We start from the raw sequence: 57671 nt of genomic DNA on the forward strand, positions 1-57671 counted from the left end.
GGCATCGGGCACACCCTTGAAACCGCCTTCATCGTAGATGTCTGACATTTCAAAGAACACCGGAGCCATGATTTCCCAGAACAGCCCCAAATTGCTGTAGTAGGACATCATTCGGCATTGTTCAATGAAGGCTTCGGGGAAGAGTTTATACATCCCCAACATGATCGGATTGCCTTTGAAGTAGGCTTTGATGGCGCGATCGCAGTTTTGGCGATATTCCTCGGTGTTCAGAAAGTCATCAAACCGATTCACGCCCGCATACATTTTGCGATGCCAGAGCATGGCGTTCATGCAGGCTTCGGCGAATTCCATGTTCACCCGATCGTGCCACAGGTGATGGAACAGCTTCGGCATTTTAATCGTTTCACCCTTGCTCATAAATTCGAGCAATTCCGGGTGGGCTGTGGCAATGCCGCGCCAAATTCGCAGGTCGGCGGTGTCGCCTGCGTAGTGGTTTGGTAAGTCTAAATATTTCTGGGGTAGGAAATATTTAAAGAAGGGAAACGGATTCAGGAAAACTTCTTCGGCGATGTAGAGCAAGTCCCGCCAATAGAAGTCCATCGGCACGGCATAGGCCTTGTAAATCCCGATGATTTGCATCAGGTTTTCCGGCGTGTCGGGCAACATTGCGCCGCCCGCTTCCAGGCGATGGATGACTTCCGCAAATTCATGCTGCGACGGGGGGATTTTGGGGGCGGTGTCCGGTTTGATTGGGGTCTGAACCATGATGTTGTGGGGAAATTTCCAAGGTTTCAGAGACGTTTCGGGAGGGGCGCAAGCGTTGCACCCGGTCGGTAAAGCGGGGGCAAGGGGCTTAAGCCCCTTGTCTGGTTGAGTCGCCGAGTAACCGATTAATCGATCGCGGGGGCCTTTCGGGCTGGTTTGGTCGGGGCGATCGCCACCGGTTGGTTCACCGTAGGAATCGCGGCGATCATCGCGTCCGTGGTCGGCTCGATCCACTTCACCAGCCAGCTCGGTTGAATCCCCAGCCAGAGGATCAGCCCGGTCAAAATCAGACCTGGCAAGTGCTCATCAAACCGCACGGCGGGGTAGTAGGCGGTGGCGTTGTCCAGGCGGCCAAAGCAGGTGCGATTCAGCAAAATCACGAAGTACACCGCCGTCAGCCCGGAAGCCAGGATGCAGAGCAGCGAAATCACGGGATAGGTGGTGAAGCTGCCTTGGAACACCATGTATTCCGCCACAAAGCCGACCATCCCGGGGATGCCCGCGCTGGCCATGCCCGCCAGCACCAACAGGCCGCTGGTCAGGGGCAAGCCGCGAATCGGACTCATCAACCCGTTCAGCTTGTCCAGGTCGCGGGTGCCGACTTTCTTTTCAATCACACCCACCAGGTAGAACAAAATCGCCAGGATCAAGCCGTGGCTGACCATTTGGGCCACAGAACCCAGCAACGACAGGGGGTTGAGGGCGGCGGCGGCCACGATGATGTAGCCCATGTGCCCGATCGAGCTGTAGGCCACCATTCGCTTAATGTCCTTTTGGGCGATCGCAGTCAATGCGCCATACATGACGCTGACCACGCCCACCAGCGCCAGACCCGGGGCGATCGTCCCCCAAGCGTCGGGCAGCAGACCCAAGCCGTAGCGCAGCAAGCCGTAGGTGCCCAGTTTGGCCAGCACACCGCCCAGCAACACCGTGGTGGCGGGCGACGATTCCACGTAGGCATCGGGCAGCCAGGTGTGCAGCGGCACGAGGGGAATCTTGATGCCGAAGCCAACCACCAACAGCAGCAGGCAAATCAGTTGGGCATTTTCGGACAGATTATTGATGTTGATCTGGCCTAGGTCAAAGCTGGTGGAACCACTGAGCCAGGTCAGGGCCAGGAAGCCCGCCAGGACAAGAATCCCGGAGATGGCGGTGTAGATCAGAAATTTGGTGGCGGCGTAGCTGCGTTTTTGTTCGCTGCCCCAAATTGCGATCAATAAATAGAAGGGAATCAGTTCTAGCTCGTAGAACAGGATAAACAGCAGCAGGTTCTGAGCCAGGAATGCGCCGTTAATCCCGGCGATCGCCAGCAAAATCATGGCGTAGTAGAGCCGGGGCCGCTGCAAATCCCGATCGCTGCTGCAAATGGCAATCCAAGCCAGCAGGGCGGTCAAGCCCACCAACGGCAGCGACAACCCATCCACACCCAGGCTGTAGCTCAAGCCCAGTTGCGGAACCCAGGGCAAATATTCGGTCATTTGCGCCCCGATCGCATTCACATCGACCTTGGCAAATAAATACAACGTCCACAGGGCGATCGCGCTGGCAATGGCCAGGCTCACCTTTTTCAGTAGGGCAGAGTTGGGCTGACCGGGCCACAGACCCACCAGGGCCGCCCCGATCGCCGGAATTAAAATCAATGCGCTCAACATAGGCGTTTACTGTGATACTGCTGCGATTGACGGCTCGTAATGAAGCGACGGTCTAAACCCGGATCCCGAGGGGGCAAATTGTAGGTTGGGTTGAGGCACGAAACCCAACATCTGTAAAGCTTCGGTTGATCGCGTTGGGTTTCGCAAGGCTCAACCCAACCTACGAAACTGAGTTGGGTTCCGGGCAGGAGCGCACCGCCGTGCGCCCCCATAGGTTGGCCCCACGGCAATCGAGGCCGATCGGAACCTAGGGAACCGCCGGGGCCAGAATCGGCCAAGCGACCAGCGCCCCAAACAGCACCACCCCCAACAGAATCGACAGGGCATAGAACTGCACTTGACCCGTGGTGTTGTAGCGCAAGCCTTGGCCGCCTACCACCGTCAGGGCCCCCACCGCATTCACAAAGCCATCGACAATGAACCGATCGATCCAGAACAGCACGCCGGACACAGCGCCCACCACCAGCACGATCGTGTTGCGATAGAGCTTGGCCGTATAGAGGTCATAGGCAAAGAAATCGCGAATCGGAGCCGGAATCGAATGCACCGGCTTAGCCACCTGCGGATTCAGGTACAGCGCCGCCGCCGACCCCAACCCAATCAGAGACGAGGTTGCCAGGGCGATCGCCTCCGTCATGCCCAGGCTCGGCAAAATCTGCCATTGGATCAGCAACAGCGGCGTATGCAACACCACCCCCACCATCACCAGCGTCGGGAAGCTCATGGGCCAGAGCACTTCCGGGGCGCGCTGGGTCATGGGCGACTCGGGGCCAAAGAACACCAGCCCGAAAGTCCGCATCAGGCTGAAGCCCGTCATGGCGTTAATCAGCAGCAGGGCCGCAAAAATCAACGGCTGATTGGCTGCCAACAACGCACCACCCAGGGCCGACAGCGACCAGAAGCAGCCCAAGGGCGGCACAGCCACCAAGCCCAGCATCCCTACCAAGAAGCCCGGGCCGGCCGCTGGTCGCTTGGGCCACAGGCCACCCAGTTGGGTCACGTCCTGGGTGACACAGTTGGAAATCACGCAGCCAGCGCTCATGGTCAACAACACCATGGCCACGGAATAGGTCAAGCAGAGCAGCAGGGCCAGGTCAGACTGGCCAAAGCCGATCGCCACGAACACCAAGCCCATATAGGCGCTGGTGGCGTAGGACAGCACGCGCTTGATATCGATTTGGGCGATCGCGATCGCACTGCACAGCAGGGCCGTCACCAAGCCCACCGACCATTCCACCGTCACCGCCACGGGCGACAGGGCAATCACCGGCTGGAATTTCACCAACACCCAAGCCCCGATCGGGACAACCACCGCATTTCGCAAAATCGACGCGGGCAGCGGCCCTTCCATCGCCTCATCCAGCCACAGGTGCAGCGGGATTTGGGCACATTTCCCGAGGGGGCCCGCTACCAGGGCCAGGCCCAACAGGGTCGCCACGGTGGGATCGAGTTCCGCCGTCTGCGCCCACGCGGCCAAGTTCGTAAAGTTCCAAGTCCCGGCGATCGGCAGCAGCGCCACCACGCCCATCAGCAGCACCAAGTCCCCAACCCGCTTGGTCAAGAACGCATCACGCGCCCCGGTCACCACCAGCGGCTGGCTGAACCACAGTCCCACCAGCAGGTAAGTGCCCAGGGTCAGGATTTCCAGCACGATGTAGCTGAAGAATGCCGAGTCGCAGAGCACCAGCAGGCTCATGCCGCCTTCAAACAAGCCCAGCAAGGAATAAAACCGGGCCCACCCCCAGTCCATTTCCATGTAGCCGACGGCGAACAGTTGTGCCAGGAAGGTAATCCCGGAAATCAGGGCCATCGTGCCCACGTTCACCACGGAAGCCTTGAGGTCAAGATCCACATTCAGCCCCGCCGCATCCAGCCAGTTAAAGGAAATGGTGGCTTCCGGTTGGTTCCAGATCAGGGGCAGGGCGATCGCGCTATGTAAAAACGCCAGGCCCGTAGACAGGATGTTGAAATAGCCCGCTGGTCGTGGGCCAGTGCGCCGAATGAAGGCCGGCGACCAAAGCAGGGCCAACAACCCGCCAAAGAGGGCGTAGGTTGGCACCAGCCAAAGGTTATCGATAATCCAGCGATCCATAGGCGTTTTCCATGGGAATCAGGGTACGAATAGCGGGTTTCGGGCGCAGAATTTTGGGCCGCGGAGTCTGAAACAGACAATGCAGCAATGCAATCCTGTTATGCAAGTTTAAGAATGCTTTAGTTGTTTTTAAGATTACTGGGTTCAAAAGGGAAAATCTATAAGCAAATGCTTGGAAACTCCGATGAAGGGTCTAAGTATGGCTTATTGCTAATCCCTGACATTTGAGGATCCCCTTGAGGGCCAATCGCGAGGGCCAATCAAGAGTTTTGGGTCAATGATCCGGAGGATGATCGCGCTGTGGGGCTGTATAAGGACTATGAGGCGGATGGCAACGGGCGATCGTGACTGATCAGAACTGATCAAAATAGTTGATCAGCAATCTGACATTGCTAAGTATTTATTACTAAGTATTGATCGCTAGACCATGATCCTGGATCTGAGCCACAGATTCGATTAATGGATTTAACTGAAGGATTCGATTTGAAGATTCGATAATCCCATTCCCTCAAAATCCAATCCCCTCAAATCCCACGTGAATCCCAAGTGATTGAATAGGCATCAACTGGACAACGAATCTCATCAGCATTGAACAAGTCAGCAAATATGGGGATCGAATCATGTTGCACCACCCACTGGCGCAATCATTGGTAAAAACTGGTTCGCAAATGAGTTCGCAAATGAGTTCGCAGATGGACTTAGAGATGAATTCAGAGATGAATTCGCACAATCATTCCCAAACTTGGATTCAGCCGCGAATCCAACGATGGGCCGCCGGATGGTTGGGGCTATGGCTCGTTGGGTCGATCGCTGGGGTGGGAATGGCTGTTGGGGTGGGGGTTTTGCCCGCTGTGGCCCAGGCTTCTGATTGTCGGGATCCGCAAGATCAAACCACCATGAATCGCTGTGCCTATGAAAGCTGGGAACGGGTCGATCGCGCCTTAAATCAAACCTACCAACGGGCGATCGTCCGGCTCAGTGCCCCCCAACAGCAACAACTGGTGAGCGCCCAGCAGGCTTGGATCGTTTTCCGCGATCGCCACTGTGCTTTTGCGTCTGGCGAGTTTGAGGGCGGCTCCATGCAACCGTTGATCGAATGGAGCTGCAAGGAGATCGTGACCCAGGAGCGGCTGAACGATTTGCAGGCCTATCGCCGAGGCACAACTCCTCCCGCCGGCCGCCTCAGCCAACCCGCTTCGGATGCGGCTTTAAATCGGGCCTACCAAGCCCTGTTGCAAGCCCAGTCGGGCAGCCAGCGATCGCGCCTGATTGCGGCCGAAGAAGCCTGGATTCGGTTTCGTGATCGCGCCTGTGCCTTTGAACAAAGTCTGCAATCAACGGGCGATCGTTGTGTTATTCGCTTATCCGATCAGCGCACCGTTGCCCTGGAAGAAGCCTTGAATAACAGTGGACTGCAGGGAGCTGGCCTGGGAGATGATGATCAAACTTGAGTTGAGTGAACTAATTTGGGGAACTTCGATTGTTTTTGTAAATTTTTTTGTATCAATTCATCTTTGTAGAGTGAGCCATTAACCTAATTGCCCCCGGCGCAGGGAGTGGCGGCGGCCCCCGATTTTTCAAATTTGGTCTATCGTAATCTTGAGGAACTCTAAAGACTCCTTCGAGATCCTTGTCTGAGAAAAATTGATTTTCTCAAGGCTTGCTTTGCAGAAATCGCCAAAAACAAACCAAAATTCACAATAATTTCAAAAAAATTGCGATTTTCGGGTATCGTTCACACTTTTGAAAATATTTAGACAAACAATGAATGAAAAACCTTGATCAGGGTGGATTATTCTCAAAGAAATTAGCTCACGGGAACTCCGCGATCGAGCGATCTGGTTCTGGAACCATGACTGTTGCGTCAGTTTAGATTAATCACAAATCACTAAAATGACAGGGTTCAGATAATCGATCACTCGCGGTCAGTGCCGTGGTGCAGCAAAATTCGGTCAATCGTCAGGTGGGAATAGATAGCTATCGCTAGGAGCTGTTTTATTTGTCGTGAACCGTTGCTGTGGTTGGGATGGGATCGAGGTTGAGTTTGGTCGCTGCTTGGCAAGCCGGATGATGCCGCAACCTCAATTGTGAAGAAAACCTTGATCAGAAAACTGTTTTCATGATTCAGCAGTTGCGACGCTTGCCACTCCCGATCGTGTTGGTTGTGCCATTCATGGCGCAGATCTTGGTAATCGTGAGCTTGGTGGGATATTTGTCCTATGCCGGCGGCAAATCGTCCATTGTGGGTGTGTTGGCGCAAATGCAGCGGGATACGGCCGATCGCGCCGATGACCTGTTGCAGGAGGTTTTGCGCGGGTTGCAAGACGCGAACCAACGAAATGCGAATAATTTGCGCCCGATCGCTGGCCAGCGGACTCAACAAACCAACACCATGCCGCAAGGGGTTCAACTCGATCGCTACCTGTGGAATCAGGTGATTACCAGTGATGATGTGGACTTGGTGGGGTTTGCGACGGCGACCGGGGAATTCACGGGGGTTGAGCGTAACCATCAGGGCAAGCTGCGGATCAGCAGCACCACTGACAACGGAAGGCTTTGTCGGTATCTCGTGAACCATCGGGGCGATCGCCAGGCCCAGGTTGATTGTTTGCCCGATGTTCCCCATCCAGATTTGCGACAGCAGCCTTGGTATCGAATGGCGGTCGGGACAGGGGAACCCACTTGGAGTATTATTGATCCCCCATTTCAGAAAACCACGACTTATTTAAGTGTAATTCAGCCGTTGTGGGGCGATCGGGGGCATCCGCTGGGTGTGTTGATGGCGGGGTTGCGGCTTTCGCATCTGGGGCAACGGCTGGCCACAATGCAGGCCGGAAAACCGGGGCAACTTCTGATCTTGGAACGAAGCGGCCATCTAATTGCTGCCTCCACGGGGGAAAAGCCGGCGGTGCTGTCCTTGTCTGGAGGGGGTCGCCAGCGCCTGACGGCCACCCGCAGCGAAAATCCCGTGACGGCGGAGGCTGCCCGGGCTGCAGTGCGGTTAATTCAGGGTCAGCAACCGCTTCAGGATCGCCAAACCACGATCACGGTGAGTGAGGAACAATACGCCGTTTTTTTGCGGCCGTTTAACGATGCCAGCGGTTTGGACTGGTGGTTGGTGGTGGTGACTCCTCATCAGGTCTATAGCAGTCCCCTGGAGCACAATCTATGGCTAATTTTGGGGTTGTGCGGCGGTGCAATGGTGCTGGCGGGGTTTACGGGTTGGGGATTGGCCCATTGGGTGACGCGGCCATTGATGGAGGTGCATGAGGCGGCCCAAGCGCTGGCCAGTGGCCAGTGGCAGCGACGGGTGACGGGGGACGATCGCCCCGATCGCCTGGGGGAGTTGGCCCGGGCTTTTAACTTCATGGCCAATTGCGTGGAGGGGGCTTTTATTCAACTAACGGCCCAAAATCAGGAGCTACGGCGGATCGATCGGCTCAAGGATGAGTTCTTGGCCAGTACCTCCCACGCCCTGCGATCGCCCTTGGCGGGGATGATTGCCATTGTGGAGTCTCTGTTGCGGGGGACGGGCGGCCCGCTGACTTCCCTGCAAAAAACAAATTTGGAACTGTTGTTGACCAGTAATCAGCGCCTGCAAAACTTGGTGAATGATTTGCTGGATGTGGCGCGGTTGCGCTACGGGGATGTGCGTTTGGATCCGCAGGCGATCGATTTGCGATCGGCGGTGCAGGTGGCGATCACAATGTTGCAGCCCCTGGCCGATCGACGACATCTGACCCTGGTGATGCAAATTCCTGACCAGTTGCCGCCAGTGATGGCTGACCCTGATCGGCTCCAGCAAATTTTGCTGAATCTATTGGACTATGCCATTCAACAAGCTGCGGGCCAACAGATTCTGATTACGGCTGAATTTTTGTCTGAGCAAGATATGGTGCGGGTTTCAACGCTCGATCGGGGCCCGGAACCGGCGATCGGGTCTTGGGGGCAAGAGTCGGCCCTTGCTCAGGGGGGTGTGGTTCTGCCCATGGTGGCTGATCCTCTCCCGCCCCTAGTCCTAGAACCGGCTCAGTTAGACTCCATCGGTGGTCTGAGTTTAACCATCACCAAGCGCCTGGTGGAGTTACATGGGGGAACGTTGGCTTTGGGCGATTCCTGCGGCCATGGCCGGGGGCATCACTCGGAGAATCATTCGGAGAATTCCCCGGGAGATTACACAACGGCTGCTGCTCCCGGGTTGTGGGAGCGCATCAGTTTCACAATCCCGATCGCCTGGACAAGGGAACCCCCTACCCTCCAGATCGCCCCCAGCGACCATTGGGCAGCGCCCCAGCCCCAGCCCCCAACCACCACCGATCCCGATTTGCTGCCGTCTCACATTCTGGTGGTGGATGATGATCCGTTGATTTTGCAAGGGTTGGCCAACTGGTTAGCGCTGGAACCGGGGTTTCGGGTGTCTGTGGCCCTCAGTGGGCGATCGGCCCTGGCCCAAATTCAGCAAGGCCCTGTGCCTGACTTGCTGTTGCTGGATTTGCGAATGCCCGACCTCACGGGCTACGAGGTGATTGCTCAGTTGCGTCAAACCTGGTCACCCCAGACCTTGCCGATCGTCCTGTTAAGCGAGCGAGCCTGTCCCCAGGAAATTGTGGCCGGCTTGGCGGCGGGAGCCAACGATCACCTCACCAAGCCGGTGACGGCCGGCGAACTGATTGCCCGCACCCGGGCCCATTTGCAAGTGCGCCAACTGCAACTGCAACAACAGCGAGTGGCCGCCGAGCATGAGCGCAAAATTGCCCTGTTTTTGGATGCGTTGCCCGTGGGGGTGGCGGTCTATCAAGCGGGGGGTGACCTGCTCTACCTGAACAGCTTGGGACGACAATTGCTCAATTTAGATCCGAACTTAGATCCGAGCTTAGACCCAAGTTTAAATTCGGCTGCGCCCTTGTCGGTGTCGCTAGCCGATCGCCTGTATCGGGCCGGAACCGATCAACCGATTGAGCTGGCTCAGATCCCGGTGCAGTTGGGTGCAACGGGCCAAGCCGCCGTTACGGAAACCATTGAACTCGATCGAGGCAGCAGGCGCATTCCCTTTGAAATGCGGGCTGTGCCTATTACCGATGAAGCGGGGCAGGTTGCCTATGCGGTGGTCACCTTTCAAGACATCACCGAACGCCAAAAAACCGCCACCATTCTGGCCAACTATTCCCGATCGCTGGAAGCGGAAGTGGCTAATCGCACCGCAGCCCTGATTGAGGCGAATCGTCAGCTCGAAATCCAAATTTTGGAGCGGCAACGGGCTGAACAGGCACTCCAGCGGGCCAACCAAGAACTGACCCGCTTGGCCCAACTGGATGGGCTAACCCAAGTGGCCAATCGACGTGGGTTCGATGAACACCTGGCCCGGGAGTGGGCCCGCTTGGCGCGATCGGGCCGTCCCCTGAGTCTGTTGTTGTTGGATGTGGACTGCTTCAAGGCCTACAACGATTGCTATGGTCATCCCTCCGGCGATGACTGCCTGATTCAAGTGGCGCGAGTGTTGGCAGACATGATTTGCCGGCCGGCGGATCTGGTGGCTCGCTACGGGGGAGAGGAGTTTGCCATTATCTTGCCGGAGACTCCCTTGGAAGGGGCGATCGCCATTGCCCACCAAGTCCGCACCCGGATCCGTGGTCGTCAACTGCCCCATGAGCGATCGATTGTGGCCCCCTTTGTGACGGTCAGCATAGGCGTGTCTTGCCTCGTGCCCAGCAGTGACTGCAAACCCGCTACCCTGATTGCCATGGCCGATTCAGCGCTCTACTGCGCCAAGCAGGCCGGGCGCGATCGCTATTGTGTGCGAGCCAATCACCCCTCGATCGGGCAAGCAGCGGTCTAGCCACGGCGGAAATTGGAAATTTTTGGAAATTTTTGGAAACTTTTGGAAATTTGATGAGAACCCCGGAGTTGGCTAACCTGGTTTGGCTACCGGTTTGGCTAAAACTTTCATGTCTTCCGTGATTTCTGCCATTGAGCTATATCTAATTCGCCATGGCATTGCCGCCGAACGCGGCACTTATGTTAACGATGACGATCGCCCCCTCACCCCTGTGGGCCAAACCAAAACCCGTGCCATGGCCGATCGGCTGCGGGAACAGAAACTGTTCTTTGACACCCTGGTCACCAGTCCCCTCGTGCGGGCCCGGGAAACCGCCGCCATCCTGCAAGGAGTGGGTTTGGCTGCCCAAGTGGAGATTTGGCCCGAACTGACACCCGATCGGGCGATCGACCCCTGGTTAGAGCGCTACGATCAGTGGCGAACTCAGCACCTGGCCCAAGCCGCCTTTCCCGCCAAGCCCTCTCCCCGGCTGCGGCTGGCCCTGGTGGGCCACGAACCCACCCTCAGCCAGTGGGCCAACCAACTGATCTGGGGCGATGGAAACCCGATCAATGACGCACGGGACACAATCGTGCTGAAAAAAGCAGGTATTATTGGTTTGATTTTGCCCCCCATGGGTTCTCCTCTTGGTTGCAGCCAGCTCTTTTGGCTGACCCCTCCCCGATTATTCCTATAGTTTTCTGCCCTTGCCCTATGGCTACACCAGCGACTTCCGATCGCGTCAACGAAAGCACTGGCGACTCAGCCAAAACGGCTGCCCCTGCCTGTGAATTCCGGCCGGGTCTCGAAGGTGTTCCCGCAACCCAATCGGCCATCAGTTATGTGGATGGCAAAAACGGCATTTTGGAATATCGAGGGATGGCGATCGAGGAGTTGGCGCGGCATAGCACCTTCCTGGAAACCACCTTTCTGTTGATTTGGGGCTGTTTGCCCACCCGGGAGGAGTTGGAAGAATTTGAGCATGACATTCGCTATCACCGGCGGGTGAAGTTCCGGATTCGGGACATGATGAAATGCTTCCCGGAAAGCGGTCACCCGATGGATGCACTGCAAGCTTCAGCGGCGGCCCTGGGGCTGTTTTATTCGCGGCGGGCCCTGCCCAACCCGGCTTATATTCGTCAAGCGGCTATTCGGTTGCTGGCCAAGATTCCAACGATGGTGGCGGCCTTCCAATCGATCCGCAAGGGCAATGACCCCATTCAACCCCGGGATGATTTGGGCTATGCGGCCAACTTCCTGTACATGCTCAATGAGCGCGAGCCAGATCCCCTGGCGGCCCGGGTGTTTGACACCTGCTTGATCCTCCATGCGGAGCATACGATCAATGCATCTACCTTCTCGGCCATGGTGACCGCTTCCACCATGACCGACCCTTACGCGGTGGTGGCTTCGGCGGTGGGCACATTGGCGGGGCCGCTCCACGGCGGGGCTAATGAGGAAGTGATCGATATGCTGGAGGCGATCGGCTCGATCGAGAATGTGGTTCCCTACATCGATCGGTGCATCGCGGAAAAGCAAAAAATCATGGGCTTTGGCCACCGGGTTTATAAGGTCAAAGACCCAAGGGCTACGGTGCTGCAAAGCCTCGCAGAAGAACTATTTGACAACTTGGGCCGCGACCAATATTACGACTTGGCCTTGGAAGTGGAGCGCGTCGTGTCCGATCGCCTGGGTCACAAGGGCATTTACCCCAACGTGGACTTCTACTCGGGCTTGGTTTATCGTCGCCTGGGCATTCCGACGGATCTGTTCACGCCGGTTTTTGCGATCGCCCGCGTGGCTGGTTGGTTAGCCCACTGGCGCGAACAACTGTCCACCAATCGCATCTTCCGACCCACCCAAATCTACACGGGTGAACATGAGGCATCGTACCAGCCGATCGAGCAGCGCCAATCTCTCGTGCGGTTTGATACGCTCGCCAACTAGTGCTGTCCTAGGCGCTGCCGTTCATGGACTTAATGCGATCGCTCCCCTTGGGGCTGTACCTTGAACAACCGGTAACTTGGCTCCATCGCCTGGATTCTCGGGTGAAGCTGGGTTGGCTGCTGGCTTTCCTGCTGATGCCCGTTTTGGCCAGCGGGGTGGCCCGGTTGGGGTTAGTGGCCCTGTTGGTGCTGTTGACCGTGGGGGCCGGAATTCCCTGGCGAGTTTGGCGACAGCAGTTGGTTTGGTTGTTGCTGGTGGGCTTTTTTGCCACCTTGCTCACGGCCTTGTCTCCCGATGGCTATGGCCTGAAATATCAACCCCGATCGCCTGCGGACTTGAATTGGTCAAGTTTGAATTCGTCAAATGCTCAAGACCCGGCTAGCGGTTCAGCCCCAGTGGGCCAGGCAATCGCCTCTGAATCCTTGGTCTTGCCCCAACCAACCCAATATCGATACTGGCTGGTGCAACAGGGCTGGTTGAAGGTGTCCCGGCGATCGCTGGGCTTGGGCGTACGGGTTGGCACTTTGGTCTTTATTCTGATTTACAGCACCACGCTGTTTTTGCTGACCACGGCTCCCGAGGAAATTGCAGCCGGTTTGGAAAGTTTGATGGCTCCTTTGGGACGCTTAGGCCTGCCCGTGGCAGAAGTGACCTTGACGTTGACCCTCTCCCTGCGGTTCATTCCGCTGGTGTTGGAAGAGGTGCAAAATTTGGTGCGATCGATTCGCACCCGCGCCATCAACTGGCGGCGGCTGGGCTGGCGTGGCACGGTCAAAATTTGGCTGATTTTGGCAGAACGCTTGCTGGAAAATCTGCTAATGCGGGCGGAACAGATGGCCACCGCCATGCAAGTACGTGGGTTCACCACTCCCGATCGTCATTCTTTGCCCCTGTCTGTGCCTCGGCTGCGGGCCCGGGATGGGGTGGCGATTGGGGTGCTGTTGTTGGTCGCTGGGGCGCGGCTCTGGTGGGGGTGGCAACCTTAAAATCAGGAAGCAAAATCAGGGAGCGGCCCATCATTAATCCCATTATCAAAACGTCAGATTAGCGTTTTGTGGATTGCACTCCAGAAAAAATTGCACTCCAGAAAATTGTATGCGTTACTGAGAAAGCCACCCTTTTTTGGGACGCTTGCGAAACGGCCCGAGCAGCGACTATGGATTTAACGCCCCCTTGCCCTGATTCTGACCAAGACTGGACGACGGTTAATTTTCCGGGAGCACTGTCTTTGGAAGCATTGGTCGAGGATGGAGCGGATGACGGAGCGGACTCGGCCATGGATCACCTGGCTGATCAGGGCGATCGTATGGAAGCGGGGGTGAATCCGAGTTCGGAGATGGTCGCCCCCCCAATCACCCATCCGACCAGCACCAACCCAGCAGCAACGGGACCGGCGCGATCGGGCACGGATGTTTTGCAACCCTATTGGTCAGGTAATCGGCCAGCCCGATCGCCTGCGGAGTTACCATTCCAGCGCGAGGAACCCAACCACGGCGGCTCTCGGTTGAGGGGTTCTCGGCTTAATGATGCCGCCTTGAGTGGTTCCCGATTGGGTGACTCCCGACTCAGGGGCGATCGATCCTCAGGCGGGTTGCCCGCCGGGCCCACGGATGTGGCCCAATTGGTAGCAGTGGCGGAGACCCTGAATCAAGAAAACGAGCAATTGCGGCAACAGGTGGCCCGGTTGGAAACGGCGGTGGCGGAATGCCGGGCCACGCTGGATTTGCAACAAATGCGGGCCCAAACCCAACAGGCCCTCTACGACGCGCGATCGCGAGATTTTGAGAGCACCAAACAGGAAGCGACGCGCTTGGCTGAAGCCTTGGCAGCGGCCCAAACCCAGTTGGCCCAACAGGATCAGGAACGGGCGGAATGGGTGCAGCAGGAAGCCTGCGATCGGGGACGCATTGCCCAACTGGAACGGGCCTGCGCATTGCTGCAAGAACAGTGCTTGAAGCAAGCCGATGAGCTGATGCAACTGCAAGGGCGGCAACAGGACTTGCAGGAGCGACTCAAGCGCCAACAACGGCAAACCCTGCAACTGCGAACCGCCTTGGAACAATGCCTGGAGCAGGAATATGGGCGATCGGTGTTGCCGCCCCTGAACGAAACGGAACCCCGATCGCTGGCGCATCCAGCGGCCCTGACGCAATCTGAGCCGTCCTCCGGTGACTTGACGGATGATCAATGTGACTTGACTGATCATCAAGAGGATCAATGGGTTGATCAAGACTGGGTTGATGGGGATTGGGCTGATGGGGATTGGGCGGCAACGGCAACCCTGCCCCAAGCACCGGAGCCACCTGTGGAGCGGCCGGCTGACCCGATCGATGCCATTCGGACTGAAGAAATTTTGGCCTTGCTGAATTGGGACTTAGAGCAAACCGCACCGAATTTGTCCTATCAAATCCGGCAGCGAGCGCAATTGGCGGCGATCGATCCAGTAACAGCCGATCGCGCACTCGCCAATCAGGCACAAGACATTACGCCCAAGGCTTTACCCCCGATCGAGGCCGATGGGGCGGCCTCCGAGTGGGAATCCCTGCCGGACGCGGTTGCAACCGATGGCCTCGCGGGTCTGGATCGTGATGGCCTCGATGATCTAGCGGATGCCCTGTGGTTGAGTGATTGGCCCCGTCCCCTCAGTCCTACGGAGCAAAGTGACGTGTTGGCCCGGTTGATGGCCTTGGCGGAAACAGAGCAAGCAGATCTGCCCAGCCCAGTTTCCCCCATGCCGGCCCCCGCTCCGAGGCGATCAATCCAACTACCCTTGACCGAATCGCACCACAGTAGCTCGCCACCGTCACTAGCGGATTCAATGGCGATTTCAGCGGCGATCGAAGCCGAATCGGCCCAGCTCGATCGCCCGGCCCGCCCTTCGATTAACTTGTACCCCATTGACTCCCATTCGCCGGACTTCGATCCGCTGTCGGAGCCTGATCGACCGGATCGGAGCGATCGATCTCGGCAACCGGATCCGATTGAACCCATTGACCCCATTGATCTTGAACCCATTGATGGAGAAGATTTAGCGACACCTTTGGCGGAAGTGCTGTCCTTAGAGGCGGAGTTGATGGATTGGCCGGCGCGATCGACTCCAGTGGCGACCTCAGAACCGTTGCCCCAATGGCCCGCGCCCACCTTGGCCAAGCCTCGCAAGCGGCGCGATTCGCTGGCCGCCGTTGAGCTGCCCAAGTTCTAGGCAATAGTCCTAGGGCGCTCGGTGATAGTCCTAGGCGATTCCACTCCTTGAGGTGCAGGGGGAACAGCAAGGATGGCGGAACCCTGGAGTGATCAACATGCCCGTTTTCATCAGACCCTGCGATCGCGCGGCTTACTCCCGATCGGAACCAGGGTGCTGGTGGCGGTTTCCGGCGGCCAAGATTCGATCGGCCTGTTGCGGTTGTTGGTAGATTTACGCCGCCTTTGGCATTGGGAATTGGTGGTGGGGCACTGCAACCACGGTTGGCGCTCCGATGCGGCCGCCAATGGGGACTTCGTGATTCAATTAGCCAACGATTGGGGGTTGCCCGCTGCCCTGGCCACTTGGGACGCACCCCAAGCCAACGAGGCAGCCGCCCGTGCCTGGCGGTACGATGCCTTGAGCAGCTTGGCCCAACAGCACCGTTGCAGCACGATCGTGACGGGACACACGGCCAGCGATCGGGCAGAAACCTTGTTGCATCACCTGATTCGCGGCAGTGGGAGCGATGGCTTGGGGTCTTTGGATTGGCAACGATCGCTCGGGTCGCTGCAATTGGTGCGTCCGCTGCTGGATTGGACTAGGGCAGAAACGGCAGAATTTTGCCAAACTTGGCAGTTACCCCGCTGGGAAGACAGCACCAATCAGGATCAGCGTTATTTTCGGAACCGGTTGCGATCGCAGGTATTGCCCCTGTTGCGAGCAGCGTTTAACCCCCAGGTGGAACGCCACTTGGCCCAAACGGCGGAACTATTGGCGGATGAGACTCAATGGTTAGAACAGCTCACCGCCCAATGGCTGGAGACCCATGGGCACGATCGCGCTGGGCCAGGTCGGGACAATGGGGGCGATCGGCTCGATCGCGCTCAACTGCAACGGGAGCCGATCGCCCTTCAGCGGCGGGTGTTGCGTCGTTGGTTAACCCAACAAACCGCCCGATCGCCCACCTACGCCCAAGTGGCGGCGGTGTTGGCTTTGGTGAACGCTCCCCAGGGCAGCCAAACCCGTTCCCTGCCTCAGGGGGCTGTGGTGCGGGTGCTTGATCGTTGGCTGATTTGGTTGCCGGCCGAGTCTTCCAGCGGCCAAACTGAGCAGGGCGATCGGCCACTGGGCTGACCCTGCGCTGATCAGTTGATCAAAGAAGCAATCTTGATCAAAGGAGCGATCGAGGAACCGGTCAAAAACCAAGCGAGAGCCGATCAACAACCAAGCGAGATCCGATCGAGGCCTGGGGGCAATTCTTCCTGAATCCATTTGCCGTCCCCCGATCGCTCGCCGTCTTCGCCAACGAATGCTAAAAACGAAGGGACGCAAGAGCATCTTGCCTCCAAACGACCTCGCCAAGAACGAATTTCCACCCGAATTTCAGCCAGCATTTCAACAATATTTCCCTGCCATGTCCGCGATCGAATCCCACTTCCGCAATCGTTCCCTGGCCGCTACTGCCGTTTCCGCCGTCGGCCGCTGGGGGTTAGCTGGCTCGATCGCCGCCCTGGCCATGGGATTTGCCACTCCCGCCCAGGCCAGCGACTTTAACCAAACCACCTTCAACCGGCGCAACTTGGTGCAAAGCAACCAATGCCCCAGTTGCAACCTTCAGGGCAATGATTTGAATGGGTTGGATCTGCGAGGGGCCAACCTGCGAGGGGCCAACCTGCGCGAAACGCTGATTATTCGGGCCAACTTGCGGGGAGCCGACCTGAGCGGCGCGGATCTGCGGGGCGCTTACCTGTGGGGTACAGATTTAACCGGAGCACGCCTCGATGGGGCGAACCTTTGCGGGGCGATCGTTCCCAGTGGTGCGCGATCGAACGTGGGCTGTGTGGACTTTTCCAGCTCTGATTTTCGGCCCTCGCCCCCAACGGCCAGTGGCCCGCAAGTGCTGTCTTTGAACGCGGCCGGGACGGCCGGCCTGGCCACCGGCACGGTCACGAGCGATCGCAGTGATGTGTGGTTGGTGAATGGGCGGCCCGGGCGAATGCAGGTGTTGATTTCCTCCCGCAATAGCAATGCACGCTTTGATGTGTTGGGGCCCGATGGGTCTCGGTTGGCCACCAATACAGGCGAAGCATTCATTGAAATTCCCAGCGAAGGCCAATACCAAGTGGTGGTCAGCAGTTTGCGCGGCCCGGAAACCTATGAACTGTCGGTGGAACTGTCCCCGATCGAGCAGCGGCCCCAATCCACCAACCGCGACGAGAGCAATCCTTGGGAGCGCGAGGTGGTGACTCGTCCTTTCCAGGCGGGCCCCGCCCTGGCCGGTCGCTCCAACACCTACGCCCTGTCGATCGACCCCCTCAGCCGCTACGGTACGGCCCAAGGAGAGGTGACCAGTGGCGAGCAAGATATCTGGCAGGTGGATTTACCGGCCGGGTCGGTTGAGGTACGGCTTGATTCTTACAATGGTCGCGCCAGGTTCGATTTAACCAATGATGACGGCCGCGTCCTGGCCCGCCAGGTCAGCAAAACACGCTTCCGGGCCCTGGAGGATGCTCGCTATGACATTTCCGTGGGCACGATGGGTGGCTTCACCAATTACCGACTCTGGGTCAGCTTCGATCAATAACTTGATCAATCAGCTCCACCAGATCCACAGGAAAATCCATAGGTGCAAGATGCACAAATTGGCTCATTGAGGCACATTGAAAGAGGCACGTTGACAGGCTGTTAACAGGATTCAGTTTCAGTTATCGATATTCGGTTCGGTATCGATATCGATCGATAGTGCTTGTCGGTATTGATCATTCGGTATTGATCATCGGGACTAATCATCGTGACCGATCGCCACTGATCAGCAACACCACTGATCAGCAACGCCACTGATCAGCAACGCCACTGATCAGCAACACCACTGATCAGCAACACCACTGATCAGCAACGCAGTTGTTTCCTCAGGGCCCAAATTCCCCGTGAGGCTGGGAAAACTATACAAAACAAGCTCTAATTGCCCGAAGTAATTGCCCGAAGTAATTGCTACCCGCCACTACAGCCCTGAATTGTTAAACAATTGCCCATGGAGCCTCTGCTGAGTCCCGTTTTTGGGATGTATGACTGGTCGTTGGTTAGTGCTTCGCTGGCGATCGCGATCGTCGCATCCTACACGGCCCTCGATGTGGCGGGCCGGTTGCGCCTGGCCCAAACCGTTCGCCAACAGACGCTGTGGTTGGTCAGTGGCAGCCTAGCCATGGGGGTGGGCATTTGGTCCATGCATTTTGTGGGCATGTTGGCCTTTCAGTTGCCCATGGCCGTTCACTACGACCTCAACACCACGTTGCTGTCCTTGTTTTGGGCCCTGATTGCCTCGGGGATTGGCCTGTATGTCATGAGCCGCAGCACAGTGCGCTTTTCACTGTTGGTGGGGGGGCTGTGCATGGGGCTGGCGATCGTGGCGATGCACTATACCGGCATGGCGGCGATGCAGTTACCCGGGGAAGTGCATTATTCCTGGCCGGGGGTTGGTGCTTCTGTGGTGATTGCTCTGGTGGCTGCCTATGGGGCGGCTTGGCTGTCTTTGCGGTTGGGGCGATCGGGCATAGAGGCGGCTGGCAGTGGAATTCCCTTTACCTGGCAGTCCCTCAGTAGCGCCATCATCATGGGCTGTGGAATTGGGGGGATGCACTACACCGCCATGGCCAGCACGCAGTTTTGGATGGTGAATCACTCGGTTTTTGGGTTTTCGGAGCAGGCCCCAGATTTCCCGATCGGGAGCGGGGGTCTCAATCAGCCTTCCAACTTGCCCAGCATCACTTCGGCGGGGTTGGCGGTGGATGTGGCCTTGGGGGCGATCGTCATTTTGGTGATTGCTCTGGCCATTTCAACGTTTGAGCGGATGCTCGATCGACAGCGAGTGCGAGAGCAAACCCTCAGCGAAAGTGAGATGCGGTTTCGATTGCTGATCGATCGCCTGCCAACGGGGGTGTTGCTGGTGGATGCGGGTGGGCGCATCTTGTCTTGCAATCCCATGGCGGCCAAGCTGTTGGGCACTTCTGTGGAGGCCCTTCAGGGGCAAATTTTCCATGCGGGGTTGCCCACCCTCAATCCGAATGACTTCACCCTTGGCCAAGATCTGATGCCGCTTCAGCAGATTTTGGCGTTGGGGGAGCCGGATGCGACCGTGCCCGATCGCCCGACGGTGAACCGAGGCGTGGGCAACCTGCTGAAAGCCAATTTCACTGGCTTCAGTTCCAGCTTCAGCGCCAGTTTGGGTTGGGATGGGGGTGAAACCGGTAACGGTGGGGCCGCCAATCGATCGACGGGACAATCTTGGACAGCCGATCGCGCCACCAATCCCCAATGGCGCTTGGCCAACACCATCTTGAGCTTGAACGAAGGCGAACAACGGCGCTGGTTGTTGGTGAATGCGGATCCAATTCTGAATGCAGATCAGCAGGTGGAGCGGGTGGTTTGTTCCCTGACGGACATTACCGATCGCCGGCTGGCTGAGTTAGCCCTCCAAAAAACTGCCCGCCGCGAAACCACCATCGCCCGCGTGATTCAACGGATGCGGCGCACCCTGGAGTTACAAACCATTCTCGATACCACCACCAGCGAGCTTCAGCAAATCATTGAGTGCGATCGTGTTTTGGTCTACCGCTTTGAGCCGAACTGGAGTGGGCGAGTGGTTTCAGAGGCCGTGGTTCCCGGTTGGACACCGGTTTATAACAACACCACCATTGAGCGAATTGCGGTTGATCGCCCGGAATGCATTATCAAAACGATCGATAGCCAAAACCTGTTGATTCAAGACACCTACCTCCAAGACACCCAAGGGGGCAGCTACCAAACCACCCGCAGTTGTCGCTGTGTCAGTGATATCTATGCCTACGGTTTCGATGATTGCTATCTCCGATTGTTAGAGGCCTTGGAGGCTAGGGCCTATATCATCGTGCCGATTTTCTGTCGGGAGCAGTTGTGGGGCCTGTTGGCTTGCTACCAAAATGACCAGCCGCGCAGTTGGACGGAGGTGGAAGTGGCCAGCGTGGTGCGGATTGCCGAGCAATTTGGCGTGGCCGTGCAACAGGCCGAATTGCTCGCCAAAACCCAACAGCAAACGATCGAACTGTTGGCTGCCAAGGAAGAGGCCGATCGAGCCAACCGGGCCAAAAGTCACTTTTTAGCCCAAATGAGCCATGAACTCCGCACCCCCCTGAATGCGATTTTGGGCTTTACCCAACTGATGGCGCGAGATCCGTCCCTTTCCCTGACCCACCGCCAACAGACCAATATTGTGAACCGTAGCGGCGAGCATCTCTTGGGCCTGATCAACAGCATTTTGGATATGTCCAAAATCGAAGCGGCCCAAATGACGCTGCAACTGGAGCGGTTTGATCTGCATCGGTTGCTAGACACCTTGCAAGACCTGTTGACCGTGAAGGCGGAAAACAAGGGGTTGGTGTTGCTTTTTGAGCGATCGGCCACCCTGCCGCAATTTGTGATCACGGATCAGAACCGATTGCGGCAAATTTTGCTGAATCTGTTGGGCAATGCGTTGAAATTTACCGATCGGGGGCGGGTGATTTTAACGGCGCGGGAGTTGCCAACCACTGCCATCGGGGAGCGATCGTCACTGATCACCGAGACCCCGCCCACCTGCGAGACCGACCCCGCCGCCATTAGCCTGGAGTTCAACATCAGCGACACGGGGCCGGGCCTATCTGCCGAAGAAATTGCCCAACTGTTTCGGCCCTTTGAGCAAACAGCCGTTGGCCAGCGATCGGGTCAGGGAACCGGGTTGGGCCTGTCCATTTCTCGGGAATTTGCCCGCTTGTTGGGGGGCGACATCTCGGTTTATAGTCAACCGCAAACGGGAGCCACCTTCACGGTCACGATCCAAGCCCAGCGGGCAGAAACCAGCGGCGCGATCGACTCCGCTTCCCAGCAACCCATCCTGCGGCTGGCTCCGGGGCAACCGGCCTATTTGATTTTGGTGGCCGATGACCATGCGGACAGCCGCGCCCTGCTAACGGACTTGCTGAACCAAGTGGGCTTTCAGACCATCGCCGCCATCAATGGTCAAATGGCCGTTGAACTGTGGCAACAGCACCATCCCCAGGCCATCTTCATGGATATGAAAATGCCCGGTTTGGATGGTTATGCGGCCAGCCGCCTGATCAAATCCCAGCCCGGCGGCCACCAAACTCTGATCATTGCCTTAACGGCCAGCGCCTTTGATCAAGATCGAGCGGCAATTTTGGCGGCCGGCTGTGATGATTTGATTTGTAAACCTTTTAACTTCACTGATCTGCTGGAGTTGCTGGGTCAAAAACTAGGGGTGCAATACCTTTACCAAGCGCCTGCGGAGTCGGAACCCAACACCACCCCGATCGATACGGATCCTCGTACCTTGCTGACCCAACTGGTGAGCTTGCCTGACCCTTGGCAGCAGCAATTCCGAGCGGCCGTCACCCGAGGCAGCGATAGCCAAGCCTTGCAACTTCTGGAAGCGCTGCCGGACAGTGCCAACGCCCTGCGGCAAGTCCTCAACCAATGGATTGATGGTTTGCGGTTTGATCGGGTGTTGGAATTATTGGATGAAGCGCAATCCGTCCCCTAGATCAGTCCGTTTATCTCAATATGCCGTCTGAGTTGTTGCCTGCCATGTCGCACCCTGCTCCCCAGTCCGACCCGTCATCGGACTCGCCTCCCGCCACTCACACGCCTCTTGCGGGACATTTCCCCGGGGTTGTGAGTGAATTCCAGGAGTCTGGCCTGGATCGATCGAGCGGCTGGCCCCATGCTGACCAACCGCTCGATCGACCCGCGGCCGCTGCGGTGATCGCTCCCGATCGGGCCGCGACCCCTGTAATGGCTGACATTAATGCTGACACCGATATCGAGCAAGCTGGTTTTCAACAGGTGGATCTCCAGCCGGCCGATATCTTGATTGTGGACGATACCCCCGAAAACCTGAAGCTCTTAGCAGCCCTCTTAGCTGGTGAGCACTATCACATCCGCAAGGCGATCAACGGTTCCATGGCCTTACGGTCTGTGGCCGCCGATCCGCCAGATTTGATTCTGCTCGATATCATGATGCCGGACATGGACGGCTACAGCGTTTGCCAGGCCCTGAAGGCGGATCCCAGCACGGCCGACATTCCCGTCATTTTTCTCAGTGGTCTCAGCGATACTTTCGACAAGGTGCGGGCTTTTGAAACGGGCGGCTCAGACTACATCACCAAGCCCTTTCATGGCCAGGAAGTGCTGGCCCGGGTGCGCACCCACTTGCAGGCGCGATCGGCCCAACAGCGAATGGCTGCGCTGAACTTGGACTTGGAACGGCGTGTGCGGGAGCGCACTTGGGCCCTGGAGCAGGCGAATGCGACACTGCATACGGAAATTCAAGAGCGCCAGCGGCTACAAGAACAACTGATGGATTTGGTGCTGCGGGATGACCTCACGGGGTTGCCCAATCGCACCGCCTTCATGCGGGAGTTGGCGGAACGGTTTCAAGCCGCTCGCCAAGCCCAAGCCGATCGGGTGGCAGTGCTGTTTGTTGACTGCGATCGCTTCAAAGTGGTGAACGATTCCTTGGGGCATTTTGTGGGCGATCAATTATTGATTAGCCTGGCTCAACGGCTTCAGTCCCTGCTGGAGCCGCCCCACCTCATGGCGCGATTCGGGGGCGATGAATTCACCCTGCTGCTACAGGGGCCCGATCCCCTTGCCTTGGCCCAAACCTATGCCGATCGGGTCATGGAAGCCTTGCAGCGATCGTTTAAGCTCCAGGGCCATGAAATTTTCACCAACGCCAGCATTGGCATTGCCGTAGACTCCGACAACTACAACCATCCGGAACACCTGTTGCGGGATGCCGATGCGGCCATGTACCAAGCCAAAACCATGGGCCGGGGTCAATACCAACAGTTCAACAAGGCCATGCATCGCTACGCCCTCCAGACCCTGGAGATGGAAACCGAGCTGCGTCATGCCCTCCAAAACCAGGCGCTGCAAGTGGCCTATCAGCCCATTGTTTGCCTGGCCACGGGAGAATTGGCCGGTTGCGAAGCCCTAGTGCGCTGGCCCCATCCCGTTCATGGTTATGTGCCCCCTTCAATGTTTATTCCCGTCGCAGAAGAGACAGGATTAATTGTGGCGATTGGGGAATTTGTGTTAACCGAAGCGCTGAAACAGATCAAACAGTGGAATCGCGATCGACCCCGCGATCGACCTTTATTTGTGAGCGTGAATCTTTCGGTTCGCCAAGTTAACCAACAGGATTTTCTGGAAAAATTCAATCAAATTGCTCAAGACTTGGCCGCAGATCTCTCCTGTCTCAAGCTAGAAATTACCGAAGGGGTGTTTATGGGCCACACTCCTCAAAACATTGCCGTTTTGAATAATTTGCGCGATCGACAAATTCAAATTTGCGTCGATGATTTTGGAACGGGCTACTCATCCCTGAGTTATTTACAAAAACTGCCCGTGGACATTCTCAAGATCGATCGCTCCTTCATCACGCCCCTGGATGAGTCCCACGAACGGGGTGAACTCGTAGCTGCCATCATCCACATTGCCCAAACCATGCAAAAACAGATTGTGGCAGAAGGCGTTGAAACGATCGCTCAACTCCAGAAATTACAAGACTTTAAATGTGATTTCATTCAAGGCTATTGGGTGGCTAAACCCCTCACAGTTGCCGAAATGGAGAATTTTTTGAGCGCCTATCCTATCAAATTCTGGCCCGAGCAGAATTGATATTCATTTCCTGAGTTTTGCCGATGAACGCCACGGTTGCACCCGCGATGTCTACCCAATCGGACACAAAAGAGGACATTCTGATTGTTGACGACACGATCGCCAACATTCAATTCCTATCCTCTTTACTAGTAGAACAGGGTTACTTGGTTCGCAAGGCCCTTAATGGCCCCATGGCCTTGCAATCAATTCATGCCGATCCGCCTAGCCTGATTCTGTTGGATATCAACATGCCGGGTATGAATGGCTATGAAGTTTGTCGAGTCCTCAAGGAGAATGATCAACTCAAAAAGATTCCGATTATTTTCTTGAGTGCCCTGGATAGCGCCCAGGATAAAGTGCAAGCCTTTCAAATGGGCGGCGCTGACTACATCACCAAACCTTTTCAATTAGAAGAAGTCATTGCCCGCATTGAAAATCAGCTCGCTCTGAAGCGGGCTCAAGAGAGCCTCCTTGCCCAAAACTTAACCCTACAAAGGGTTTTGGAAGAATTACGCCAAACCCATTTGCGACTGTTGCAGCAGGAAAAAATGGCTAGCATTGGTCAGTTGGCTGCGGGAATGGCCCATGAAATTAATAATCCCCTGAGTTTCATTGCGGGTAATTTGTCGCCTGCAAGGGAGTATTTGGCCACGCTATTTGAGTTGCTGAATCAGTATCAAGCGGCTTGTCCTAATCCGCCGGAGTCGGTGCAAAGGATTCTGAAAGAAATCGATTTGGAGTTCATTGCCCGGGACTTTAAATCATTGGTGGATGCGATGCAAAATGGAGTCGATCGCATTCAGTCAATTATTCTGGCTTTGCGCATTTTTTCGCGATTAGGAGAAGCCGAAATTAAGTCGATGAACTTGCACGACGGGCTGGACAGCACTTTGCTGTTGCTGAATCAACCCTTAGCCGATTTAAAAATCCGCGTGATTAAAACCTATGGAGATTTGCCGCCTGTGAAGTGCCATGCGGGCCAGGTGAATCAGGTTTTTTTGAATATTCTGAATAATGCGATCGAGGCGTTGAGTTCTGCGATGCAAAGACAGCAACTTCAAGAAGATCCAACGATTTGGATTTGCACCGAACACACCAGCCCCACCACCATTCAGGTGCGAATTCGGGACAACGGGGTGGGAATTTCCCCAGAAGTTCAGCGCCAATTATTTGACCCCTTCTTCACCACAAAGCCGATCGGGCAAGGGGTGGGCTTAAATTTGGCCAGTAGCTATCAAATTATTGTGAATCATCACCACGGGCAATTAACCGTTGAGTCAGCCAAGGGAGCGGGGGCTGAATTCTGCATTGAGCTGCCGATCACCCTGCGTGCCGAGGCCGTTTGAGCCGGATTTGAGCCGGAACAGTGCTGAAGCGGCTTGGCTCCGCGCCAGCGCCAATTCCTAACAGCAACCATCACCGCGATAGTGCCAAGTGGAGGGGGTGATGGTGATTTGCTTGGGTTCTTTGGCTCCCAAGTGGGCGGCGGTTTTGTCGCAAACACCCGCCGGTACGCCCCGATCGAGTTGATGGCCTTGGCCATCGTTGTAGTGATCTTGGGGGCCGGTGTAAATGGCTGTTTTGCCCGTGAAAATACAGGGGCCATCCTCAGGAATGGGGACTTTAAAGGCAACGCTATCGAGGCTTTCGAGCAGCAGGTCACTCTCAATTTGATAAGTGGCGCGATCGAGAAGGCGATAGGGACGGCGGGCCCGAACTTCCACTTGGCCAAATCCGGCGGCCACAATTCGATCGACATAGGCTTCGTAGGTGAGGGCCCCGGAAAGGCACATGGCCCGCAGCCGTTCATCCTGGCGCAGGTGTTCGGGGATGGGTCGCTGGGCGATCGGGTCGCTCATCATCAACCGGCCGCCGGGCTTCAGAACGCGGTGCGCTTCCGCCAGGGCCCGATCGAGATCTGCCGGTTCAAAAATATTGAACAAGCAGTTTTGGGCCATCACATCCACTGACTCAGGGGCGATCGGCAATTCAAAGGCATCACCGGCCACGATTTGCACAAAGCTCAAATCAAACCAGTCGTTTAACTGGGCAGCTTGCTGTAAGTTCTCGATCGCCGCCGATCGCATTTCTGCCACCGGCTCCACCGCAATCACCGCGCCCGGTCGCCGCGAAAAATAGGCAAATTGCAAAGCTTCCAAACCGCCACCCACACCCACATAGAGCACGGTGGGTTGTCCAGTGAGTTCCGTGGGCTGCACGGTTGTGCCGCAACCATAATTCATGTTGGACATGCGGGCGGGAATTCGCAGCCCTGGAAATTGCACCGTGCTGCCTTGAACACAACACAGCCCCACTTCTGGGGTAACGGCGGCAGCTCGGTAAAAATCAGCAGCAGTTTCTAGGTAACTCATTGCAATTCGCCAGCCTCCGATCCTGCATTTAATTCATGATCAAGTTCGTCTTCGTCGTCTAGCTCATCATCGTCTTCATCGTCGAACTCGTCTTCAAATTCGTCGTCTAGCTCGTCATCGAATTCATCATCTAGATCGTCATCTAGTTCATCATCAACTAAGGCTGCATTGGCCCCATTTTGGTGATCCGTCTCCAAGTCCAGGGGATGTTCTTTGCGGTGTTGTTCAAGCTGTTCCAAAAGACTGAGAACGCGGCTTCCCCGCTCGATCGAACTATCTTCGATAAAAATCACTTCCGGGGTTCGTCGCAGCCGCACCCGCTGCCCCAATTCACTGCGCACATAGCCAGTAGCCGATCGCAAACCAGCCATGGCGGCTTCGCGAGCTTCCGTCGTGCCATAGACACTGACAAAAATCTTGGCATGTTGCAAATCGCCGGACACATCCACATCGGTGACGCTGACCATCCCCAGCCCCACCCGATCGTCCTTGATATCATTCATCAGCATCTGGCTGACTTCGCGCCGAATCATTTCCGCCACCCGCGCGACTCGCCGGTTTGTAGCCATTGCTCAATTCTCCAAAAATGCAGTCGAAATGCCGCGAAAACGCTGGCCGTTGAATTTTGCCGCTGAATTTTGCCGTTGAATTTTATTGAACTTCCGCCAAACCCAACATGGCCCGCAGCGTGAAGAACACAAATCCCAAGGCAGAGGCAAATAAGCAGCCCACGGCAATGGCCGATCGCCGGTCTTTCATTAATCCCGTAAAGGGCGAGAGCAGCGTGAGCACCACGCCCAGGCTGAAGCTAATCAGAAAGCGAGGATAGCGTAAAACATTATTCAAAAAGTCTTGCATGGGAATTTCAACGGTGATTTCAACCGGCGAGGGAAAGGCGATCGCCTGGGCAAGGGGCGTTGAGTTGGGAAACGCCGGCCCTGGAAGCCATGAGCCAATCCTTATTTTACGGGCAATTTGGCGAGTGCTTGGCGGGGCGATCGGTTGGCTTGTGGGACTTGGGCTGAGTTGGGGCTGAGTTGGGGCTGAGTTAGAGATTAACGGGCCGCTGGCTCAGAGTAGCTCGTCTTCAAATTCTTGCTTGAGGTCGCGATCGATCAAGGCGCGCACGGCCTGCTGTGGCGTGATTTGGCCATGCAGCAGGCGATGGACTTGACGGGCGATCGGGACGGGAATTTGTTGCTCGCGGGCAATGGCCACCAACACTTCCACGGTGTTGATTCCCTCCACGGTGCTGTGAATTTCCGCCAGGACGCGATCGAGGGGTTTCCCTTGGGCCAACCCATAGCCCACCTGGTAATTACGCGAGAGCGCACTGTTGCAGGTGGCCAGCAAGTCGCCCAAGCCCGCCAGCCCAAAAAATGTTTCCGCTTGGGCCCCCAAATGCGTGCCAATCCGAATCATTTCCGGCAGGGCCCGGGTCAGGAGGGCCGCCTTGGCGTTGGTTCCCAATTGCAAACCGTCACAAACGCCCGCCGCGATCGCCATTACGTTTTTGAGGGTTCCGCCCAATTCCGTCCCGATCGGGTCGAGGTTGGCATAAACCCGCAACACATTAGAGGCAAAGAGCCGCTGGGCTGCTTCGGCCGCCCCTTGGTCATAGCTGGCCACCACCGTCGCGGCCGGCAACCCATGTTCAATTTCCTGGGAGAGATTGGGCCCCGACAACACCACGATCGGGTTCTGGGGAAAAGCCGAGTGCCACATCTGGGAAGGTGTTTGGTGGCTTTGGGCATCCAGCCCCTTGGTGGCGGTGATCAACACCGTGGAGGGGGGCATCTCCGTGGCCGCTAACCGGGTGATCGAGTCGCTTACCCCCTTCATCGACACCGCCGACAGGACAAAGTTGGCTCCCCCGATCGCCTCCGCCAGACTCTCGGGACTTCGCCGCGACCACAGCCGCACGATCGCCTGGGGATTTTGCCGCGCCAGCCGGGCCAAGGCCGCTCCCCAAACGCCCGCACCAATGATGGCGATCGTGACGGGAGCCATGTCCACCCGATCGCCCCTTGCCGTGTTGATCATCACTTTTCCTCTCGCTCCTGTGCCGATTCCTGGCCACCGGCCTCAGCATCTCCTTGCAGGCCTCGGCAACCCAATCAACTATCAATCCACCGCCGATCGCAGAGGAACCGTAAAAGACTCAACCCAAAACGACCCTCTTTATCTCGACTTCGCATCTCGACTTCGCGTAATGCCCTTGCCCTCAGCAGCTCTTTGTCAGCACTCTGATCATGGTTGGAGATTAAGCGCTGGTGGAGACCAATCGTTGGATCGATCGCGCCGTTGGTTCTTCAAGGGAACAAGCCGCGCCGTTTGCGAGCCTCCATGGCCCGTTCCAACATGCCCAACAGGCCGGGGGCTTCTTCCTGGAGGGCCAATAACAGCCGCTCCCCAGCCTCCTCATCGTTTGGGTCCAGCCCTGTTTCCATAACCGCCATCAGTCGCGGCATGGCGAAATCATCAACAATTTGAATCAGCCCCACCAAACAGCGGTTAAATTGTTTTTCCGTGAGGGGAGCATCTTCCAGGGGAAATTCAATGATGGCTCGAATTTCTCCATCGGAGGGGTCATATTCCCACTGGAGCATTTTGGTTTCCCAGGAAATGCTCAGCATGGTTTGCAAAATGGCGGCTTTGTGGGGGTGGTTTTGAATGCCGCTGATGACCTGGGGCGCAAACAGCTTGAAAAAACGCCCTTCTTCTTCGAGCTGCACCACCAATTGAAAGTCATCGAGGTTGTCGGCCTGAACGGCGGTGACAATCCACGATCGCTCGTGGTCAATGTCGTAGGTCCAACCCCGGCGATCGAGGTAGCTGGCAATTTGTTCTAAAGTCGCGCCCATTGAGGAACGTTGGAGATTGCATTTCGGTGCAAAGCCAGCCTAGCAAACGGTGCTCCCCAAACGAGCTTTTGGGGGAATCTTTCTGGGGCGGTGGTCAATCGCTCCGTTGATTAGCCCTCGGATTAGCCCTCAAAAACTGCTGCGCTTCTAGGGGTGGCCTACCCCCGATCGCGATTCTTGGGCTGCTGACCTGCTGGCCTCAGCCTTAGCCGCGATCTTTGCTTAGTCGCGATCTTTGCTTAGCCGCGATTTTTGATGGTCATGGCGGTGATCAACAACTCAGCGGTTTGGGGGGAAATGGCGAGGGCGCTGGCCAGTTCCGTGAGAAATTCTTGCTCGGAAACATCCAAGGTTCCGTCAGTGAGGGTCATGTCAGCGGCCACGGCGTAGGCGGTTTCGCGCAGGTCTTCGGGCAAGGCCACTTGGGCCCCTTGAAACAGCGCATCGGGCCCTTGGGATTGCATGATGCCCAGGAGTTTGTCGATCATTTTGGCCATGTGCTCTTCGTCAAAGCGCTTGAATAGTTGCATTCGATAGAGGCTGTCGCGGAGGGTGCGCACTTCTTCATCGGTGGCGTAACCGTCGGCGGCCATGGCAATCACCAAAATCGCCGCAAACGCCTCGGGCGAGGACAGGGTGATCGTCCCGTCGGGAGTTGCTTTCCGAAACACGCTGTCGAGTAGGCCCATAGTGAATCCGTCCTTAAAAAGTCAAAACCCTAGAAATCAAAACCCTAGCGAGCGCGGGGTTTGGGGTGTGGTTTGCGGTGGCGCGATTTCGCGATTTACGGTGGCGCGGTTTGCGGTGCGCGTTGCCTCGTATTGTGGCTTGGTTTCTGTGGGTTGGGGGCGATCGTTAAGGTTGATTTTTGAACAAACCGTGACGGGATTTGGGGCCCCACGGCCGGAGTTAGGCGCGATCGGGCGCAACCTTGGCGGTACAATAAACCCCGCTGAGCCAACCTTGATTCAACTTCCACAACGAATTCCACAACAAACCGATGGCAGAAACGATTTTCTTCAACGCCCTTCGTGAAGCAACCGACGAAGAAATGGCCCGTGACCCTCGGGTGTTGGTGATGGGAGAAGATGTGGGTCACTATGGCGGCTCCTACAAGGTCACCAAGGATTTGTATAAGAAATACGGCGATCTGCGGTTGCTGGATACCCCGATCGCGGAAAACAGCTTTACGGGAATGGCTGTGGGTGCGGCCATGACGGGTCTTCGCCCGATCGTGGAAGGCATGAACATGGGCTTCTTGTTGCTGGCCTTTAACCAAATTTCCAACAACGCTGGGATGCTGCGCTACACCTCCGGTGGTAATTTCACGATTCCGATGGTGATCCGGGGCCCCGGCGGGGTGGGTCGCCAGTTGGGGGCAGAACATTCCCAGCGCCTAGAGGCCTATTTCCAAGCGGTTCCGGGGTTGAAGATTGTGGCTTGCTCCACGCCCTACAACGCTAAGGGTCTGTTGAAGTCGGCAATTCGTGACAACAACCCGGTGCTGTTCTTTGAGCATGTGCTGCTCTACAACCTGAAGGAAGATTTGCCGGACGAGGAATATCTGTTGCCGCTGGACAAGGCGGAAATGGTGCGATCGGGCGAAGACATCACGATCGTCACCTACTCCCGGATGCGCCACCACGTGATGCAGGCGGTGAAAACCCTGGAGAAGGAAGGGATCGATCCGGAAGTGATTGACCTGATTTCCTTGAAGCCGTTGGATATGGCCACGATCGCCGCTTCGGTGCGCAAGACCCATCGGGTGCTGATTGTGGAGGAGTGCATGAAGACGGGCGGCATTGCGGCAGAATTGACGGCCCAAATCATTGAACAATGCTTTGACGATTTGGATGCGCCGCCGGTACGGTTGTCTTCGCAGGATATTCCCACGCCCTATAACGGGATGTTGGAGAATTTGACGATCGTGCAGCCGGCCCAAATTGTGGAAGCCACGAAGAAACTGTTGGACAACCGCATTTAGTAGGAACGCTGCGCTTAGTAGCACTGGTCGCACGACGGTTATTCGGGTTACTCACGACCGGTTCTTGGGGTGGGTTAACCTGACGGTGCTACCTGCGTGACGAGATCGCTGGGGGCAAGGCGCTGAGGGCTGGTTGTTCAATCGCCCAAATCGCTCAATCGCCCAAAACCCTGATGCCACCGTGGCGATCTTGTGGACTAGATCTTGTGGACTACATGTTGGGGGTATTAAACACCCCATCCCAATATTCCGGGGGCGGGCAATCCAGATACTGGGTTGCCCGTTCTATGTGGAGCTTCACGGAGTGATCATGGGGCCGCAGTTGCTGGGCGGCGGCAAAATGCACCATGGCTTTGTGGAAATGGAAGCGGTTAAAGGCTTCTTTGCCCAGTTCGTATTGCTCCAGGAAGGTTTCATCTTCAAAGGAGAGGGGACGGGCGCGATCGCCAATCAGTTCAAAGATGCGAATCGGTTTGGTGCGGCCTTTCACTCGTACCCGATCGAGTTCGCGCACCCAGAGCCGATCGGCACAGCGCTCGTAGGTGGCTTCGCTGAGGATGATGTCACAGCCATATTCTTTGGTCAGCCCTTCCAGTCGGGAGCTGACGTTCACGGCATCCCCGATCGCGGTGTAGTCCATGCGCCGTCGGGAACCAATGTTGCCCACAATCACTTCGCCGGAACTGATGCCGATGCCAACCCGAAGGGGCGGTCGATCGGTGGCCACCAAGGCTCGGTTAAACACTTTCAGGCGATCGCGCATATCCAAAGCCGTCAGCACCGCTAGCCAAGCGTGATCCTCTTCGAGGGGCAACGGCGCACCAAAGACTGCCATCAGGGCATCGCCAATGAACTTATCGAGCGTTCCCTTGCGATCGAAAATAGCCTCCACCATGGTTTCAAAGTATTGATTCAGCAGGGCCACCACCTCCGTGGCATCCAGGGCCTCGGCCAAGCTGGTGTAGCCCCGAATATCGCAAAACAGGATCGTCACATCCTTGCGCTCACCGGTCAGCATGTCTGCCCCCAGTTCCACGGCCCGTTCGGCCACTTCGGGGGTCATGTAGCGAGACATGGTGGCTTTGAGTCGTTGTTCGCGGCTGATGTCTTCTAACACCACCAAACCGCCCCGCACTTTGCCATCCAAATCCGTCAGGGGATTCACGGCTAGGTTGACGTTGCGATCGAACAGTTGCATATCATCGGGATTCAGATACTCCAGCGGGCGGGCCGGATCGTTCCACAGCCGCACTTGATTGTTGCCCTGGGGCACAACCCAGACGGTTCCCTCTTGGGGGCTGAAGTAGCGCCCGACCCGCAGGGCCTGCTCAGGAACCCGATGGCGTGCGCCAGTGCTGAGGCTGTCTTTCAAGCGTGTTTCCAAGGACTCGATCGGGATAATTTCCCACACGGGCCGTTTCAGGAGTTGCTGTTCCCAAATGGTTTGGATGCTGCGGCGGCCCGCCATCCCATCCCGCCGCACCGGACAACCCAGCAGTTCCAAGGCGGCTTCGTTGATCGTCACCACTCGCCCTTGCAGGTCGGTGGAAATCACGCCATTGGATAGGCTGCGCAGGATGTCTTTTTGGTACTGCTGTTCCGTGAGTACGCTGTCAAAGAGACGGGCGTTTTCCAGGGCAATACCGGCCTGGGTGTTAAAGGCCCGCATGAAGGCTTCATCGGAAGCGGTGAAGTTGCCCTGTTTGCGGTTGAGCAGTTGACTCACGCCAATTAGTTGCCCCGAGGGGTCAAAGATCGGCAAGCAGAGGGCATTGCGAGTGTTCAGGCCATGGGGGCGATCGAGCAGGGCATCAAAATCCTCGTGGGAAGGGGCATAGCTCAGGTTCAGGGGCTGTCCCTTGCGAACCACATGGCCCACCAAACCCCGATCGCTCGACACCTCCAACGATCGCCCGTCTTCAAAGGTGGTGCGCAGCCGGCCCGTGTCCCGATCGAGCCGGTACAGCGTGCCATATTCCGCCTGCATAAAGTCGCGGGCTTCCGCCATCACCGCCTGCAAAACCCGATCCAGTTCCAGGCCCGTTTGGGCAAATAGGGTAGTGACCTTCAGCAGCGCCGCCACCCCACGTTGATTGCGGGCCGCCTGATAAAAAGATTGGCAACTTTCCAGAATGATCCCGATCGATTCCGCAAATTCTCGAAAGCGGGCCTCATCTTCGCGGTCAAAGGCCGGCGCGGTGGTTTTGTTCAGCAGTTGCACCACGGCCACCACGGCCCCATCGGTGCTGCGGATGGGCATACAAAGCAAGGCCTCTGTGGGGCGATCGCCCAGGCCATCAAAGGCCAGCTCAAACCCCACCGCCTGCTGCACGTTGGCCATGTTCACCACTTCACCCGTGGCAGCCGATCGGCCCGTAATGCCCACATTCAGCGGAATCCGAATTTCATCGGACTCAGGCACTTGATCGCCATTGGGCCGGGCCCACAGTTCCGCGCGATCGGGATCCAACAAAAAAATGGTGGTACGTTCCGCCTGCAAAATCAGCCCAATTTTGAGGGTCAAGGCATCGAGAATTTGCTCCAAGATGCTTTCGAGCGCCGCATTATTGACCAAATCAAAGGCGCGCAAAAACTGCTGAAACTCCGCTGTGATGAAGTCCAGGAGGCAAACAAATTCCGCAACCGGAAGATCCTTAACCCGTTGGGTGAGCAAGCCCACCCGATCGGGTCGCGTTAACGATGCCAAAAAACTGCCAGTGCCAGCAAAAGTCATGACGATGGCGCAACCCAAAGGAGCAGAGGCGCAAACACAAAACGGAACCAATCAAATCAAGAATTCAGCCTAACCGCAAAGGGCTAGCTCCCCACCCAACGCCCCTTTGCAACCCACTTTATTGTTAGACCGAGGAGGGATAATTCGCCACCGATGGGTTGAAATTGCCCCACCGTCGGTTTTCCGTCAGTCAAAGCAATTCAGTTAATTTAGCTAATTCGGTGAATTCAGCCAATCAAGCGCAAGGGATCCAACCCTAGCGCAACCGTAACGGAGCTTTGATCGTGCTTGGGGGCATCCACCCAACCGGTCTTTTCCCAGGGGAGAGATTGATTGGTTATACAAACATTTGCGATCGTACCCCGGAGAGTTCTCCCTAGTCCCTGAGGTTTCACCCTCTAGGGGCTTGGCCAAGGGATGGTTTTCTGCTGGGCGATCGCATCTGTTAGGGCCTGGGCCCCATAGCGATTGAGGTGGCTTGGATCCGAAAATCGATCATACTGATTCACCCAAAGCCGCGAAAGATTGAGATACAACAACGGCTGTGAATTCATGAATTGGTGAAACTTTTGCTCATAGGCCGATCGGGGTGGATCTAAATAATCATCCGTCAAGGGCACATTCACAAAAGCCACCTTTACTCCTCGCTGTTGGGCATATTGCAGAATTCCCGTCAGCGCATCAAACTGCTCGCCCCCCAAGGAAAAACTACGGTAATCGCTATCAAAATCCCCCGGAACCCGTGGGTAGGTTTGATAGTACGTAGAAGGATCAAACTTGACAGACAGGGGCAAGAAGCCATGTAAATCCACTACCCCATCGCGCCCCGCACCGGCCGTGGCTGCCACTTTCCCCAAGTGGGCCCGGGCCCCCTGCACCAAATCGGGCAGAGCAGGGCTGAGACCCCGACGGAGGGTCTCACGAGCACCCAATAACGCAAATAGATCCCACCCTTGCCACCGATCGCGCAGGGTGGCCTTGAGACTATCACGGCGGCTATGCACCTGGGATAGTCCCGTGGTTCGCTCCTGTAACCAGGCTTCCACGTCTTCGGGGGTGGGAATGGCTTCGACGGTGGAGCCTAACCAGGACTGACGCAGCAGGGCCGGAGCTTCGCGGGTGCTGGTGAGGGTGCTGGGGCGATCGGGCGGTTTCGGCGGTGGAGGTGCTGACCCGCTCGGGGCACTGACCAGCGGGCTGACAGGACGCGGAAATTTACCCTGCTGAAGGGCCCGGTAAGCGGGTGAGGCGGCCATGGCTTGGTAGGTGGCATCGGCCCGCCCGCTGTTAAAGGCGCGAGTGCCATCGGCCCAGAGAATAAGCTTGGGCAATTGATCCGGCGGCAAAATTCCCTGCACGATCGCCTGAACCACCTTGGCCGTGGCCCCATTGATCCCAAAGTTAAAGATTTTGAGCTTGGGATGGCCATGGCGAGCCAACTGATCGCGCAGGCGGGCGGGGTCGATGCCGCGCAGGGCCCGGGAACTGCCCACCACCAAGACATCGGGCACGCCTTCCCGCAGCACAAACTGCTGATAGAGCAGAAGTTGGCGATCGAACTGGGGACTATTGAAACTGGGAAACTGGGGCGGTTCCGGCAGCACCTCCGCCGCTTCGGCCGGGCCGCTGGAGAGGTTCAGCAGGGCCGAGGCGGAACGACGGGCTTGGGCGGCCGAAGACAGGGCCCATTCGGGCCGGGCTGCGATCCAATCCAATCCCACAACGAGGCTGCACCCGATCGCCCCGGCGCTGAGGAGGGGGAGCCATGGGGCCGGTTCCGGGCGATCGGAATACCAAACCCGGGTGCGGGTGTTGGGATGGGCGGTGGCTGACTCGGGCGGTTCCGCGTCCGTGGTCCAAATGCCTGTGGCCGTGAGGGCCGATCGCGCTGCCAACCAAGCCCGTTCCCGAAGCTGAGACCAAGACCAGCCCGATCGCCCCGCACCGGGCAACGACAGGGGCCGCAACGATTCCCGCTCAATGGGCTGATCCAACTCTGGATCGAACGCTGGGGAATGCGCTGGGGAACGGGCCCGATCGAAGCCTTGGGGTGAATGGGATTCGGTGGCGGAGGCTTCGGCCGCCCGGGCCACGGCTGCCTCCGCGCCCACAAAATCCGGAACCGCATCATGGGAACTGAGGCGGCCAGAGCGGGCGGTGAAATCTTCGGCAAATTGCCATTGGGGCTGTTTGCTGCCGGCGGCCCGGCCATAGATCCGCACCCCAGACAGACCCGGCACTTGCAGATCATGGATCAGCTTAGCCACAGCGGTCGTTACGGCGGCCTGCTCGGGGCAACGGGGCCCATCCAACATCACATGCAGCAAATCGCCCCGCCGACAGAGCTGCACCCGCAGCCCTCCGGAAGCCATCCATTGATCCAAGTGCGGATTAATCAGCCGCTCTAGCAAAAACACCTGGGCCGCATGATCATCACTTTGGGCCAGGGTGAGGGTGGACTCGGCCAAGTCCGATCGGCTGGCCGCTGGCAAATCCATCCATTCCACCCACTGGGGTGTGGCCTCCGGGCGATCGGGACAGCCATAGAGCACCAAGGAATGGATGCCCTGCGGGGCGATCGCCCGCACCAGGGTGGAAACGGTGCTAATCACCTCCAAGGGCGTGGCCAGGGCCGATCCCTGAAGTTTTGCGAACACATGCAGCGTGGACTCTTCCAACACCGCCGACACGGATTGGGCCAAACGACTGCCCAAGGTGCGATCGAGCAAGTGCGAGAGGGCCTGCACATCCCCCCAGCGGGCCCAATCAAACAACATTTGGCGAGGAGCCGTCAGGTTCACCCGCAAAATCCAATTGGGTTCCGGTTCCGCAACGGCCTGGCCCAACACATAGCCATCCCGGAAGCCTTCTAGGTTCAGTTCCCGCAAGGCCAGGGCCATGGCCGGCCCCTGGGCAACCCAATCCACCGGTTCCGCCACCTGGCAAATGGCCCAAAGGCGATGGCCCGTAGCCCCGTTCGGCTCTCCCTGAATCACCCGGGGGCTGGGGGTGATTTTGACCGTCACCTTGGCTTGAATGCCCGATCGCTTCAGGGTTTCACCCACCTGCTGGGCGGCCCGCTGGGCCAAACCGGCCCAAGCGGCTTGGATCGGCGGCGCGTCGGGTGCTGAGTTTGCTGGTAACGGCAGGGCCGCAAATTCCTCCGAAGCATCCGCAGCCTGCATCACATCGGCAACAGTTGGCATTGGGGTTGCGGTGGGAGCGGTGGCCATCATGGAAGGCTCCAGCACCACGTAGCGTGTCCAGGCCGGCTTGGTTTGGCCCAGTTGCCGACCATAGAGCAACACCAGCCGGGGCAAGGTTTCCCAAGACAACTGATGCAGGGGCGATCGGGTCAAGCCTTGGCGAAACCGGGCTTCCAAAACTGCCGCATCGGGACAGGTCAACCCTTCGCAAAGCACGTGCAAATGGGTTCCCGCTAGGCGCACTTGCACTTGCAGGCCTGGCCAGTTCAAAACCCGCATCACCCAACTATCGAGGGCCTCTGGTGCAAGATTTAGCGGTGGCGAGTCCACGGGTCCCATTACATCCCCCATACTTGTCGCAAAGGCTAGCATACGAGTGCCGTTTGCCCATAGCGAATCCGGAAGCCTTGAATTAACAGAATATCCCCGAAACGGGCATCAACGGCTACGCTGTCTAGACTACTGAAAAGCGGAATGCAGGGTTTTGTCGTCTAAGGTCGATCGCCTGATTGATGACCGATGGCTCGCCTGAATTGTCTGATCGATCGCCGATTGACCAGTCACTGGAGTAGCCCAAATAACGCCTCGTTGTTCTGAATCCTTCGGAATGATCGTGAGGATCTGGCGAGGCTCGATCGAGATTGGGCCGGCGCTGAAGGCGATTGTGCTGAAACCATCAAACCAGAACCGTTCAACCCCCCCTTGTCCGTTCCATACAGACTCCAAAAAGCCGTCAGTTCGCAAAATAATGTGGTATCGATTGATTGTTGTTGTTAGACCGCGAGGGTGGCAGTTGTGCTGATCCCCCTAGACTATTATCGAATCTTGGGCTTGCCGATCCAGGCCACCACCCCGCAACTGCAACAGGCCTATCGCCAGCGGAGTGACCAACTGCCGCGCCCGGAATATTCCCAGGCCGCCATTACCCTGCGGCAGCAGTTGATCGATGAGGCCTATCGCCAACTGAGTCAGGCCGCCAGTCGGCAGGCTTATGATGAAACCTTTTTGGCCGGTGGGGGTGGTTCGGCTCCGCCGTTGCTGGATGCTCAAGGCCGTCGCCGGGCGAAGCCGCCGGCCGATCGCGCCGAAACCCCCATGCTGGATCTCGATGAGCGCCAGTTTGTGGGGGCGCTGCTGCTGCTCCAGGAACTGGGGGAATATGAACTGGTGCTGGAGCTGGGCTATCCACACCTGAGCAATCCGGGCACGATCGAGGCGGGCCGCTTTGGTGAACCGCAATTGGCCTTGGCAGATATTCTGCTGACCGTGGTGCTGGCCTACCTAGAACTGGGCCGCGAACAGTGGCACCAAGGCCAGGCGGAACCGGCCGCCACCTCCCTCAAGATTGCCCAAGAGTTGCTGTTGCACCATGGGCTGTTTGCCAGCTTGCGGGGCGAAATTCAGGCGGATTTGTACAAACTGCGGCCCTATCGCATTTTGGAGCTGTTGGCCCATCCGGACGAGAACAGCGTGCAACATCGCCAGGGCTTGCAGTTGTTGCGCAGCATGTTGAAAGAACGCGAAGGCATTGATGGCCAGGGGGATGACCGATCGGGCTTGGGCGTTGAGGATTTTCTGCGTTTTGTGCAACAACTGCGGGTGTATTTGACCACGGAAGAACAGCTCGCCCTGTTTGAAGCGGAGGCTAAGCGCCCCTCAGCGGTGGCCACCTTCCTGACGGCCTATGCGGCGATCGCCCGGGGATTTGGGCAACGACAGCCGGCCTTTGTGCGGCAAGCGAGCTTGCTGTTGCGTCGGCTGGGCAATCGTCAGGACGTGTTCTTGGAGCAGGCGGTTTGTGCATTGCTGTTGGGACGGCCCGAGGAAGCCACGCGCTACTTGAGCCAAAGCCAAGAACAGGAAGCGATCGCCCTGATTCGTCAGCAGTCGGCCGGTGCACCAGATTTGTTGCCGGGCCTCTGTGCCTACACGGAACATTGGTTACGTCATGAGGTGTTTCCCCATTTTCGGGATTTGGTGCAAGGGGGTGTTTCCCTCAAGGAATATTTTGCGGATGCTTCGGTGCAAAGCTATCTGGAAGCCTTGCCGGAGGGGGAACCACCGGAGAATGAATGGACGGTGGTTCCCGATCGCGCTTCCGTGAAAGCGGCCACACCGATGACAGCAAACCGGGGATCAAACCGCACCTTGGCGGCCCTGGCCGAATTGGGCGATCGCCGGTCGATCGACATGCCCCAGTTTCCCTGGCAGCGGCCCACCCCTGTGCCATCGGCCGCCAACCCGATCGAACCCACTGCCAGCACCATTCGACCGCTGCCCTTGCCGGGACAGTTGGGAACCCAAGCCACTCAACATGATCCAACGGCCCAGGACTCCGGCGCGGTTGCTCGGGCCTTTGCGGACTTTTCTGCTCCGGCTTCTGCGCCGCCGCCCAACAACGTGATTCCCCTCAGTCGGGCCACGGGAGTCAGCACAGGAACCAGCAACACGGGCAGCAGCGGGCGATCGAGCGTGGGAGCCGCGCCTCCGTTACCCCCTGGTGGGGCCGATCGCCCCAGTCGCAGTCGTCAGCGCACCGATCGCCCTGCCCGGACTCGGGGTGGAGGCGGCGATCGACTCCCGATCGCGATCGGGGTTGGGATTATGGTGATTGGTCTTGGTTCGTTCCTCATTTGGCGGGTGTTCCAAGCTCTGGGCGAAACCTTCCAAGGGGGGCCCAACCTGGAGGGAGAACAACCGATCGTCCAACTCGATCGGCCCGTGATTGAAATTCCGCCGCCGCCCGCAGTTCCCAACCCGGAAACCGCCCTCACGGCCCCTGGCCTCAACCCGGAAACCGCCCAGCAACTGGTGCAAACCTGGCTGAGCGCCAAGGCCGCCGCCATGGGCCGCGAACACCAGGGAGAACGCCTCACGGAAATTTTGGCGGATCCGATGTTGCGCACCTGGCGGGCCCGATCGCGCGATGCCCTCAACCAAAAACTGCACTGGGAATACGAGCATCAGGTGAGGCTGGAAGATGTGAAAGCCACGCCAGATCAGCCCGATCGCGGTCAGATTATCGCTGAGGTGCGGGAAGTGGCCAAACTGTTCAAAAATGGCAAGCCCGATCGCGCCGGTTCCTACAACGAAGTGCTGCGAGTGCGCTACGAAGCTCAACGCAAAGACGGGCGCTGGTATCTACGTGATGTTAAAGTGCTTCGATAATTGGGTTAACCCATGGTTAAACGCCAGCTTGCTGAGCGGGTCGATCGGCCTTGGGCCCTAAACCCAAATCACCGTCCCCGCACCGGGCTGGCCTACGGCGATCGCGCAGTCCCGTATGGCCGAAGTACTTCTACATGCCTACACACCACTGTTGATTTGGACAGGGTTGGGACTCTTGTTGGGGCCCTGGTTACCTCGTTCTTGGCCGCGACTGGTCGGGCGATCGCTCTATTGGATCGGCGTGCCCCTCGAAGTCTTTTCCCTTGCCCGCCACACCAACTTTTCAGGCCAAATGGGCCTGGCTCCGGCCGGCGCGGCTCTCGCGGTAGTGTTGGGAGCCTTGCTGAGCTTGGCTTCGCTGCATTACCTGATGAGGAGCGATCTGCGCGTTGACATGCCGCCCGATCGCCCGACGGGGGGCCTTTGGGGGCGGCATGGCTCCGGGAAATTCGCAACGGCGATCGCCCTCAGCACCTCGCCCGCCCTGGCCCCGATGGTGACGAATTTGGAGACAAATCTCGGGGCAGATTGTGGAATAGATTGTGAGACAATTTGTGAGATAGGCCTCACGATCGATGCGATCGATCCGGCCAAGGCTCCGGAAACAGTCCCTTGGTGGACAGAACCCGCCGCCCGAGGGAGCTATATCCTCTCCGCCATGCTGGGGAACACGGGTTTTGTGGGTTTGGCGATCGCCCCTTTGTTTTTGGATGCCAGCTCAGCGGGATTTCCAGCGTTTTACGCAGTGTCCCAAAACGTGATGGGAACCTATGGCCTCGGGGTGTGGGTGGCCAGCACCTTTGGCACCACCGGGGGCGATCGCAGCCTTTGGGGCCAAATCAAAACCATGGCCGCCGTGCCCTCTCTTTGGGGATTTGGGTTTGGGGTGGCCAGCCAACCGATCGCCCTGCCTCCCTGGATCGAAACCCTGTCCCATGGTTCCGTGGGGCTGGTGATTCCCACGGCGTTTGTGTTGATGGGCATTCGGCTCAGTCAACTGAAAGGGTGGGACTGTTTGCGGGTGGCGGCCGTGCCGGCCCTGCTCAAAACCATCGCCGTGCCGGCCCTGTTGGGATTGGGGGCGATCGTGGTTGGGATTGATCCGCAATTACGCCTGGGGCTGGTGTTGATGTCCGGAATGCCCACGGCCTTTGCTTGCCTGATTTTGGCGGAAGAATACGACCTCGATCGCTCCATGATTGCCACCAGCATTGCCCTCACTACCGTGTTGGTTTTGCTGGCCATCCCGATGTGGCTCAAGTTGTTTGGTTAATGACCATAGGGGGGGAAATTCAGCATTGACACAAATCGCTTCCGATCGCTTCAGGATTGGAGAGCGCAGGCGCAACAAGCTTCGATTGGGATCAGGCCGCTCCCGAGGCCGCGCTAAAATGGCGAGCGATTTTGCAAGCCTCGGTTCACCCACCGCAAGCCTGCCTACCCCCTTCCGGATTGGGTCAAATTTGGTGTTAGGAACGCATGATGCACACTCGATCTACTCTGCCTTGGGCTTGGCAATTGGTGCAACGACGCACCCGTCGAGGATTGGCCTTGGGCCTGGCGATGGCCGCCTCCTGGGCGAGCGCCGGGCCGCTGCCGGTTTTGGCCAATCCTGTTCCGTCAACCATCGCTACTGAGGGCCATGGGCTGAACGGCTCGATCGGGCGGGCCCCGGAAGCCGCCTCACCCGCTCCAACGGTGGTTCCCGCCAACATTCCCACCGACTCAGCCAACCCGAACGCAACTCCCGGCTCAACTCCGGCTCAACCCCCAGCCCAAACCCCCAACCCAATCCCCACCACAGCGCCAGCGGAACTGCCCGTGAAACTGGTGCTGCGACTGCGGGAACGGCGGGTTTATGTCTATCGGGGCGATCGGGTAGAGGTCAGCTATCCGGTGGCGATCGGGAAACCTTCCACCCCCACCCCCACCGGCACCTATCGCGTGTTCCAAATGGTGAAAAATCCCATCTGGCGCAATCCCTGGACAGGCCAGGTCACCAACCCCGGCCCTAACAGCGCCCTGGGGTTACGCTGGATTGGATTTATGGAGCGCTCCAACGGCATCATTGGGTTTCATGGCACGCCCACGGTTAACTCGATCGGGCGGGCCGCCTCCAATGGCTGTGTGCGGATGCGCAACGAGCATGTTGTAGAACTATTTGAAAAAGTGCAAATGGGAACCACCGTTGTGGTTGAACCCTAGGCCCCTCTGCCTTGAATCCACACCCAACCTATGCAGTTCCAGCAACCGCCACATTTTGGGGCCTCCTCTCGCCCCTTGCCCCTTCTGGCGATCCTGGGTCTGGGCTTACTGTCCGGGGGCCCGGCCCGGGCAGAGGGGCCCCAACCGTCCCCCAATCCGCAACTCCGCCCCGTCCAGGCCGTTAACCCAGCCGCCAATGAGTCGCCCCTGAAGCGGCCAGGCCTGTGGCCCCCGATCGTACAAACAGCCCAACCGCCGTTACCTGGTTTGGGACAATATCAAGCCCATGTCCCAGTCGTTTCCAGTGCCCTGGTGTTACGGCTCGGGGAGCGGCGGGTTTATCTCTATCGCGGTACGGTGATGGTGCGCAGCTATCCCGTGGCGATCGGGCGGGATGGTTGGGAAACGCCCACGGGCCATTTTCAGGTCATTCAAAAAACAGTGGATCCTGTTTGGCAGCATCCCTTCAACGGCACGATCGTCCCGGCGGGAAAAGATAATCCCTTGGGGGTTCGTTGGATTGGGTTTTGGACCAATGGTGACAACTCAATCGGCTTCCATGGCACACCTAATCCGGAGCTGATCGGTCAAGCGGTTTCCCACGGTTGTGTGCGGATGCGCAACGAAGACATTGTGGATTTATTCGATCGGGTCACGGAGGGGATGCCCGTGCGGGTGGAGCCATGACGCAACGGGCTAAAGCCGGACTGATACTGGACTGAATCGGAGTTGGGCCGGCTCACTGGCCCACCTGGGCCCATCCCCGATCGCCCTCCCGGGAACTGGTAATCTAAACAGGCTGGGTACAGGCGATCGGCCGCTCCGTGATTTTGTGGCGCTTGCCTGCAACCACGGTTGAGCGGCTCCTGTTGGGCCCGTTGCCAACGGCCCTGCTTCTTCCGCAATCCACAGCAACCTCGTCTCGTTGAATTTGCCCCATTCACTAGCCAACCATGTCTAAACTCGACAAGCCCTTTGACACGTCGGATTTGATGTATCGTGCTGCCTCGCTGATTTCCGAATCGTCCAATCGCTACAAAATCACGGTGCAGGTGGCCAACCGGGCGAAGCGTCGCCGCTACGAAGAATTTGACACGGGCGAAGAATCTGCCATGAAGCCGGTGATTCGCGCCATCATTGAAATGTCCGATGAGCTGACCCAGCCGGACATCATTGTTTCTTAGTTTGTTTTGTTTCTTAGTTTGTTTCTCAGTTTCGTCAGTCTCCTAATGGCGCTTCTGAACGTTGATTCTGTTCTGAACGTTATTTTTGAGCGTTAATTGAGGGTTCGGCCCGCCCGTCCGGAACGCGGTCATCTCGACCGCCCGGATCAACCAAGATTCAGAATTCTTGAAGCGAGAACGGCAGTTTATGACTCTGTTGAGCGGAAACGGGCGGCGATCGGGGCGTTGGCCCGGCCTGTGGGGCGTTTGGGTGGCCTTGGGTTTGGCGATCGCCCTGATGCTTCGGGGCCCCGCGATCGCCCAACTGCCTCCTTCCACCAATGATGTTTGGCGGCAGGTTTATCAAGTGCTGCCGGATATTCCCCGGGAAGATCACTACATCAACCGTGAGTCCCGAGAGGTCGATCGCGGCAGCAGTTTATTAGCCCGCATGATTCGCTACCACGTTTACCAAGTGGGGCGATCGCCCTTTTCGCGATTGGATTGGAAACTGACCCTCGCGGACTATTTGGGCCTGCATCAATACATTCCCGAAACCAGCTATCCCGGCAATGAACGCCTCACGGAAAATCCCTTGGATGGAGACCAGGCGGCCGTTCGACGCTTGAACCGGGCCCAGCGTGATCGGTTGGTGAACACCCTGGTGATTTTGTTTGACCCCAACGGCAATCGGGGTGAGCTGCCCACCGTTACCCCCGGCCCCACCAATACCCCGCGTCCCACTCCGGTGCAGCCTCGACCCGGTAGCGGTGCGGATTTGTTGCGCCTTTAATTTGTCCCCATTGAATTTGTCCCCATTGACCATGGCAGACAATGATTACGAATTCGGCAGTTTCTTTAGCCTGTTTGCTGCCGATGGATTACCGGATACTCGCTTGATTCGCGATCCGCTGTCGCCCGATGATGGAACCCGACCGCGTTTTTTTGATCTGAGTACCAATGGGCAACAGGGTGATCGGGTGCGGATTCCGTCCCTGCTGACGGCCTATCCAGGGGGTGTGCGGGCCCTGAATGGCGATGATTTGGTGCAGGGCAGCGAGGCCGCAGACATCATCTATGGCAACGGGGGCGGCGACTATCTGGAAGGCAACGGCGGGGCCGATCGCTTGATGGGTGGGCAAGGGATGGATTACCTCAGCGGCGGGGCCGGCAACGACACCCTATTTGGCAATTTACAAGCCGACTATCTCTATGGCGGTGAAGGGGATGATCTGCTGCTGGGTGGTCAGGGGGCCGATATCCTGACCGGTGAGGCCGGCAATGATACCCTCGCGGGAGACTTGGGGCGCGATCGGCTCTGGGGAGGTCGCGGCGCGGATACCTTCATCCTCCGGCCGGGCGATGCCCCAGCTAACAGCCCGATCGGGAGTGAGCAACCCCGTACCACCGACCCAATTTTCAACGTGGATGAGCTGGTGGTGGATATCATCCTGGATTACAACGCGGCCGAGGGCGATCAAATCCAGTTGGCGGATGGTGTGTTGCCGGTCAATGTGCGCCTCAGCCAGCGCTACTTGGTGATTGGCGATTCGCGCGACCATGCGCCTGAGGGGCCGTTTCCGCCGGGATCGATGATTCGGACGGCGGATTTTCGGGTGGAGGCGATCGCGGCCACGCTGATTACGGATAGCAGCACTGGCCTGGCCCTGGGGCTAGTGCGCGGTGCCAGTCCCGATCAGGTCAGAATTGTGGGACTGAATGCCGGAGGGTTGGCCACCTAGGCATGAGGTGATCCAGCATTCAGCGCTAACCGTTGATCGGTTGATCGGTGTACGGTTCCCTGGCTGATGAATCATCGTTCAAGCTGGAGATTGAATCGCTTCGGCCCCTGCTCAGGGGTTTTTGGGATCCAATTCCTGTGGGTCGAGGCGGTCGGCGGCGTAGTTTAGGGTGCGATCGATGGTGTCGATCAGGGCGCGGTTGGTGGCCGGAGCCGATCGCTCCTGGGGCGATCGAACAATGGCTAATCGCGGCCGGGGCGGTCGCACGCGCCTTTGCCAGTTCGTCATCCAAGCTTCCAAGGTGCGGGGGGTGCTGGCTGGACAGAAAAAGAACCCTTGCACTTGCCGACAGCCCAACCCTTGCAAGGTACGGATGCTGGAGACGGTTTCGGCTCCTTCGGCGGTAACGGTTAGGTCTAACTGCTCGGCCAGGTTCAAAATGGCGGCCACGATCGCCCGAGGACGTTCTTGGCGATCGAGGTTATGGATAAATGACTGATCAATCTTCAGCCCCGACAGTGGCAATTGGTGCAAATAGCTAAGAGAAGAGTAGCCCGTGCCAAAGTCATCAATCACCCAGCGCACCCCCAGGATGGCCAGGCGATCGAGCGTGGCCCGCAACTCTGGCGATAGGTGCATTAACAGGCTCTCCGTAATTTCCAAGGCCAGGAGATTAGGGGGCAGCCCCGTTTCTTGCAAAATGGTCTCCACTTGCCCCACAAAGTTCGCCCCCGTCAGTTGACGAATGGAGCAGTTGACGGAAATGGGCAACTCTTGACACCAGGGATAGACCGATCGCCAATGCTGTAGTTGCTGGCAAGCTTCCCGCAGGGCCCACAGACCCAGCTCCACAATGATGCCGGTTTCTTCCGCGATCGGGATGAACTCCGTGGGGGCGATCGAGCCGCGTTGGGGATGGTGCCAGCGCATCAGAGCCTCAAATCCCTGGATCGCTTGGGTTTCCAACGCCACCACAGGTTGATAGTGCAGCATCAGTTCTCGCCGAGGCAATGCCCACTGCAAATCCGAAGCCATCTGGAACCGACTGAGCACCTGGGAATGCATTTCCCGACGAAAGACCACGCAAGTGCCTTTGCCCCGCTGTTTGGCCGCATAAAGGGCGATTTCTGCCTGACGCAACAGGGTTTCCGCATCCAACTGAGGATTCACCCAAGTGATGCCAATGCTGACGCGCACAAAAATTTCCAAACTCCCCAGGTCAAAGGGTTGGGCAATGAGGGTTTGCAGTTGAATGGCGCGATCGATTCCCAGGTCATAGCTGGCCAATCCTTCCAGAAACAGCGTAAATTCATCGCCTCCAAACCGAGCCAGCACCTCATTGGGTTGCAAATGGGCTTGCAACCGCTGGGCTAATAGGGTCAGCAACTGATCGCCCACCCAATGACCCAAGGAATCGTTCACCAGCTTGAAATCATCCAAGTCCAAATGCAGGATGGCGCTATAGTGCCCGGGCCCGGCATCAATTAACCCTGGCCAGGGTTGATGGTTGAGGCTGGTTGCCAATGGCGGTTCCCCCGGTGGGCCCATGGGGTGGGTCATGTTTTGCGCCATGTTTTGCGCCATTTTCTGCTCTACTTGCTGCTCCATTTGCTCTAGGCGATGGTCAATGGCTTGCAGCAGAGTGTGGCGATTGGGCAAATCCGTGAGCGGATCGTGGGCGGCTTGGTGGGCCAGGGTTTGAAAAGATTGGGCGAGCTGCTCCGTCATGGCGTTGAAGGTGCTGGCCAGGCGATCGATTTCGGCAATGGGCGATCGGGGTGCGCGATCGAGCCAGTTACCCTTGGCCAAACCCTCCGCCGCCAAGACCAGGTGTTGCAGCGGCCGAGTCAGCCATTGGGTCAGCCATCCCCCCACCGCCGCCACCACCAGCAACATCACCAAACAAGCCACCACCGTTGTTTGCAACTGAGCGGCGATCGGGGCGTAAAAATCGCTTTCAGGCACCACAATCACCACCCACCATTGCAGACCGATCGCGTTTTGGAACCGAGTGGTCTGGCCCAAATAGGCGCGATGGTTCACGGTCAGGGTAAAGGATTGGGGATGGGCAGCGGCAGGGGGCTGAACTCCGGCTTGCGGGGCTGCGGGATTCGTTGGGGCGGTGATGATGCGATCGGCTGCTAGATGTTGGGCCGTGGCCCGAATCACCGGATGCAGGGATTGATCGGCCTTGATGCGGCTGGGTTGGGGCTGATTGGGCCAAACCAAGGGCGTGTCGGTGGAGGTGGCGATGAGCTGCCCATCGGTTTCCATCACAAAAGCCAAGCCCGATCGCCCGATCGGCAGGGTTTTCAGAAACCGGCTCACCGCTGACAGATACAGCCGCGACGTGACCACCCCAATGACGCGCCCAGTGCGATCGCGCACGGGCTGGCTCACCGGCAGCGCCAAAATTTGCGGGTTGCTGTGGAGCTGAAAGACCGAATTCCAAACCAAACGCTCGGCTTTGAAGGTGTCGCTGTACCAACTCCGGCGGCGCGGATCAAACACTTGGGCCACGGAGGTCAGTGTGCGGTTTTGATCCAAATCAAACCCTAGCATTTTGCCGTCCGTGGCTCGCCCGGCCACCTGCAATTGGCGAGCGCTGCGATCGTCGGTGAACTGCACAGCGGCAAATTCCCCATCCTGGCCGCCATAGGCCACGTTGTCCACCGTGCCCTTGAAGATTTGGAAATATTCAATCAGGCGCTGTTCCCGATCGCTCGGATCCAAAAAATCCACCCGCCCCGTTTCCGAATCCTGGGCCATCAGTTGCACCACCTGGATCGGGGCTTGCAAACTTCCCTGCAAGAATTGCCCAATTCGCAGGCTGGTTTCTTGGCGCAGGCGGGTGCTGTTGGTGGTTAGCAGATAGTTGGCATGTCGCCAGGCGAGCCAACTGGTTAGCCCAATGGCCCCCACCAACTGAATCGCCACTGGCATCACCAGCAGCCACCGCAGAGGAACCGATCGCTCTCGAAGTCCGAATGTTGAGATCGCCTTGGGGTTAATCAACAGTGATTAATTTGCTGTGGGTTACTGACATTTTTGCAAAAAGGCGAGCCAATCCCGATGGTTCGGTTGTTGAATCAATTCTGCATTGGGGAATCGCACTATTGGGCACAGGAGCTGGCCGCTGGCTCTGCCGCCGGCCGATCGGGCACGTTCAAAGCAGCCTTGGGATAGGCAATTCGTTTGTGGTTAAACTGCTGCCAAACCGTAACGAACACTTCCGCAATTACCCGCAGGTCTTCCCGACTCAGACCCGAGCAAACGAGCTGATTGTCTTGCCAGCGGGCCCGCAACATCCGATTCACCAGCGCCAAGGCTTCCTCATAGGTGGCATTTTCCAGCGATCGCAGGGCCGCTTCGCAGGAGTCCGCCAGCATGACAATTCCTGTTTCCCTCGATTGGGGAATGGGGCCCGGATACCGAAAATGGCTTTCCAGCACCGGACGCTGATCTAGATCGCAAGCTTGGTAGGGCGATCGCCCTTGAGGGGTTTTGTCCTGTTGGGTTGTCTTGATGGTGGTTGTGGCGCGATCGGGTTGATGGGCTTGATTGGCTTGACCTGCTCGATCGGCTTGATCTACGCGATCTACGCGATCGAATCGGCTCGATCGCTCCACAGGAGTTTGATCTAAACCGAAATTGGCTGCCTTAGCCCGCTGTTCCCGCTGTTCCTGCTGTTGCTTCGCTTGGTAATAGAAATAGGCAATCAGCATCGTGCCTTGGTGTTCCGGAATAAAAGCTTGGATCGCTTTGGGCAACCGGGCCCGCCGCGCCATCACCAAGCCTTCGCTCACATGCTTGCGGACAATTTCCGCACTCAGCCAAGGATCGGCCAGCTCATCGTGGAGATTGGGGCCGCCCATTTGGTTTTCGATGAAAGCGTGGGGGTTATGGAGCTTGCCGATGTCGTGATAGAGCGTGCCGGCCCGCACCAGTTCCACATTGCAGCCGAGCGATCGAGCGGCCGCTTCCGCCAAACTCGCCACAAACAGGGTGTGTTGAAACGTGCCCGGTGCTTCCGCCGCCAGTTGCTTCAGCAAGGGGCGGTTGGGATTCGCCAACTCCGCAAGGCGAATGGGAGTGACCAAATCAAACAGATGTTCCAGGTAGGGACTGAGGCCGATGGCGATGATCACCCAAATCAGCCCCGCAAACCCACACAGGGCCGCTGAACCAAGAACCGTCAGCCAGACAAATTCGGCGGCGGCGCTGTTAATCAGGTTCATGACCAGGTATAGCCCCCCTTGGGCGATCGCCACGCCCCCGCCCAACAGGGCCAAGTCTTCGCGCGATCGGGCCCGGCCGGCCCAGGCCGCGGCCACCAAGCCCCCCGCCGCCACGATCAAGGCATCAACCCAACTCACCTCCAAACCGGGGGGCAACAGCAGCGCCAACAGCCCCACCAAAGACATGCCCACCAAGGAACCGTAAAAACCGCCACTGAGCAGGCCAATGGCAGACAGATTAGCCAGCATGGTGGGGCTGGCCCAAGGCCAGGTGGCTCCCATGCTGATCAGTAGGGGGGTGCTGATGGCTAGCAGCAGCAACAGGAAGCTGTCTCGTTGTCGCAGTCGGTGATAAACTCGGCGCTCAATTTGCCAAAAGGCCACGATCGCCCCCGAGACCAACAGGAACAGCCGCAGAATTGCTCCCCAGTTCACATTCCGAGAGCTGAGACCATAGCGATCGAGCAAGGCAAATTGGCCCGCATCAATGCGTTCACCCTGACGAACAATGGTTTCGCCCATGCGCCGCGACACGATCGAAAGGGGCACATCTTCCGCCGCCTGTTCAGCCAAGCGGCGGGTGCGGTCTGGATCTTCCGTGAGGGTGGGGCGATCGATCGTGCCCAGCAAAAGCTGTTGAGCCAGGGCCCGACCTTCCAAGGGAACCACCAATGCCACATGGAGTTGCACCGCCCGTTCAACGAGTTCCGGCGGTAAACCGGGTGCGAGACCCTGCACCAACAAGTTTTCCAGGGCCACCAAGGTTTTGGCGCGGGTGGCCTGCCATTGGGTATCAGTCAGGGTGAACAGATCCACCGTGTAGTCCTGTTGCCCAAAGTCTTGCATCACGGCTTGGGCCATGGCGTAGCGTTCGCGGGCCTTTTCAATGGCGCTGATCACTTGCCGCAGCGCCGTTTCACCGGCCTGGATTCGGTAGGTTTTGAGGGCAACCACCAGGGGGTGTTCTGCTGAAATGGGCAGGACTTTTCCGGAGGCCAGGGACGGCTTGAAGGGGTCAAACCCATCTGATCGCCCCGTGGGTCGGGGCGTGGGTTGGGGGGACGACCGTCCCAGGGCCTGGAGTACCTGTTGCCAGTCCGCCTCATTGAGCGATCGCGCAATTTGTTGCAGGTCAGTGGACAGAGTTGCCGCTGACCAATAGGGAAACTGACCAGCCACCTGGCGCAATTCATCACTCCGTTCCAGCCGACGTTGCAACTCGGCCGCCAACTGTTGGGTGGCATCGGAGTCCATTTTCAAGGCGGGCACAATGCCGTTGCGAGCTGCCTCTCGACGGCTGCGCGTGGTGACTTGATCCACCACTTGGGCATCGTAGGGGGCAACGATATCTTGCGGGGCGATCGAACCAATGCCGTAGCGCGGTTGATTTAACCAAGGCTGGCTCATGGTGGCCGTCAGAATAATCGCCCCCAAAATGCCTAGCAGGATGGTTTGCACCCGCTGACGAATCGATCGGGCCCGCCGCACATAGGGTTGGCCCATGGTTTGGCAACAGAGACTATGGCAAGCGCCGCGAATCACCCCAACTCCTCCGTTGATCGTCACTCGTTGAACCAGTGAACTCAGCCGACGGTTCAGCCAGCCAAGTTGCCCGGGCCAAAGCTGCCCAAATCCGCGCCGTGCCGATCGACTGTGGGGCAATGGCGGTAATGGTGGTACTGAACTAGGTGGGGAAACACTGCGAGAATTGAACCCCAAGGGCGATCGTCCAGGGGGTGGGTCGCGAAATGGCTCGGGCGATCGGCCGCCCACATACTCCACCGTATCCTCAGCATCCTCTAGGGAACCGTGGCGAGGTGGCGGTTCCTGCGCACTGGCTTCGGAGTCGGTGTGGGATGGGGCAGCCTGTTGCCCATCACGCCCCATCGGATTGGCGGGGGTCAACATCTGGGAGGCTCTCATTTTGCCCCTAACACCCTGCGCCGATCGCGCCAGTAGCCATTGCAATCCAAGTCACCATAATCAGTTCCACCCAATTGATTTGACCCAAAGAATGGGCTGAAAAATGCCATTCTGAAGAACCATCGGAGGTCATCCCAAAAGGGTCTCGTCTCCATGTTCATCTTGCAGGGACTCTGTCGGTACTTCAACCGGTTGGCTGAATTGGCCATGATCCCATGGGACTCATTCACCGTTCTGGCCAACCCGTTGCTGGACAATTTCAACAGTCGTAGCGCTCTCGCAAAGATTGCGCAATGGGTTAACACCGGCCCCATGGCAGGACGGGGCCAGCCACCACCCGATCGCCCCATAGCGGAATCTGGGCAGCATCTTGGCAGTATCTCAGTTGATTGAAGCGTAGGGCATTTTATCGGTAATTTTGGCTAAATCGTCCCCAGCAGAGGACTTGGCGGGGCGCAATTGCTCAGCGTCCCACCCTGAAATGGGTAATCAGGCGATCGCCCTCCGCGATCGAATCGGCCAGGGGATATTGGGGCAAGCGACCCGACCAGCGATCGATCAACATTTGCGCTCCCTGGATGGCCCGGGTCAGCAGCCGATCGGGCACAATTGCCCCCACATCGGCCGGAATGGCCGCGCAGCCCCCCACCGCACCCACCAACACCCCCGACCACAAAACCGCACTGGCCGACTGTTGTTGGCTGCGGGCCAAGCTGCTGGCCCAGCGGCCACCGCTTGATCGCAGGCTATGGAGTGCCACCAAAATAGGCAAGGTTTCCGGTGTAGCCGCCCGCAGCCGTTGGGGCCAATCTAGGGCCAATCGATCCAACGTTTGCCAATCGCTGAGGATGTTGACCACCGACGGCCACAGGGCATTGGAGAGGGCATTGGAGAGAGCAGCGGAATGGGTCGCATGTGCTGTCTGCGCCGTATGTGCTGTATGTGCCGTATGTGCCGCAGGATCGAACTCGGTTTCCTCTCGATCGCCCTGGGAGAATTCCAGCGTGGCAGCATTGGGATGCACCAACACCCAAGCCAACACCTCCGCCCCCAAAATCACCGCTTCGGGCAAAGGCTGATCCATCGCCTGAGTCCACAGTTGGTGCAACACCAAGGGGCGATCGAACCAGCGCAACAGCAAAGGCAACAGGGCCAAGCCCAACTGATCGCCCGGCCCCGCCATCAGCGGCTCCAGTGAGGCCAAGGCCAACAGCCCCGGATCCGGGCCCGCCTGTGCGCCAACGATCTCTGACAATTGAAGGGCCCCTTGTAAAGCCGCGTCCAAATTGCGTCGATCGCGCTCCCAGGTTCGATCAAGTTGGTGAAGCGCTACCAAACCTCCCACGAGGGCCCCTTCAAATCGACTGTGTAAACTGACGGGCCAATCGCCAAAACTCATGATTTGCCAAATCCAGCGCGATCGCGCGACAAGCGGATCTCTAATCTAAGGGATCTCTAATTCAAGATGGATGGCAAAAAACCGTCCAAGCTTGACCCTTGATTCCCGATGCTCCGCTGTGCGGCTGAGAATTTGTTCTTGAACCATTGCCTAACCGTTAATTAGCCCTATGGCTTGGAACCGCCTCCTTTCCATTCTCGAACATTTCAATTGTCCTAGGCTGGCCATGGCTCCAAATCCTGCATCAGCCCGAAAAGCAATTGCCTTCACCCGGCTGGGAATGCTCCTGAGCCTGGGCGCGATCGGCCTAGGCATCAGTCTTAGCCTGGGCATGGGGCCCGCTTGGGCCAACTGCCCGCCGCGTCGGGAACCCCTGCCCAACTTGGGCCCCGGTGACAGTGGCAGCGATGTGCGCCGACTTCAGGGCATTTTGGCGCTCCTGGGGTTTTATCAAGGCCCCGCAGACGGAACCTACGACACCGCCTTGGCCAACGCCGTTCGTCTTTTTCAGGAAACCCAAAAACTGGATCCCAGTGGCGAAGTGACCGCCGAAACCTGGGATGCTCTGCTGCCCAATCCCAACTGCCGGCCCCCCACCCGCCCCGATCGCTAGGGCCTTGGGGTGATCGACCACAGAGGCTCGCAAGCCCAGTGTCTAGCGTTTTCTGAGATCCCACGCAATCCCTCCAGTTCTCCAGATTTTCAGACTCAAAGCTCAAGACTCAAAGCCCAAGACTCAAAGCCCAAGACTCAAAGCCCAAGACTCAAAGCTCAAGATCTAGGGGAAGGAAGCACCTAAGGGTTCAATGACAGGCGCTAATCAACAAACGCTAATCTTGATCAATTCTTAAGAATTAATAAATCCCAAAAGCGATCGCGCCCGCAAGGGGAATTCCTGCCAAAAGCTGCATAGCAAAAAATTAGGAAATAGCCACAAACTGCAACGGAACTTTAAAGAGTTCAAAGTGCTTTGTAACCAAAGTATTAAGCGATCGCCACGGGATCGATCCCATTGCTTACACTGTCAGCAGAGATGGCTAAAACCATCACCACTCAACGCTTTGAGTAACGCACCCATTAACGCTTTGCTAAGTCGCGATCGCGCCTAGCGACGCAAGACTTCCTATGAACTTTCCCTGGCTGACGACCTCCATTCTCCTCCCCATCGTCGCCGCCCTGATCGTGCCCCTGTTGCCCGACAAAGACGGCAAAACCGTACGCTGGTTTTCGTTGGGAGTAGGACTCATTGACTTCATCCTGTTGGTGTATGCCTTTTGTACCCAGTACGACTTCGGCAACCCCGAACTGCAACTGGTGGAAAGCTACACCTGGGTTCCCGAACTCGGCCTGAAATGGTCAGTGGGCGCAGACGGCCTCTCCATGCCCCTGATTCTGCTGACGGGCTTCATCACCACCTTGGCCATCTTGGCCTCCTGGCCCGTTACCCTCAAGCCCAAACTGTTCTACTTCCTGCTGCTGGCCATGTACGGCGGTCAAATCGCCGTCTTTGCCGTTCAAGACTTGCTCTTGTTCTTCTTGGTGTGGGAACTGGAACTGATTCCGGTGTACCTGCTGCTATCGATTTGGGGTGGCAAAAAACGCCTCTACGCCGCCACCAAATTCATCCTTTACACCGCTGGTGGCTCGCTGTTTATCTTGGTTGCCGCCCTGGCCATGGCCTTCTACGGTGATACGGTCACCTTTGATATGCGGGAGTTGGCCCTCAAACCCTACGGCCACACGCTGCAACTATTGCTCTACGGCGGATTTTTGATTGCCTATGCCGTCAAACTGCCCATTTTTCCGCTGCATACCTGGTTGCCCGATGCCCACGGGGAGGCCACGGCTCCAGTTCACATGCTGCTGGCGGGCATCCTGCTGAAAATGGGTGGCTATGCCCTGGTGCGGATGAATGCCGGAATGTTGCCGGAAGCGCACGCCACCTTTGCGCCCGTGTTGGTGATTTTGGGGGTGGTGAACATTGTCTACGCGGCGCTTACCTCCTTTGCCCAGCGGAACCTGAAGCGCAAAATTGCCTATTCCTCGATTTCCCACATGGGCTTTGTGCTGATTGGCTTGGGTTCCTTCACGGACTTGGGCATCAGCGGCGCGATGATGCAGATGGTGTCCCACGGGCTGATTGGGGCGAGCCTGTTCTTCCTGGTGGGGGCCACGTACGATCGCACCCACACCCTGATGCTGGACGAAATGGGCGGCGTGGGCCAAAAGATGCCCAAGATCTTCTCGATGTTCACGGCTTGCTCGCTGGCATCGCTGGCCTTGCCGGGGATGAGCGGCTTTGTGGCAGAACTAACGGTGTTCCTGGGTTTTGCCAACAGTGATGCCTATTCGCTGCCCTTTAAGGTGATTGTGGTCTTCCTGGCGGCGGTGGGGGTGATTCTCACGCCGGTTTACCTGCTGTCGATGCTGCGGGAAATTTTCTACGGCCCGGAAAACCAGAAATTGGTGTCCCACGAGGTGCTGATCGATGCGGAACCGCGCGAGGTGTTTATCATCGCCTGTCTGCTGATTCCGATCATTGGCATTGGCTTCTATCCCAAGCTGTTGACTCAAATCTATGACTCGACGACGGTGCAGCTAACGGCGCGCCTGCGTGATGCGGTGCCCACTTTGGCGGGTCGGGAAACGAAGCCGATCGGGCTGATGCCGGGCGCAAAACCGTTGGTGGCTCCGGCGATCGCCCTGGAACCCTAGGGGGGAACTCCTGAGATACAGGACGCTCTCAATAGATTTAGAGCCGGGCCACAGTGTGGCCCGGCTCTTGTCAGTTTTAACGATTCTCATTGCAGGTTAGCTGCTGGGGATTCGAGGCGGGAAAAGCTCCGCAGCCATTATTTACAGGGTGCTGCTGAAGAGTAGACCCCACAGGGCCCCTGCGGCCGCCAAGGCGAAGAGAATGTTGGTGAAAAAGCGTCCGGTTTCGGCATTGAAACCCAGGGCCTTATCTTCGCGCCCCGCTGTGAAAAACAGGGACCAAGCTTGATTGAGGTTGATGGTTTCGCCCGTTGAGTTGAAGTCAGGGCGGAAGACGACGGAGTCAAGCAGGTAACGATTCGAGAAGTCTAGATCGGTCTTCATAACAGTCCTTGAGGGGGGGGTAGAGATGGGGGAGAACAGCGTGGTGGGGGGCCGGTTGGGTGTTGTGTTGTTGTTAATAACCATAACATTTAATAAAAATTATTTACAATCTATTGACTTAGAAAATGTTTCGTGTTTGCCGAACCTGATCGATGAAGCCTCCTGATCGCCCCTCGACGGATTTGGGCATGGATTTGGGCAAGGAACTGAAGTCGGCCCGTAGGGCAGGTGGCACAGGGGATGGATTGATCGCCCCGAGAAATGCCAAATTGGATGCCATCGGGGCGATCGGGCTGGGAACATTGACCCATCGGGGATTGCCAGCTCCTGAACCCTAAGTTTCATCAACCGTTTGTTGCTAAGAATTGTCCCACTGTCCCCGGTCATGGTCGTTGGATCATGCCCCCCGGACAGGCCGGGAGACTGTCGATCGCGTTGGCCCGCAATTAGGGGAGGATTGACTGCGTGATTACCGAGCGCTTTCGTTATCAGTTGCGCCAGGAGGCCCGCCAGTGGGTGACCGATGGCCTGCTGCAACCGGAACAGTTCGATCGCCTAGCCGATCGCTATCAGTTCCGAACCCTCGATCAGGGGGCCCGCAACCGTTTCGTGACCATCCTGTTGTGTTTGGGAGGGGTGTTGTTAGGCTTGGGGGTGATCACCTTTGTGGCCGCCAACTGGCAGCAATGGCCCCGGGCGTTTCGGGTGGGAGTGTTGTTGAGTGCCCTGTTGGGCGTTCAAGCTTTGGGCTTTTATTTGTGGCGATCGCCCGCTCCTCGGTTGGCTGGGCAACGCCGCTTGGGCCAAGCCCTGCTGTTGTTGGGTGGGCTGCTGTTGGGGGCGAACTTGGCCTTGACGGCTCAGATGTTTCACCAGGGTGGCCCCTTATCGAGCCTCTACTTCATTTGGGGCGGCGGTGTGTTGACCATGGCGATCGGGCTGCGGTTGATGCCCCTGGGGTTGCTGGCGTTGATTTTGACGATCGTGGGCTACTGGTCGGGTCTCTATGACTGGTGGGAGCCGGAACCCAGTTGGCAGCGAGCGTTGGCGGAGCACATGCCCTTGGTGAGTGCCCTGGCTTTTTTGCCCCTGGCCCATGTGACGCGATCGCGCTTTTTGTTTGGCTTGGCTTGGTTGTTCACGCTGGGAACCTTGCAAACCAACTTTTGGTGGAGCTTGATGCACCCTTGGGTTGCCAGTGTGTTGTCTTTGGTGCTGCCCTTCGCTTTGGGTTGGGGATATCGCGATCAACTTTGGCCGGCCGTGCAACGTTGGTGGCTGCGGTTGCCGTTGCCCCGGACGTTGCGCCATTGGTTCGTGCCCGGCGGGGCGATCGACCCAAGGCCACTGAACTTTCAAAACATCACCCAAAGTTTGACCATTCTGTGGCTGATGGGCACGTTTTACTTCACTAGCTTCTGGTTTTTCTGGGAAGGTTCCGGTCGCCAAAGCGGTTCCTCCACC

Annotated in this window: 37 protein-coding genes and 1 pseudogene (2 of these 38 running past the window's edge); 23 read left to right on the top strand and 15 right to left on the bottom strand. The window is 57.6% G+C overall.

Features of this window, described 5'->3' with window-relative positions; genetic code table 11:
- The 3 genes from VPK24_RS11610 to VPK24_RS11620 all read right to left on the bottom strand — a co-directional run.
- Positions 1-726, bottom strand: the 5' portion of a protein-coding gene (locus VPK24_RS11610) for a CO2 hydration protein (RefSeq protein WP_393013449.1). Its footprint begins 585 nt before the window's first position; the window shows 726 of its 1311 coding nt (coding positions 1-726); the start codon lies at positions 724-726; its stop codon lies off the left edge, out of view.
- 125 nt (positions 727-851) lie between these two features.
- A complete protein-coding gene (locus VPK24_RS11615) occupies positions 852-2378 on the bottom strand; it encodes an NADH-quinone oxidoreductase subunit M (RefSeq protein ID WP_393013452.1) in 1527 nt (508 codons plus the stop codon).
- 247 nt (positions 2379-2625) lie between these two features.
- Positions 2626-4470: an NAD(P)H-quinone oxidoreductase subunit F gene (locus VPK24_RS11620; protein WP_393013454.1), complete on the bottom strand. Its 1845-nt coding sequence runs from the start codon at positions 4468-4470 to the stop codon at positions 2626-2628.
- Between the two features lie 716 nt (positions 4471-5186).
- On the opposite strand from VPK24_RS11620, the gene VPK24_RS11625 reads away from it, so the two are divergent.
- From VPK24_RS11625 to VPK24_RS11675, 11 genes are all read left to right on the top strand, one after another.
- A complete protein-coding gene (locus tag VPK24_RS11625; protein WP_393013457.1) occupies positions 5187-5921 on the top strand; it encodes a lysozyme inhibitor LprI family protein in 735 nt (244 codons plus the stop codon).
- A 668-nt stretch (positions 5922-6589) separates the two neighbouring features.
- Positions 6590-10306: a diguanylate cyclase domain-containing protein gene (locus VPK24_RS11630; protein WP_393013459.1), complete on the top strand. Its 3717-nt coding sequence runs from the start codon at positions 6590-6592 to the stop codon at positions 10304-10306.
- 109 nt (positions 10307-10415) lie between these two features.
- The gene (gene sixA, locus VPK24_RS11635) at positions 10416-10982 is read left to right on the top strand and encodes a phosphohistidine phosphatase SixA (RefSeq protein WP_190355024.1); all 567 of its coding nucleotides are present in this window, start codon (positions 10416-10418) and stop codon (positions 10980-10982) included.
- A gap of 17 nt (positions 10983-10999) precedes the next feature.
- Positions 11000-12232: a citrate synthase gene (locus VPK24_RS11640; RefSeq protein ID WP_190354878.1), complete on the top strand. Its 1233-nt coding sequence runs from the start codon at positions 11000-11002 to the stop codon at positions 12230-12232.
- 23 nt (positions 12233-12255) lie between these two features.
- Positions 12256-13218, top strand: coding sequence for an energy-coupling factor transporter transmembrane component T family protein (locus VPK24_RS11645; protein ID WP_393013463.1), 963 nt, complete (start codon positions 12256-12258; stop codon positions 13216-13218).
- A gap of 170 nt (positions 13219-13388) precedes the next feature.
- Positions 13389-15434: a hypothetical protein gene (locus tag VPK24_RS11650; RefSeq protein ID WP_393013466.1), complete on the top strand. Its 2046-nt coding sequence runs from the start codon at positions 13389-13391 to the stop codon at positions 15432-15434.
- A gap of 72 nt (positions 15435-15506) precedes the next feature.
- On the top strand, positions 15507-16550 hold the full coding sequence (gene tilS, locus VPK24_RS11655) for a tRNA lysidine(34) synthetase TilS (protein ID WP_393013469.1): 1044 nt from the start codon (positions 15507-15509) through the stop codon (positions 16548-16550).
- A 280-nt stretch (positions 16551-16830) separates the two neighbouring features.
- Positions 16831-18000 (top strand): pentapeptide repeat-containing protein, encoded by a 1170-nt coding sequence (locus tag VPK24_RS11660; protein WP_393013472.1) that lies wholly within the window; start codon positions 16831-16833, stop codon positions 17998-18000.
- A 447-nt stretch (positions 18001-18447) separates the two neighbouring features.
- Complete coding sequence (locus VPK24_RS11665; RefSeq protein WP_393013475.1) at positions 18448-21987, top strand: MHYT domain-containing protein; 3540 nt, start codon at positions 18448-18450, stop codon at positions 21985-21987.
- 44 nt (positions 21988-22031) lie between these two features.
- Positions 22032-24128 (top strand): putative bifunctional diguanylate cyclase/phosphodiesterase, encoded by a 2097-nt coding sequence (locus VPK24_RS11670; protein WP_393013478.1) that lies wholly within the window; start codon positions 22032-22034, stop codon positions 24126-24128.
- Between the two features lie 23 nt (positions 24129-24151).
- Positions 24152-25456 carry a hybrid sensor histidine kinase/response regulator gene (locus tag VPK24_RS11675; RefSeq protein WP_393013480.1) on the top strand — a complete coding sequence of 435 codons (1305 nt, stop codon included), beginning with the start codon at positions 24152-24154 and terminating at the stop codon, positions 25454-25456.
- Positions 25457-25513: 57 nt separating this feature from the next.
- Here VPK24_RS11675 and arsM read toward each other — a convergent pair whose 3' ends face one another.
- The 6 genes and pseudogenes from arsM to VPK24_RS11705 all read right to left on the bottom strand — a co-directional run bounded on the left by arsM (position 25514) and on the right by VPK24_RS11705 (position 30035).
- Complete coding sequence (arsM, locus tag VPK24_RS11680) at positions 25514-26482, bottom strand: arsenosugar biosynthesis arsenite methyltransferase ArsM (RefSeq protein ID WP_393013483.1); 969 nt, start codon at positions 26480-26482, stop codon at positions 25514-25516.
- 179 nt (positions 26483-26661) lie between these two features.
- Positions 26662-27051: pseudogene (gene rbfA / locus VPK24_RS11685) on the bottom strand (30S ribosome-binding factor RbfA); the annotation flags it as partial.
- Between the two features lie 82 nt (positions 27052-27133).
- On the bottom strand, positions 27134-27340 hold the full coding sequence (locus VPK24_RS11690; RefSeq protein WP_099531454.1) for a DUF751 family protein: 207 nt from the start codon (positions 27338-27340) through the stop codon (positions 27134-27136).
- 213 nt (positions 27341-27553) lie between these two features.
- Positions 27554-28525, bottom strand: coding sequence for an NAD(P)H-dependent glycerol-3-phosphate dehydrogenase (locus VPK24_RS11695; protein WP_393013684.1), 972 nt, complete (start codon positions 28523-28525; stop codon positions 27554-27556).
- Positions 28526-28794: 269 nt separating this feature from the next.
- Positions 28795-29346 carry a hypothetical protein gene (locus VPK24_RS11700; RefSeq protein ID WP_190354885.1) on the bottom strand — a complete coding sequence of 184 codons (552 nt, stop codon included), beginning with the start codon at positions 29344-29346 and terminating at the stop codon, positions 28795-28797.
- 239 nt (positions 29347-29585) lie between these two features.
- Positions 29586-30035 carry a tellurite resistance TerB family protein gene (locus VPK24_RS11705; RefSeq protein ID WP_393013487.1) on the bottom strand — a complete coding sequence of 150 codons (450 nt, stop codon included), beginning with the start codon at positions 30033-30035 and terminating at the stop codon, positions 29586-29588.
- 311 nt (positions 30036-30346) lie between these two features.
- Here VPK24_RS11705 and VPK24_RS11710 point away from each other — a divergent pair, with 311 nt between their 5' ends.
- On the top strand, positions 30347-31330 hold the full coding sequence (locus tag VPK24_RS11710; RefSeq protein ID WP_099531451.1) for an alpha-ketoacid dehydrogenase subunit beta: 984 nt from the start codon (positions 30347-30349) through the stop codon (positions 31328-31330).
- Positions 31331-31541: 211 nt separating this feature from the next.
- On the opposite strand, the gene VPK24_RS11715 is transcribed toward VPK24_RS11710, so the two are convergent.
- A complete protein-coding gene (locus VPK24_RS11715) occupies positions 31542-34064 on the bottom strand; it encodes a GAF domain-containing protein (RefSeq protein ID WP_393013490.1) in 2523 nt (840 codons plus the stop codon).
- Positions 34065-34462: 398 nt separating this feature from the next.
- Positions 34463-37609: a hypothetical protein gene (locus VPK24_RS11720; RefSeq protein ID WP_393013493.1), complete on the bottom strand. Its 3147-nt coding sequence runs from the start codon at positions 37607-37609 to the stop codon at positions 34463-34465.
- 456 nt (positions 37610-38065) lie between these two features.
- Here VPK24_RS11720 and VPK24_RS11725 point away from each other — a divergent pair, with 456 nt between their 5' ends.
- From VPK24_RS11725 to VPK24_RS11755, 7 genes are all read left to right on the top strand, one after another.
- A complete protein-coding gene (locus VPK24_RS11725; RefSeq protein WP_393013496.1) occupies positions 38066-40438 on the top strand; it encodes an IMS domain-containing protein in 2373 nt (790 codons plus the stop codon).
- Between the two features lie 115 nt (positions 40439-40553).
- Positions 40554-41711, top strand: a complete 1158-nt coding sequence (locus VPK24_RS11730) for an AEC family transporter (protein ID WP_393013499.1) — start codon at positions 40554-40556, stop codon at positions 41709-41711.
- A 206-nt stretch (positions 41712-41917) separates the two neighbouring features.
- Positions 41918-42643, top strand: coding sequence for a L,D-transpeptidase family protein (locus tag VPK24_RS11735; RefSeq protein ID WP_393013502.1), 726 nt, complete (start codon positions 41918-41920; stop codon positions 42641-42643).
- Positions 42644-42673: 30 nt separating this feature from the next.
- Complete coding sequence (locus tag VPK24_RS11740; RefSeq protein ID WP_393013505.1) at positions 42674-43330, top strand: L,D-transpeptidase; 657 nt, start codon at positions 42674-42676, stop codon at positions 43328-43330.
- Positions 43331-43596: 266 nt separating this feature from the next.
- Positions 43597-43827: a DNA-directed RNA polymerase subunit omega gene (locus VPK24_RS11745; protein WP_099534409.1), complete on the top strand. Its 231-nt coding sequence runs from the start codon at positions 43597-43599 to the stop codon at positions 43825-43827.
- A 187-nt stretch (positions 43828-44014) separates the two neighbouring features.
- Positions 44015-44599, top strand: coding sequence for a hypothetical protein (locus VPK24_RS11750; RefSeq protein ID WP_393013509.1), 585 nt, complete (start codon positions 44015-44017; stop codon positions 44597-44599).
- A 31-nt stretch (positions 44600-44630) separates the two neighbouring features.
- Positions 44631-45548: a calcium-binding protein gene (locus VPK24_RS11755; protein ID WP_393013512.1), complete on the top strand. Its 918-nt coding sequence runs from the start codon at positions 44631-44633 to the stop codon at positions 45546-45548.
- A 111-nt stretch (positions 45549-45659) separates the two neighbouring features.
- Here VPK24_RS11755 and VPK24_RS11760 read toward each other — a convergent pair whose 3' ends face one another.
- The 3 genes from VPK24_RS11760 to VPK24_RS11770 all read right to left on the bottom strand — a co-directional run bounded on the left by VPK24_RS11760 (position 45660) and on the right by VPK24_RS11770 (position 53108).
- Positions 45660-48563: a bifunctional diguanylate cyclase/phosphodiesterase gene (locus tag VPK24_RS11760; RefSeq protein WP_393013515.1), complete on the bottom strand. Its 2904-nt coding sequence runs from the start codon at positions 48561-48563 to the stop codon at positions 45660-45662.
- Positions 48564-48661: 98 nt separating this feature from the next.
- The gene (locus tag VPK24_RS11765; protein WP_393013518.1) at positions 48662-51694 is read right to left on the bottom strand and encodes an HD family phosphohydrolase; all 3033 of its coding nucleotides are present in this window, start codon (positions 51692-51694) and stop codon (positions 48662-48664) included.
- Positions 51695-52172: 478 nt separating this feature from the next.
- Entirely contained in the window at positions 52173-53108 is a 936-nt protein-coding gene (locus VPK24_RS11770; RefSeq protein ID WP_393013521.1) for a hypothetical protein, read from the bottom strand.
- 226 nt (positions 53109-53334) lie between these two features.
- Between VPK24_RS11770 and VPK24_RS11775 the strand changes: the two genes are divergently transcribed.
- Both VPK24_RS11775 and VPK24_RS11780 read left to right on the top strand, forming a co-directional pair.
- Entirely contained in the window at positions 53335-53721 is a 387-nt protein-coding gene (locus VPK24_RS11775; protein WP_393013524.1) for a peptidoglycan-binding domain-containing protein, read from the top strand.
- 512 nt (positions 53722-54233) lie between these two features.
- Positions 54234-55823 (top strand): NAD(P)H-quinone oxidoreductase subunit 4, encoded by a 1590-nt coding sequence (locus VPK24_RS11780; protein WP_190354972.1) that lies wholly within the window; start codon positions 54234-54236, stop codon positions 55821-55823.
- A 141-nt stretch (positions 55824-55964) separates the two neighbouring features.
- Here VPK24_RS11780 and VPK24_RS11785 read toward each other — a convergent pair whose 3' ends face one another.
- Positions 55965-56207, bottom strand: a complete 243-nt coding sequence (locus VPK24_RS11785) for a hypothetical protein (protein WP_190354973.1) — start codon at positions 56205-56207, stop codon at positions 55965-55967.
- A 152-nt stretch (positions 56208-56359) separates the two neighbouring features.
- On the opposite strand from VPK24_RS11785, the gene VPK24_RS11790 reads away from it, so the two are divergent.
- Together VPK24_RS11790 and VPK24_RS11795 are read left to right on the top strand one after the other, a co-directional pair.
- Positions 56360-56545 (top strand): hypothetical protein, encoded by a 186-nt coding sequence (locus VPK24_RS11790; RefSeq protein ID WP_393013528.1) that lies wholly within the window; start codon positions 56360-56362, stop codon positions 56543-56545.
- A 127-nt stretch (positions 56546-56672) separates the two neighbouring features.
- On the top strand, positions 56673-57671 hold the 5' portion of the coding sequence (locus VPK24_RS11795) for a DUF2157 domain-containing protein (RefSeq protein WP_393013531.1). Its footprint extends 489 nt past the window's final position; only the first 999 of its 1488 coding nucleotides appear in the window; the start codon lies at positions 56673-56675; the stop codon falls past the right edge of the window.

Source organism: Limnothrix redekei LRLZ20PSL1 (genome assembly GCF_043235035.1).
In the GTDB taxonomy this organism is placed as follows: Bacteria; Cyanobacteriota; Cyanobacteriia; order CACIAM-69d; family CACIAM-69d; genus CACIAM-69d.

Excerpts from the sequence above, each read along its gene's own strand:
- VPK24_RS11615 (WP_393013452.1), bottom strand. The coding sequence starts at position 2,378 with ATGTTGAGCGCATTGATTTTAATTCCGGCGATCGGGGCGGCCCTGGTG.
- VPK24_RS11620 (WP_393013454.1), bottom strand. The coding sequence starts at position 4,470 with ATGGATCGCTGGATTATCGATAACCTTTGGCTGGTGCCAACCTACGCC.
- VPK24_RS11625 (WP_393013457.1), top strand. The coding sequence starts at position 5,187 with ATGAATTCGCACAATCATTCCCAAACTTGGATTCAGCCGCGAATCCAA.
- VPK24_RS11630 (WP_393013459.1), top strand. The coding sequence starts at position 6,590 with ATGATTCAGCAGTTGCGACGCTTGCCACTCCCGATCGTGTTGGTTGTG.
- sixA (WP_190355024.1), top strand. The coding sequence starts at position 10,416 with ATGTCTTCCGTGATTTCTGCCATTGAGCTATATCTAATTCGCCATGGC.
- VPK24_RS11640 (WP_190354878.1), top strand. The coding sequence starts at position 11,000 with ATGGCTACACCAGCGACTTCCGATCGCGTCAACGAAAGCACTGGCGAC.
- VPK24_RS11645 (WP_393013463.1), top strand. The coding sequence starts at position 12,256 with ATGGACTTAATGCGATCGCTCCCCTTGGGGCTGTACCTTGAACAACCG.
- VPK24_RS11650 (WP_393013466.1), top strand. The coding sequence starts at position 13,389 with ATGGATTTAACGCCCCCTTGCCCTGATTCTGACCAAGACTGGACGACG.
- tilS (WP_393013469.1), top strand. The coding sequence starts at position 15,507 with ATGGCGGAACCCTGGAGTGATCAACATGCCCGTTTTCATCAGACCCTG.
- VPK24_RS11660 (WP_393013472.1), top strand. The coding sequence starts at position 16,831 with ATGTCCGCGATCGAATCCCACTTCCGCAATCGTTCCCTGGCCGCTACT.
- VPK24_RS11665 (WP_393013475.1), top strand. The coding sequence starts at position 18,448 with ATGGAGCCTCTGCTGAGTCCCGTTTTTGGGATGTATGACTGGTCGTTG.
- VPK24_RS11670 (WP_393013478.1), top strand. The coding sequence starts at position 22,032 with ATGTCGCACCCTGCTCCCCAGTCCGACCCGTCATCGGACTCGCCTCCC.
- VPK24_RS11675 (WP_393013480.1), top strand. The coding sequence starts at position 24,152 with ATGAACGCCACGGTTGCACCCGCGATGTCTACCCAATCGGACACAAAA.
- arsM (WP_393013483.1), bottom strand. The coding sequence starts at position 26,482 with ATGAGTTACCTAGAAACTGCTGCTGATTTTTACCGAGCTGCCGCCGTT.
- VPK24_RS11690 (WP_099531454.1), bottom strand. The coding sequence starts at position 27,340 with ATGCAAGACTTTTTGAATAATGTTTTACGCTATCCTCGCTTTCTGATT.
- VPK24_RS11695 (WP_393013684.1), bottom strand. The coding sequence starts at position 28,525 with ATGATCAACACGGCAAGGGGCGATCGGGTGGACATGGCTCCCGTCACG.
- VPK24_RS11700 (WP_190354885.1), bottom strand. The coding sequence starts at position 29,346 with ATGGGCGCGACTTTAGAACAAATTGCCAGCTACCTCGATCGCCGGGGT.
- VPK24_RS11705 (WP_393013487.1), bottom strand. The coding sequence starts at position 30,035 with ATGGGCCTACTCGACAGCGTGTTTCGGAAAGCAACTCCCGACGGGACG.
- VPK24_RS11710 (WP_099531451.1), top strand. The coding sequence starts at position 30,347 with ATGGCAGAAACGATTTTCTTCAACGCCCTTCGTGAAGCAACCGACGAA.
- VPK24_RS11715 (WP_393013490.1), bottom strand. The coding sequence starts at position 34,064 with ATGACTTTTGCTGGCACTGGCAGTTTTTTGGCATCGTTAACGCGACCC.
- VPK24_RS11720 (WP_393013493.1), bottom strand. The coding sequence starts at position 37,609 with ATGGGACCCGTGGACTCGCCACCGCTAAATCTTGCACCAGAGGCCCTC.
- VPK24_RS11730 (WP_393013499.1), top strand. The coding sequence starts at position 40,554 with ATGGCCGAAGTACTTCTACATGCCTACACACCACTGTTGATTTGGACA.
- VPK24_RS11735 (WP_393013502.1), top strand. The coding sequence starts at position 41,918 with ATGATGCACACTCGATCTACTCTGCCTTGGGCTTGGCAATTGGTGCAA.
- VPK24_RS11740 (WP_393013505.1), top strand. The coding sequence starts at position 42,674 with ATGCAGTTCCAGCAACCGCCACATTTTGGGGCCTCCTCTCGCCCCTTG.
- VPK24_RS11745 (WP_099534409.1), top strand. The coding sequence starts at position 43,597 with ATGTCTAAACTCGACAAGCCCTTTGACACGTCGGATTTGATGTATCGT.
- VPK24_RS11750 (WP_393013509.1), top strand. The coding sequence starts at position 44,015 with ATGACTCTGTTGAGCGGAAACGGGCGGCGATCGGGGCGTTGGCCCGGC.
- VPK24_RS11755 (WP_393013512.1), top strand. The coding sequence starts at position 44,631 with ATGGCAGACAATGATTACGAATTCGGCAGTTTCTTTAGCCTGTTTGCT.
- VPK24_RS11765 (WP_393013518.1), bottom strand. The coding sequence starts at position 51,694 with ATGTTGACCCCCGCCAATCCGATGGGGCGTGATGGGCAACAGGCTGCC.
- VPK24_RS11770 (WP_393013521.1), bottom strand. The coding sequence starts at position 53,108 with ATGAGTTTTGGCGATTGGCCCGTCAGTTTACACAGTCGATTTGAAGGG.
- VPK24_RS11775 (WP_393013524.1), top strand. The coding sequence starts at position 53,335 with ATGGCTCCAAATCCTGCATCAGCCCGAAAAGCAATTGCCTTCACCCGG.
- VPK24_RS11780 (WP_190354972.1), top strand. The coding sequence starts at position 54,234 with ATGAACTTTCCCTGGCTGACGACCTCCATTCTCCTCCCCATCGTCGCC.
- VPK24_RS11785 (WP_190354973.1), bottom strand. The coding sequence starts at position 56,207 with ATGAAGACCGATCTAGACTTCTCGAATCGTTACCTGCTTGACTCCGTC.
- VPK24_RS11790 (WP_393013528.1), top strand. The coding sequence starts at position 56,360 with ATGAAGCCTCCTGATCGCCCCTCGACGGATTTGGGCATGGATTTGGGC.